This is a genomic window from Micromonospora sp. NPDC049282, from assembly GCF_043197045.1.
In the GTDB taxonomy this organism is placed as follows: Bacteria; Actinomycetota; Actinomycetes; order Mycobacteriales; family Micromonosporaceae; genus Micromonospora.
Genome location: NZ_JBICSL010000014.1, coordinates 1 through 42,508 on the forward strand (window position 1 = coordinate 1; position 42,508 = coordinate 42,508).

At 72.2% G+C, this 42,508-nt stretch carries 41 protein-coding genes; 29 read left to right on the plus strand and 12 right to left on the minus strand.

What is annotated here, in order from left to right; translation table 11 throughout:
* Positions 1–126: 126 nt before the first annotated feature.
* Positions 127–1,587 (minus strand): SDR family oxidoreductase, encoded by a 1,461-nt coding sequence (locus ACGFI2_RS21625; protein ID WP_393519880.1) that lies wholly within the window; start codon positions 1,585–1,587, stop codon positions 127–129.
* Between the two features lie 35 nt (positions 1,588–1,622).
* Here ACGFI2_RS21625 and glyA point away from each other — a divergent pair, with 35 nt between their 5' ends.
* The 14 genes from glyA (at position 1,623) to ACGFI2_RS21695 (ending at position 13,829) form a co-directional block, all read left to right on the plus strand.
* Positions 1,623–2,912: a serine hydroxymethyltransferase gene (glyA, locus tag ACGFI2_RS21630; protein WP_393519883.1), complete on the plus strand. Its 1,290-nt coding sequence runs from the start codon at positions 1,623–1,625 to the stop codon at positions 2,910–2,912.
* Complete coding sequence (locus ACGFI2_RS21635; protein ID WP_393519886.1) at positions 2,905–3,336, plus strand: hypothetical protein; 432 nt, start codon at positions 2,905–2,907, stop codon at positions 3,334–3,336. Before glyA ends, ACGFI2_RS21635 begins: the two co-directional genes overlap by 8 nt.
* A 174-nt stretch (positions 3,337–3,510) precedes the next feature.
* Positions 3,511–3,747 (plus strand): AtpZ/AtpI family protein, encoded by a 237-nt coding sequence (locus tag ACGFI2_RS21640; protein ID WP_091069120.1) that lies wholly within the window; start codon positions 3,511–3,513, stop codon positions 3,745–3,747.
* An 11-nt stretch (positions 3,748–3,758) separates the two neighbouring features.
* Positions 3,759–4,556: a F0F1 ATP synthase subunit A gene (gene atpB, locus ACGFI2_RS21645; RefSeq protein ID WP_393519891.1), complete on the plus strand. Its 798-nt coding sequence runs from the start codon at positions 3,759–3,761 to the stop codon at positions 4,554–4,556.
* Positions 4,557–4,624: 68 nt separating this feature from the next.
* Positions 4,625–4,858 carry an ATP synthase subunit C gene (locus ACGFI2_RS21650; RefSeq protein ID WP_046563803.1) on the plus strand — a complete coding sequence of 78 codons (234 nt, stop codon included), beginning with the start codon at positions 4,625–4,627 and terminating at the stop codon, positions 4,856–4,858.
* 29 nt (positions 4,859–4,887) lie between these two features.
* Positions 4,888–5,430, plus strand: a complete 543-nt coding sequence (locus ACGFI2_RS21655; protein WP_393519894.1) for a F0F1 ATP synthase subunit B — start codon at positions 4,888–4,890, stop codon at positions 5,428–5,430.
* Positions 5,430–6,251 carry a F0F1 ATP synthase subunit delta gene (locus ACGFI2_RS21660; RefSeq protein ID WP_393519897.1) on the plus strand — a complete coding sequence of 274 codons (822 nt, stop codon included), beginning with the start codon at positions 5,430–5,432 and terminating at the stop codon, positions 6,249–6,251. The genes ACGFI2_RS21655 and ACGFI2_RS21660 overlap by 1 nt, the downstream gene beginning before the upstream one ends.
* A gap of 84 nt (positions 6,252–6,335) precedes the next feature.
* The gene (gene atpA / locus ACGFI2_RS21665) at positions 6,336–7,988 is read left to right on the plus strand and encodes a F0F1 ATP synthase subunit alpha (RefSeq protein WP_393519900.1); all 1,653 of its coding nucleotides are present in this window, start codon (positions 6,336–6,338) and stop codon (positions 7,986–7,988) included.
* Between the two features lie 4 nt (positions 7,989–7,992).
* On the plus strand, positions 7,993–8,931 hold the full coding sequence (locus ACGFI2_RS21670; RefSeq protein ID WP_393519903.1) for a F0F1 ATP synthase subunit gamma: 939 nt from the start codon (positions 7,993–7,995) through the stop codon (positions 8,929–8,931).
* On the plus strand, positions 8,931–10,376 hold the full coding sequence (gene atpD / locus ACGFI2_RS21675) for a F0F1 ATP synthase subunit beta (RefSeq protein ID WP_393519906.1): 1,446 nt from the start codon (positions 8,931–8,933) through the stop codon (positions 10,374–10,376). The genes ACGFI2_RS21670 and atpD overlap by 1 nt, the downstream gene beginning before the upstream one ends.
* A 214-nt stretch (positions 10,377–10,590) precedes the next feature.
* Positions 10,591–11,733, plus strand: a complete 1,143-nt coding sequence (locus ACGFI2_RS21680) for an LCP family protein (protein ID WP_393519908.1) — start codon at positions 10,591–10,593, stop codon at positions 11,731–11,733.
* Positions 11,734–11,841: 108 nt separating this feature from the next.
* A complete protein-coding gene (locus ACGFI2_RS21685; protein WP_047893558.1) occupies positions 11,842–12,120 on the plus strand; it encodes a F0F1 ATP synthase subunit epsilon in 279 nt (92 codons plus the stop codon).
* A gap of 12 nt (positions 12,121–12,132) precedes the next feature.
* On the plus strand, positions 12,133–12,588 hold the full coding sequence (locus ACGFI2_RS21690) for a DUF2550 domain-containing protein (RefSeq protein ID WP_393519911.1): 456 nt from the start codon (positions 12,133–12,135) through the stop codon (positions 12,586–12,588).
* A gap of 689 nt (positions 12,589–13,277) precedes the next feature.
* Entirely contained in the window at positions 13,278–13,829 is a 552-nt protein-coding gene (locus tag ACGFI2_RS21695; RefSeq protein ID WP_393519914.1) for a hypothetical protein, read from the plus strand.
* Between the two features lie 55 nt (positions 13,830–13,884).
* Here ACGFI2_RS21695 and ACGFI2_RS21700 read toward each other — a convergent pair whose 3' ends face one another.
* Positions 13,885–14,283, minus strand: a complete 399-nt coding sequence (locus ACGFI2_RS21700) for a VOC family protein (RefSeq protein ID WP_393520340.1) — start codon at positions 14,281–14,283, stop codon at positions 13,885–13,887.
* Positions 14,280–14,852: a cob(I)yrinic acid a,c-diamide adenosyltransferase gene (locus tag ACGFI2_RS21705; protein ID WP_393519917.1), complete on the minus strand. Its 573-nt coding sequence runs from the start codon at positions 14,850–14,852 to the stop codon at positions 14,280–14,282. Before ACGFI2_RS21705 ends, ACGFI2_RS21700 begins: the two co-directional genes overlap by 4 nt.
* Between ACGFI2_RS21705 and murA the strand changes: the two genes are divergently transcribed.
* Together murA and ACGFI2_RS21715 are read left to right on the plus strand one after the other, a co-directional pair.
* A complete protein-coding gene (gene murA, locus ACGFI2_RS21710) occupies positions 14,851–16,281 on the plus strand; it encodes a UDP-N-acetylglucosamine 1-carboxyvinyltransferase (RefSeq protein ID WP_393519920.1) in 1,431 nt (476 codons plus the stop codon). The two genes, ACGFI2_RS21705 and murA, sit on opposite strands and share 2 nt — an antisense overlap.
* Positions 16,282–16,346: 65 nt before the next feature.
* Complete coding sequence (locus ACGFI2_RS21715) at positions 16,347–17,195, plus strand: 3-hydroxyacyl-CoA dehydrogenase family protein (RefSeq protein ID WP_393519923.1); 849 nt, start codon at positions 16,347–16,349, stop codon at positions 17,193–17,195.
* 29 nt (positions 17,196–17,224) lie between these two features.
* On the opposite strand, the gene ACGFI2_RS21720 is transcribed toward ACGFI2_RS21715, so the two are convergent.
* The 3 genes from ACGFI2_RS21720 to ACGFI2_RS21730 form a co-directional block, all read right to left on the minus strand.
* Positions 17,225–18,034, minus strand: a complete 810-nt coding sequence (locus tag ACGFI2_RS21720; RefSeq protein ID WP_393519926.1) for an alpha/beta hydrolase — start codon at positions 18,032–18,034, stop codon at positions 17,225–17,227.
* A 75-nt stretch (positions 18,035–18,109) separates the two neighbouring features.
* Positions 18,110–18,955, minus strand: coding sequence for an ABC transporter permease (locus ACGFI2_RS21725; RefSeq protein WP_393519929.1), 846 nt, complete (start codon positions 18,953–18,955; stop codon positions 18,110–18,112).
* Positions 18,952–19,800 carry an ABC transporter ATP-binding protein gene (locus ACGFI2_RS21730; protein ID WP_393519932.1) on the minus strand — a complete coding sequence of 283 codons (849 nt, stop codon included), beginning with the start codon at positions 19,798–19,800 and terminating at the stop codon, positions 18,952–18,954. The genes ACGFI2_RS21725 and ACGFI2_RS21730 overlap by 4 nt, the downstream gene beginning before the upstream one ends.
* Positions 19,801–19,885: 85 nt before the next feature.
* Here ACGFI2_RS21730 and ACGFI2_RS21735 point away from each other — a divergent pair, with 85 nt between their 5' ends.
* The 5 genes from ACGFI2_RS21735 to ACGFI2_RS21755 all read left to right on the plus strand — a co-directional run bounded on the left by ACGFI2_RS21735 (position 19,886) and on the right by ACGFI2_RS21755 (position 25,791).
* The gene (locus ACGFI2_RS21735; RefSeq protein ID WP_393519935.1) at positions 19,886–20,410 is read left to right on the plus strand and encodes a PadR family transcriptional regulator; all 525 of its coding nucleotides are present in this window, start codon (positions 19,886–19,888) and stop codon (positions 20,408–20,410) included.
* Positions 20,407–21,087, plus strand: a complete 681-nt coding sequence (locus ACGFI2_RS21740; protein WP_393519937.1) for an ABC transporter ATP-binding protein — start codon at positions 20,407–20,409, stop codon at positions 21,085–21,087. Before ACGFI2_RS21735 ends, ACGFI2_RS21740 begins: the two co-directional genes overlap by 4 nt.
* Positions 21,084–23,237: an FtsX-like permease family protein gene (locus ACGFI2_RS21745; protein ID WP_393519940.1), complete on the plus strand. Its 2,154-nt coding sequence runs from the start codon at positions 21,084–21,086 to the stop codon at positions 23,235–23,237. Before ACGFI2_RS21740 ends, ACGFI2_RS21745 begins: the two co-directional genes overlap by 4 nt.
* Before the next feature lie 111 nt (positions 23,238–23,348).
* Positions 23,349–25,343 carry a protein meaA gene (locus ACGFI2_RS21750; protein WP_393519943.1) on the plus strand — a complete coding sequence of 665 codons (1,995 nt, stop codon included), beginning with the start codon at positions 23,349–23,351 and terminating at the stop codon, positions 25,341–25,343.
* A gap of 151 nt (positions 25,344–25,494) precedes the next feature.
* Positions 25,495–25,791, plus strand: a complete 297-nt coding sequence (locus tag ACGFI2_RS21755) for a DUF1540 domain-containing protein (protein ID WP_393519946.1) — start codon at positions 25,495–25,497, stop codon at positions 25,789–25,791.
* A 123-nt stretch (positions 25,792–25,914) separates the two neighbouring features.
* Here ACGFI2_RS21755 and ACGFI2_RS21760 read toward each other — a convergent pair whose 3' ends face one another.
* Positions 25,915–26,532, minus strand: coding sequence for a DUF4126 domain-containing protein (locus tag ACGFI2_RS21760; protein ID WP_393519949.1), 618 nt, complete (start codon positions 26,530–26,532; stop codon positions 25,915–25,917).
* 71 nt (positions 26,533–26,603) lie between these two features.
* Between ACGFI2_RS21760 and nucS the strand changes: the two genes are divergently transcribed.
* Positions 26,604–27,263: an endonuclease NucS gene (gene nucS / locus ACGFI2_RS21765; RefSeq protein WP_393519952.1), complete on the plus strand. Its 660-nt coding sequence runs from the start codon at positions 26,604–26,606 to the stop codon at positions 27,261–27,263.
* Here the strand turns inward: nucS and ACGFI2_RS21770 are convergent.
* The gene (locus tag ACGFI2_RS21770; RefSeq protein ID WP_393519955.1) at positions 27,260–28,762 is read right to left on the minus strand and encodes an aldehyde dehydrogenase family protein; all 1,503 of its coding nucleotides are present in this window, start codon (positions 28,760–28,762) and stop codon (positions 27,260–27,262) included. The genes nucS and ACGFI2_RS21770 overlap by 4 nt on opposite strands.
* Before the next feature lie 241 nt (positions 28,763–29,003).
* Between ACGFI2_RS21770 and ACGFI2_RS21775 the strand changes: the two genes are divergently transcribed.
* From ACGFI2_RS21775 to ACGFI2_RS21805, 7 genes are all read left to right on the plus strand, one after another.
* On the plus strand, positions 29,004–29,450 hold the full coding sequence (locus ACGFI2_RS21775) for an FHA domain-containing protein (protein ID WP_393519958.1): 447 nt from the start codon (positions 29,004–29,006) through the stop codon (positions 29,448–29,450).
* Between the two features lie 152 nt (positions 29,451–29,602).
* Positions 29,603–30,667, plus strand: a complete 1,065-nt coding sequence (locus ACGFI2_RS21780; RefSeq protein ID WP_393519961.1) for an alpha/beta fold hydrolase — start codon at positions 29,603–29,605, stop codon at positions 30,665–30,667.
* A gap of 122 nt (positions 30,668–30,789) precedes the next feature.
* Positions 30,790–32,580: a 3-hydroxyacyl-CoA dehydrogenase family protein gene (locus tag ACGFI2_RS21785; RefSeq protein ID WP_393519964.1), complete on the plus strand. Its 1,791-nt coding sequence runs from the start codon at positions 30,790–30,792 to the stop codon at positions 32,578–32,580.
* Positions 32,581–32,621: 41 nt separating this feature from the next.
* Positions 32,622–33,116 (plus strand): SigE family RNA polymerase sigma factor, encoded by a 495-nt coding sequence (locus ACGFI2_RS21790; RefSeq protein WP_393519967.1) that lies wholly within the window; start codon positions 32,622–32,624, stop codon positions 33,114–33,116.
* Complete coding sequence (locus ACGFI2_RS21795; protein WP_393519970.1) at positions 33,113–34,165, plus strand: hypothetical protein; 1,053 nt, start codon at positions 33,113–33,115, stop codon at positions 34,163–34,165. The genes ACGFI2_RS21790 and ACGFI2_RS21795 overlap by 4 nt, the downstream gene beginning before the upstream one ends.
* Before the next feature lie 94 nt (positions 34,166–34,259).
* Entirely contained in the window at positions 34,260–34,586 is a 327-nt protein-coding gene (locus tag ACGFI2_RS21800; RefSeq protein ID WP_393519973.1) for a hypothetical protein, read from the plus strand.
* Positions 34,587–34,652: 66 nt separating this feature from the next.
* Positions 34,653–35,462, plus strand: coding sequence for an alpha/beta hydrolase (locus tag ACGFI2_RS21805; protein WP_393519976.1), 810 nt, complete (start codon positions 34,653–34,655; stop codon positions 35,460–35,462).
* 4 nt (positions 35,463–35,466) lie between these two features.
* On the opposite strand, the gene ACGFI2_RS21810 is transcribed toward ACGFI2_RS21805, so the two are convergent.
* From ACGFI2_RS21810 to ccrA, 4 genes are all read right to left on the minus strand, one after another.
* On the minus strand, positions 35,467–36,540 hold the full coding sequence (locus ACGFI2_RS21810) for an AI-2E family transporter (RefSeq protein WP_393520342.1): 1,074 nt from the start codon (positions 36,538–36,540) through the stop codon (positions 35,467–35,469).
* Between the two features lie 562 nt (positions 36,541–37,102).
* The gene (locus ACGFI2_RS21815; RefSeq protein WP_393519979.1) at positions 37,103–39,079 is read right to left on the minus strand and encodes a hypothetical protein; all 1,977 of its coding nucleotides are present in this window, start codon (positions 39,077–39,079) and stop codon (positions 37,103–37,105) included.
* A gap of 169 nt (positions 39,080–39,248) precedes the next feature.
* On the minus strand, positions 39,249–40,502 hold the full coding sequence (locus tag ACGFI2_RS21820) for a DivIVA domain-containing protein (RefSeq protein ID WP_393519982.1): 1,254 nt from the start codon (positions 40,500–40,502) through the stop codon (positions 39,249–39,251).
* Positions 40,503–40,766: 264 nt separating this feature from the next.
* Entirely contained in the window at positions 40,767–42,122 is a 1,356-nt protein-coding gene (gene ccrA / locus ACGFI2_RS21825; RefSeq protein WP_393519985.1) for a crotonyl-CoA carboxylase/reductase, read from the minus strand.
* Between the last annotated feature and the right edge of the window lie 386 nt (positions 42,123–42,508).

Consider the following 42,508-nt stretch of genomic DNA (forward strand, 5'->3'; position numbering starts at 1 on the left):
AGATCACCCGAGCGCTGACCTGCCCCCACACCTACCCCACCCCGCCCGTCAACACCCCCTGACCAGCCAACTCAGGATGGAACTACTCCCGTGAAACAGGCCGCCGTCGGGGTGGGGGGTGGGAGGTTAGGGGTGTTCGGCGTTGCGGGCTATGTTGCGGGCCATGCCGCCGAAGACGACGGCGTGGAACGGGGCGACCGAGGCCCAGTAGAGGTGGCCGGGCAGGCCGTGCGGGAGGAAGACGGCGCGCTGGACGTAGCGGCTGCGGCCGTCGGCGGCCGGCTCGACGCGCATCTCCAGCCAGGCCCGGCCGGGCACCCGCATCTCGGCACGCAGCCGCAGCAGCTCGCCCGGGACGATCTCCTCGACCCGCCAGAAGTCCAGCGCCTCGCCGACCTGGAGCCGGTGCGGGTCGCGCCGGCCCCGGCGCAGCCCCACGCCGCCGACCAGCCGGTCCAGCCAGCCGCGCAGCGACCAGGCCAGCGGGAACGAATACCAGCCGTGCTCGCCGCCGACCCCCTCGATGACCCGCCACAACGCGGCCGGCGGCGCGCCGACCGCCTGTTCCCGCAGGTCGGTGTAGGCCGTGCCGCCGGACCAGTCCGGGTCCGACGGCAGCGGCTCGGCCGGCGCGTCCGGCCCGCTCGCGTTCGACCAGCGCGTCTCCACCTGCGCGTCGCGCACCTTGGCCAGCGCCAGAACGACCGCCTGGTCGAAGCCGGTCAGCCCGTCCGGCGGGTCGGGCACGAAGCGGGCGATGTCGTGCTCGTGCGCCACCGCCTCGTGCACCAGGCTCTCCACCAGCGGCCGGGCGATCGCGTTCGGCACCGGGGTGACCAGGCCGACCCAGTACGAGGAGAGCCCCGGGGTGAGCGGGCGCACCGGCAGGATGAGCCGCGGCCGCAGCCCGGCCACCCGGGCGTAGCGCTGCATCATCTGGGTGAAGGTCAGCACGTCCGGGCCGGCGATGTCGAAGCCGCGGTTCACCTCGGGCGGCAGGTGCGCGCAGCCGGCCAGGTAACGCAGCACGTCGCGGACCGCGATCGGTTGGATCCGGTTGCGCACCCAGCGCGGGGTGACCATCGCCGGCAGGCGCTCGGTCAGGTAGCGCAGCATCTCGAACGAGGCCGAGCCGGAACCGATGATCACCGCGGCCCGCAGCACCGCGGTCGGCACGCCGCTGTCGAGCAGGATCCGGGCGACCTCCGCCCGGGAGCGCAGGTGGGCCGAGGGCAGGCTCTCCCGTTTCGCCGGCGCCGGCCCACCGAGGTACACGATCCGGCGTACGCCCGCGGCGCGCGCCGCCTCGGCGAAGTTCGTCGCCGCCTCCCGGTCGGCCGCCTCGAATCCGCGTTGGCCCAGCGAGTGGACCAGGTAGTAGGCGACGTCCACGCCCTCGAACGCGGCCGGCAACGTCTCCGGCCGGCGCAGGTCGCCCTCGACGATCTCCGCCTCCGCCGCCCAGGGCACGTCGCGCAGCCGCCCCGCCTTGCGAGCCAGGCAGCGCACGCTGTGCCCCTCGCTCAGGAGCCGGGGCGCGAGGCGCCCGCCGATGTAGCCGGTGGCGCCGGTGACGAGGCATCTCACGGCCTCCAGTGTGCGGCTCCGTAGACTCCTGTGCTGTGGAGAACGCGAGGGACACCTTCTGGGGGCCGGACTTCGAGCAGCTCAGCACCGTCGACCCGGAGATCGCCGGGGTGGTGCTGGGGGAGCTGGAGCGGCTGCGCGGCGGCCTGCAACTGATCGCCAGCGAGAACCTCACCTCGCCGGCGGTGCTGGCCGCGCTGGGTTCCACGCTCACCAACAAGTACGCCGAGGGCTATCCGGGCCGGCGCTACTACGGCGGCTGCGCCGAGGTGGACCGGGCCGAGGAGCTGGGCATCGCCCGGGCGAAGGAGCTGTTCGGCGCCGAGCACGCCAACCTCCAGCCGCACTCCGGCGCGAGCGCCAACCTGGCCGCCTACGCGGCGCTGGTCCAGCCCGGCGACACGGTGCTGGCGATGGACCTGCCGCACGGCGGGCACCTGACCCACGGCAGCCGGGTGAACTTCTCCGGCAAGTGGTTCCACCCGGTCGGCTACACGGTCCGGCCGGACACCGAGACGATCGACTACGACGAGGTACGCGACCTGGCCCGGGCACACCGGCCGAAGCTGATCATCTGCGGCGCGACCGCGTACCCCCGGTTGATCGACTTCGCCCGGTTCCGGGAGATCGCCGACGAGGTCGGCGCGTACCTGATGGTGGACGCCGCGCACTTCGTCGGGCTGGTCGCCGGCGGCGCGATCCCGTCCCCGGTGCCGCACGCCGACGTGGTCACCGCCACCACCCACAAGGTGCTGCGCGGGCCGCGCGGCGGCATGATCCTGTGCCGGGAGCCGCTCGCCGCGCGGATCGACAAGGCGGTCTTCCCGTTCACCCAGGGCGGCCCGCTGATGCACGCGGTCGCCGCCAAGGCGGTCGCGCTGCGCGAGGCCGCGCAGCCGGAGTTCCGCACCTACGCGGCCCAGGTGGTCGGCAACGCCCGGGCGCTCGCCGACGGGCTGGCCGCCGAGGGCCTGCGGCCGGTCTCCGGCGGCACCGACACCCACCTGGCCCTGCTCGACCTGCGGGAGACCGGCGTGACCGGCGCCCAGGCCGAGGCCCGCTGCGACGCCGCCGGCATCACGCTGAACAAGAACGCGATCCCGTACGACCCGCAGCCGCCGATGGTCGCCTCCGGCGTCCGGGTGGGCACGCCGAGCGTCACCACCCAGGGCATGCGCGAGGGGGAGATGCGGCGGATCGCGGCGTTGATCTGCCGGGCGGTGCGCACCGATCCGGAGGCTCCCGGTGGCGCCGACGAGCTGGCCCGGGTGGCCGCCGACGTGACCGAGCTGGTCACCGCGTTCCCGGCGTACCCCCGTGGCTGAGTCGGGGACGCGCGCGGCGGAGGCGGTCGCGGACCGCGGTTGGCGACTGCGCCACCTGCCGGTGCTGCTGGCCGCGGTGGCGGTCATGGCCGCGGTGGCCGCGGTGGCCGGCGGGGTGTGGCGCGGGGCGGACGGCGCGCTGGGCGCGGCGGCCGGGGTGGCCGTCACGGCGGCCAGCTACACGCTCACCACGGTGGTGCTGGCGTGGGCCGACGCCCGTGATCCGCAGCTCGTGCTGCCGTTCGGGCTGGGTCTCTACATCGCCAAGATCACGGCGCTCGGCGGCGTGATGGTGCTGGTCGGCGCGACCGGCTGGCCGGGGCTGATCCCGTTCTGCCTGGGCATCGCCGCGGGCGTGGTGGTCTGGACCGGCGTGCACATCTGGTGGCTGGCCACCGTCCACGCGCGACGGGTGACGCGCTGACGCGTCCCACCCTTCGGGCGACGCGCCGGAGAGTCCGCGATCGGTCATTCTCTCAGTGGCGGGGGAGGAGTACGGTGCCTCCAGACGACTTCGCCCGCCCGTGTCCCACACAACCAGGTTGTGCGGGGGGTGAGGCACAACCTCTTCTGCTCGACTGATATCGTTCGCCCCGTCATGGCCGGTGACCAGAAACCCCCCAACACTGGCGGCTCGGGCGACGTTCCGTCCGGTGCTGGTCAGGGTTGGACCGCGCTCTCATACCTCATCGGGGGCATGCTCGTCTGGGGTTTCATCGGCTGGCTGGTCGACCGTTGGCTCGATACCGGCGGCGTCGCCACCGGCATCGGGGTCGTGCTCGGCATGGCCGGGGGCATCATCCTGGTCGTCCGCCGGCTGGGCACGCCTACTTAGGAAGGGACGCGGTGTTCGGACAGGCGAACGTCCTGGCTCAGGGCCAGGCGGAATTCCCGCCGAAGGTGGGGGACTTCTACCTGCCCAGCATCCTGCCCTGGGGTGCGGAGAACTCGTACTGGTTCACCAAGATCACGGCGATGGTGTGGATCGCCGTCGGCATCTTGATCATTTTCTTCCTGGCCAGTTACCGTAAGCCGCAGTTGGTCCCCACCAAGCGGCAGTGGTTCGCCGAGTCGATCTACGGCTTCGTGCGCAACAACATCGCGGTGGACATGATCGGGCACGCGGGGGTCCGGTTCGCTCCCTACTTCACCACGCTCTTCTGCTTCATCCTGCTGACGAACTTCTTCGCGATCCTGCCGTTCTTCCAGATCTCGCCGAACTCGCACATCGCGTTCCCGGCCCTCCTCGCCGTGATCAGCTACGTGCTGTTCAACTACGTCGGCATCCGGCACCACGGCTTCGTGAAGTACTTCAAGAACTCTCTGGTTCCGCCGGCACCGTGGTACATCCTGCCGCTGCTGATCCCGATCGAGCTCTTCTCGACGTTCATCGTCCGGCCGTTCTCGCTGGCCGTCCGTCTCTTCGCGAACATGTTCGCCGGCCACATGCTCCTGCTGGTCTTCACGCTCGGCGGATTCGCCATGCTCAGCGCCAACGTCTGGCTGGCGCCGGTGTCGGTGCTGTCCTGGGTGATGACGATCGCGCTGACCTTCCTCGAGTTCCTGGTGATCTGTCTGCAGGCGTACGTCTTCACGGTGCTGACCGCCAGCTACGTGCAGGGCGCCCTCGCCGACGAGCACTGATCCGTTCTTTCGCACCAACCGTTGTCGTCCCGCGTGAGAGTCACGCGTGATAACCAGGAGGAACCGTAATGAGCATCCTTGCCGAGGTAACGGGCAGCACCGCTGCCATCGGTTACGGTCTCGCGGCCATCGGCCCGGGCATCGGCGTGGGCCTGGTCTTCTCGGCCTACATCCAGTCGACCGCCCGCCAGCCGGAGTCGTCCCGGATGACCCTTCCCTACGTCTGGATCGGCTTCGCCGTCATCGAGGCGCTGGCGCTGCTGGGCATCGCCTTCGGCTTCATCTGGGCCGGCACCGCCTGATCCAGCCCCTCTGACCCGGGAGGTTTCCCATGTTCTTCCTCGCCGCACCCGAGGGTGGTGAGACGACCCACAACCCGATCATCCCTGTCTGGCAGGAGATCGTGGTCGGCGGGATCGCCTTCATCGTGCTCTGCTTCGTGCTGATGAAGTTCGTCTTCCCACGCATGGAGCAGACGTTCCAGGCCCGGGTCGACGCGATCGAGGGCGGCATCAAGCGCGCCGAGGCCGCGCAGGCCGAGGCGAACCAGCTGCTCGAGCAGTACCGGGCCCAGCTCGCCGAGGCGCGTACCGACGCCGCCCGGATCCGGGACGACGCCCGGGCCGACGCCGAGGGCATCCGCCAGGACATCCTCGCCAAGGCGCGCGAGGAGTCCGACCGGGTCATCGCCGCCGGCAAGGAGCAGCTCCAGGCCGAGCGGGCCACCATCGTGCGCGAGCTGCGCACCGAGATGGGCACCATCGCGGTGGACCTGGCCAGCAAGATCGTCGGTGAGTCGCTTGCCGACGAGGCGCGTCGCAAGGGCACCGTCGACCGGTTCCTCAACGGTCTCGAGAGCACGGGGGCCCGCTGATGCAGGCCGCCAGCCGGGAGTCGTACTCCGCCGGGGTCGAGCGCCTCGACGCGTACGTCCGCGGCGCGGAGCCGTCGGCGGTGGCCGCCACCGCCGACGACATCCTCTCCGTCGCCGCCCTGCTGCGGCGCGAGCCGCGGCTGCGCCGGGCGCTCTCCGACCCGGCCCGTGCCGGCGCGGACCGTGCCGGTCTGCTCGGCGACATGCTGCGCGACCGGATCGGCGCGGACGCGCTCGACCTGCTCGCCTCGCTTGTCGCCGGCCGCTGGTCGGCCCCGTCGGAACTGCTCGACGGCGTCGAGCGGCTGGGCGTGGAGGCGCTCCTGGCGAGCGCCGACTCGGCCGGCGAGCTGGGCGAGGTCGAGGACGAGCTGTTCCGCTTCGGGCAGGTCGTCTCCGGCTCCACCGAGCTGTCCAACGCGCTCTCCGACCCGATGGCCCCGGCCGAGCGGCGGGCCGGCCTCACCGGCCAGCTGCTCGACGGCAAGGCCCGGCCGGTCACCGTCCGACTCGTCGAGGCCGCGCTCGCCGGCTTCGGGGGACGCTCCTTCGGCGGCGCGCTCACCCGGCTGGTCGAGCTGGCGGCCGACCGGCGGGACCGTCAGGTCGCGTACGTGACCGTGGCGGCTCCGCTGACCGACGAGGAGGAGCGACGCCTCGGTGCCCGCCTCACCGAGATGTACGGTCGGGAGGTGTCCGTCAAGCAGACGGTCGACCCCGACGTGCTCGGCGGGGTGCGCGTACGGGTCGGCTCCGACCTGTACGACGGCACCGTCCTGCGCCGCCTCAACGAGACCCGCAACGCGCTCGCGAAGCGCTGACCAGCGTCTTAGCAGCCCTGATTCGACGCCACGGACCGGTCGGTACTAGGTATCCCGGGCCCCTGAAATTTAAGGAAGCAGAGGATGGCCGAGCTGACCATCTCGACGGAGGAGATCCGCGGCGCCCTGGAGCGCTACGTCTCCTCCTACACGGCCGACGTCTCCCGTGAGGAGGTCGGCACCGTCGCCGATGCCGGCGACGGCATCGCCCACGTCGAGGGTCTGCCCTCGACCATGACCAACGAGCTCCTGGAGTTCGAGGACGGCACGCTCGGCGTGGCCCTGAACCTCGACGTCCGGGAGATCGGCGTCGTCGTCCTCGGTGACTTCGGCGGGATCGAAGAGGGCCAGCGCGTCAAGCGCACCGGCCGGGTGCTCTCCGTGCCGGTCGGTGACGCGTTCCTCGGCCGCGTGGTCAACGCGCTCGGCGAGCCCATCGACGCCATCGGCGACATCGCCAACGAGGGCTACCGCGAGCTGGAGCTGCAGGCCCCGAACGTGATGGCCCGGCAGTCCGTCTTCGAGCCGCTGCAGACCGGCATCAAGGCCATCGACGCGATGACCCCGGTCGGCCGCGGCCAGCGTCAGCTGATCATCGGCGACCGGAAGACCGGCAAGACCACGGTCGCGCTGGACGCCATCCTCAACCAGCGGGACAACTGGCGCTCCGGCGACCCGACGAAGCAGGTCCGCTGCATCTACGTCGCGATCGGCCAGAAGGCCTCCACCATCGCCTCCATCAAGGGGACGCTGGAGGAGGCCGGCGCGATGGAATACACCACCATCGTCGCCTCCCCGGCCTCCGACCCGGCCGGCTTCAAGTACCTCGCGCCCTACACCGGCTCGTCCATCGGCCAGCACTGGATGTACGGCGGCAAGCACGTCCTGATCGTCTTCGACGACCTGAGCAAGCAGGCCGAGGCGTACCGGGCCGTGTCGCTGCTGCTGCGCCGCCCGCCGGGCCGCGAGGCGTACCCGGGTGACGTCTTCTACCTGCACTCCCGCCTGCTGGAGCGCTGCGCCAAGCTCTCCGACGAGCTGGGCGGTGGCTCGATGACCGGCCTGCCGATCATCGAAACCAAGGCGAACGACATCTCGGCGTTCATCCCGACCAACGTCATCTCGATCACCGACGGCCAGATCTTCCTCGAGACGGACCTGTTCAACCAGGGCGTCCGGCCGGCCATCAACGTCGGCACCTCGGTCTCCCGGGTCGGCGGCGCCGCGCAGGTGAAGCCGATGAAGAAGGTCGCCGGCTCGCTGCGGCTCAACCTGGCCCAGTTCCGTGAGCTGGAGGCGTTCGCCGCCTTCGCCTCCGACCTGGACCGGGCCTCGCAGAACCAGCTCAACCGTGGCTCCCGCCTGGTCGAGCTGCTCAAGCAGCCGAACTACTCGCCGTACCCGGTGAACGAGCAGGTCGTCTCCGTCTGGGCCGGCACCGAGGGCAAGCTCGACGACATCCCGGTCGGCGAGGTTCGCCGCTTCGAGTCGGAGTTCCTCCAGTACCTGCGCCACAAGCACGAGGGCGTGCTGGCCGCGATCGCGGACCACAAGTGGGGTGACGACATCGTCTCCTCGCTGGACTCGGCCATCAGCGAGTTCAAGCAGGTCTTCCTGGGCAAGGAGGACGAGGTCCGGATCAACGAGGCCCCGGCCGAGGCGCTTGAGGGCGAGCAGACCCGCGAGACGGTGACCCGCTTCCGCGACGGCAGCACCGACCGCCCGGCCGAGAGCTGATCCGATGGCCGCCCAGGTACGCGTTCTCCGACAGCGGATCCGTTCCGCCAAGGGGATGAAGAAGATCACCAAGGCGATGGAGCTCGTCGCGACGAGCCGCATCGCCAAGGCCCAGGCCAAGGTGGCGGCCTCGCTGCCGTACGCCCAGGCGATCACCGGCGTGCTGACGGCGCTGGCCTCGAACGCGCGGATCGACCACCCGCTGCTCACCTCGCGTGAGCGGGTGCGGCGGGCCGGTGTCCTGCTGGTCACGGCCGACCGCGGCCTGGCCGGCGGCTACAGCTCGAACGCGATCCGCACCGCCGAGTCGCTCATCGCCCGGCTGCGCGCCGACGGCAAGGAGCCGGTGCTCTACGTCATCGGTCGCAAGGGCGTGGCGTACTACCGGTTCCGCAACCGGGAGATCGCCAGCAGCTGGACGGGCTTCTCCGAGCAGCCGTCGTTCGACGACGCCCGCGAGGTGGGTGAGACGCTGATCAAGGCGTTCACCGCCGGCGCGGACGACACGGACGACCACGCCGGCGCGGACGGGATCCTCGGGGTGGACGAGCTCCACATCGTCTACACCGAGTTCAAGTCCCTGATGACGCAGAACCCGATCACCCGGATCATCGGGCCGATGCAGGTCGAGGAGCGTCCGCGCTCGGAGGCCCCGGGCGGCCTGCTGCCGGCGTACGAGTTCGAGCCGGAGCCGGAGTCGCTGCTCGACGCGCTGCTGCCGAAGTACATCAACACGCGGATCTTCGCGGCGTTGCTGGAGTCGGCGGCGAGCGAGTCGGCCGCCCGTCGGCGGGCGATGAAGAGCGCCACCGACAACGCCGAAGACATGATCGAGAAGTACACGCGTGAGATGAACTCGGCCCGTCAGGCCGGGATCACCCAGGAGATCAGTGAGATCGTCGGCGGCGCGAACGCGCTGGCCGCGTCGGGAAGTGAAGTGTGATGACTGTATCCGCAGTGGAGACCAAGACGGCCACGGGTCGCGTGGTCCGGGTCATCGGCCCGGTCGTCGACGCCGAGTTCCCGCGCGACGCCATGCCGGGGCTGTTCAACGCCCTGCACGTCGACGTGACCCTCTCCGGCGGTGAGAAGACGCTGACCCTGGAGGTCGCCCAGCACCTGGGTGACAACCTGGTCCGCGCCATCTCGATGCAGCCGACCGACGGCCTGGTCCGCGGCGCCGACGTCCGTGACACCGGCGCGCCGATCAGCGTGCCGGTGGGCGACGCGGTCAAGGGCCACGTGTTCAACGCGATCGGCGAGTGCCTCAACCTCACCGAGGGCGAGACCATCCAGGCCGACGACCACTGGGGTATCCACCGCAAGGCCCCGGCCTTCGCGGACCTGGAGCCGAAGACCGAGATGCTGGAGACCGGCATCAAGGTCATCGACCTGCTCGCCCCGTACGTCAAGGGCGGCAAGATCGGCCTGTTCGGCGGCGCGGGCGTGGGCAAGACGGTGCTCATCCAGGAGATGATCACCCGGGTGGCCCGGAACTTCGGTGGTACCTCGGTCTTCGCCGGCGTGGGTGAGCGCACCCGTGAGGGCAACGACCTCATCGCCGAGATGACCGAGTCCGGCGTCATCGACAAGACCGCGCTGGTCTACGGCCAGATGGACGAGCCGCCGGGCACCCGGCTGCGGGTCGCGCTCTCCGCGCTCACCATGGCGGAGTACTTCCGTGACGTGAAGAAGCAGGAGGTGCTGCTCTTCATCGACAACATCTTCCGCTTCACCCAGGCCGGTTCCGAGGTCTCCACGCTGCTCGGCCGCATGCCGAGCGCCGTGGGTTACCAGCCGACCCTGGCCGACGAGATGGGCGAGCTCCAGGAGCGGATCACCTCCGTCCGGGGCCAGGCCATCACCTCGATGCAGGCGATCTACGTGCCCGCCGACGACTACACCGACCCGGCGCCGGCCACCACGTTCGCCCACCTCGACGCGACCACCAACCTCGAGCGGTCGATCTCCGACAAGGGCATCTACCCGGCCGTGGACCCGCTGGCGTCCTCGTCCCGGATCCTCGCCCCGGAGTTCGTCGGCGAGGAGCACTTCGCCGTCGCCACCGAGGTGAAGCGGATCCTGCAGCGCTACAAGGACCTGCAGGACATCATCGCCATCCTCGGCATCGAGGAGCTCTCCGAGGAGGACAAGCTCACCGTCGGCCGCGCCCGCCGGATCGAGCGGTTCCTCTCGCAGAACACCTACGCCGCCGAGCAGTTCACCGGCGTCGCGGGCTCGACGGTGCCGATCTCGGAGACCATCGACGCCTTCCGCCGGATCAGCGAGGGGGAGTTCGACCACTTCCCGGAGCAGGCGTTCTTCATGTGCGGTGGCCTGGAGGACCTCAAGGCCAAGGCCAAGGAGCTGATGGACGAGGAGGGCTGAGAGCCCGCTCACACCACGAAGGCCGCCCCGACATCTGGTCGGGGCGGCCTTCGCCTGTTCCGGGCCGCTCACGTGCCGGATGCCCGGTTCGCCGGCAGGCGGTTCGGCGACGGGCGCGGTACCGTTCGTGACACGAATTCGCATCACGGCCGTGATCTCTGCAACGGAACGGACCCTCGCGCCCGTCTCTTCTTCGTAGGCGCGACGATTGGAGATGCTCGTGGGTAAGGGCGGCACGGATCGCGGCAAGCGGTCCATGTGGCGTGGCGTGCCCCGGTGGGCCCGGGTCTGCACCATCCTCGGCATCGTCATGGTGGTGCTCAGCGGCTCGGTGCTGGTGGGCTACCACACGCTGGTCGCCCGCTACGAGGGCGCGGTCGGCAAGGGCGACCTCTTCGGCGACCAGGCCGCCGGCGCCACGGAGAAGAAGAGCGACATCAAGGGCCCGCTCAACATCCTGCTGGTCGGCATCGACCCCCGCAACCCGAGGACCCGGCCGCTCTCCGACTCGATCATGATCCTGCACGTGCCGGCCGGTATGGACCGCGGCTATCTCTTCTCGCTCCCCCGTGACCTGCGGGTGGACATCCCGGCCTTCCCGAAGGCCGACTACCGCGGCGGCACCGACCGGATCAACGCGGCCATGTCGCACGGCAGCAACGTGCCGGGCAAGGACCCGAGCGCGGCCCAGGGCTTCGAGTTGCTCGCCAACACGGTCCAGGAAGTCACCGGCATCAAGCGGTTCGACGCCGGCGCGATCATCAACTTCAGCGGGTTCAAGAAGATCGTCGACGCCATGGGCGGCGTCGACATGTACATCGAGCGCGACGTGAAGTCCGAGCACCTCAAGCCGGACGGCACGGCGCGCCAGCTCAGGCCCGGCGGCGGCGGTTACCTCGGCCCGCAGGCGCGCTACGAGAAGGGCAACGCCCACCTCAACGGGTGGCAGGCGCTTGACTACGTCCGGCAGCGCTACCCGAAGAACGGCGTGCCGGACGCGGACTACGGTCGGCAGCGGCACCAGCAGCAGTTCGTCAAGGCGATGGTGAGCCAGGCGTTCAGCGCCGACGTGGTGGCCAACCCGGTCAAGCTGGACCGGGTGCTGCGCGCGGCCGGGCAGTCGCTGATCTTCAACGGCCGGGGCAACAGCGTCGTCGACTTCGGGCTCGCGCTGAAGGACATCCGCCCCGACGCGATCGAGACGATCAAGCTGCCGGGCGGGCCGATCGGCCAAGGCAGCGCCTACCGGGGCGAGGAACTGCTCGCCCCGTCCGACGATTTCTTCGCCGCGCTGCGCACCGACCAGTTGGACGCGTTCCTGCTCGAGCACCCCGACTTCAAGCAGAAGAGCAAGTAGCCTGAGCGGGTGCGGAACGCCGTGGCCCAGTTCTCACCACCCGCCTTGGGCGGGCGACGAGCGCGCGACTAGACTTTCGGCAATCCGCCGCCGCAGCAAGGAGACAGCGTGGCACAGCAGCTTCACGTCGAGCTCGTAGCCGTCGAGGAGAAGGTCTGGACCGGTGAGGCCGAGATGGTCGTCGCCCGGACGACCGAGGGTGAGCTCGGTGTGCTGCCCGGGCACGCGCCGTTGCTCGGCCAGCTCGCGGAGCCCAGCCAGGTCCGCATCAAGCAGGCCGGCGGCCAGCAGGTCGCCTACGACGTCGCCGGCGGCTTCCTGTCGGTGACCGGTGAGGGCGTGACCGTCCTGGCCGAGAGCGCCACCCCGGCAACCCCGGCCCGCTGAGCCGACCCGCCGATGGAGATCGTGGAAGGGATCGGAATCGGCGTCGCGGTCGTCGTCGTCGCGCTCCTGATCCTCTTCATCCGGCGGGCCTTGTTCACCCGTAGCGGGGGCATCATCCGGCTCAGCGTCCGGGTGACCACCATGCTCGACGGTCGCGGCTGGTCTCCCGGCTTCGGCCGCTTCGCCGGCGACCAGCTCCGCTGGTACCGCATGTTCAGTTTCGCGTTGCGCCCGAAGCGGGTGCTCTCCCGAAAAGGGCTGGCGGTGGAGCGGCGCCGGCTGCCCGAGGGGCAGGAGCGCCTCTCCATGCCGGCCGACTGGGTGATCCTGCGCTGTACCAGTCACCATGCTCCGGTCGAGATCGCCATGGCGCGGTCCACGGTGACCGGCTTCCTCTCCTGGCTCGAGGCCGCCCCTCCGGGGGCGGCCTCGCCGCGTATGGCCTCCCAGGACTGGCCCGCCGCCTGACGCCCCGCCACCGACCGCCTCCAGCGCCGTCGGAACGCTGCACACCTCACCCCCGCCGCGCGCACGTCTCACCCGCCGATCTTGGACTCGTGGCGCCTCGTTTTGCCGGCTTTGGCCGCTTATCGGAGGTGCCAAAACTCCAAGATCTGCGGAGGCTGTGGCGGGTTGTCCGAAATGACAGCCCCTGGGGGGCCGATTGGTTCCAAGATCACGGAGCCGGGAGCCGGGTTGAGTGCGGCTCGGTTGCCGCCCGGGCGAGGGTGTTCTCCGCTGCGCTGACCGGTGTTGTGGGTGGGTCGGGGTGGAACGTAGTGAGTGCCTGGCGTGCTCGGATGCACCCGTGTGTTCCATTCGCCGTTCCGCCTGGGTGGGATGTCCGGTTCGCCGGTGGTGGGTGGCACTCTGGCGGTGGAATCGGTGCGGAGTGCGCGGCGTTGTAACCCGGTGCACGACCGAGGAAGGCGAGCACACCACGCCGCCGCCGACCCCCGCCCTCGGCAATGACCGCCCGTCCCCCGCCCCCTCCGGCGGGGAATGACGGCGGACCCCCGGTCGTTACACACACTCCCGGCACCGCGTAGAGGCCCCCGCCCCGCGAAGCTCGCCGGAACCCCCTAAGACCTTTGTTGAGCGCCTGACGGTGCCCGCACCCCCCCCCCGGTGCGTTGACCCCCGAATGGAGCCCTCTGATGAACACGATCCTGCGTAAGAGCATTCTGGGTGTTGCTGGTCTGGCCTTCACCGGTGGCGTGTTCGCCGGTCCGATCGCCGCGCACACCGACACCCCCGCCCACGCCGCGAGCAAGCCCGTCGCGGTTGCCAGCGTGCAGGGTGAGCAGTCGACCATCACGCTGAACGACGAGCAGACCGCGAACGTGAAGGCGATCATCGCGGCGACGAAGAAGGCGGGCCTGCCCGAGCGGGCGGCGGTTGTGTCGATCGCCACCGCGCTGCAGGAGTCGAAGCTGGAGAACCTGGGTCACCTCGGTGACCGCAACGACCATGACTCGTTGGGTCTGTTCCAGCAGCGCCCGTCCTCGGGTTGGGGTAGCCCGGAGCAGATCACCGACCCCGAGTACTCGACGCTTGCGTTCCTGAAGGGTCTGAAGCAGGTCGACGGCTGGCAGGACATGCCGCTGACCAAGGCCGCCCAGACCGTGCAGGTGTCGGCCTACCCGGATGCGTACGCGCAGTGGGAGAAGCAGGCCACCGACCTCGTCGACCAGCACTGGACCAAGTAAGCAGCACCGTGAAGGCCGGCACCCCGAACCACGGGGTGCCGGCCTTCCGCGTCTCTCAACCGGTCTCGGCGACCAGCTCCACCTCGTACCCCTGGTTGTCGGTGAGATAGGCGGCGTAGCTGTCCGGGCCGCCGGCGTGCGGGTGCCGGTCCGGAAAGAGCAGCACCCAACCGTGCGCCGGGGCGGCGGCGACCAGACGGTCGACGGCGGCCGGTGGACCGGCGTGGAAGGCCAGGTGGTTGAGGCCGGGCGCGAGCCGGTCGTGGGTCCGGCCGGTGAGCGCCGGCGACTCCTCCAGCACCAGGTAGGTGGGCCCGTGCCGCCAGGAGGCGCCGGCGGGCCAGTCCTGGTACGGCGTCCAGCCCAGCTCGCCGAGAAGCCAGCCCCAGGCACGTCTGGCCGCCGCCAGGTCGGGTACCCAGACCTCCACGTGGTGCAGGCCGCCGACGGTCAGCGCTTACCGCCCGGTACCCATAGCACATCTCCGCCCGGATTGGCCGTTCTTGACAGGATGAAGAGCAGGTCGGAGAGCCGGTTGAGATACTTCGCCGGGAGGGTGCTGGTCCGGTCGGGGTCGTGGGTGACCAGCGCCCATGCCGCACGCTCGGCGCGCCGGGCGGTCGTCCGTGCCACGTGCAGCAGTGCCGCGCCCGCGGTGCCGCCGGGGAGGATGAAGGAGTCGAGCTTGCTCAGGCGCGCGTTGTACTCGTCGCACCAGCCCTCGAGGCGCTCGACGTACTCCTCGGTGACCCGCAGCGGCGGGTACGCCGGGTCCGGCTCCACCGGCGTCGCCAGGTCCGCCCCGACGTCGAACATGTCGTTCTGCACGGATTCCAGCACGGTCCGCAGCTCGTCCGGGAGCTGCCCCAGGGCGAGCGCGACGCCGATCGAGGCGTTGCACTCGTCGACGTCCGCGTACGCGGCGATCCGCGGATCGGTCTTCGGTACCAGCTCGTTGTTGCTCAGCCTGGTCATGCCGGCGTCGCCGGCCTTTGTGTAGATGCGCGTGAGGTGGACGGCCATGACGCACAGCCTACGGATACCGGACCTGGCCATCCCGGTGCGGCCGGACCGGCCGACCGCGGTGGGGCCGGGTGACGCCGGCGACCCGGCGCTCAGCGACGTCGACGTCATCCGGGTGAGCGGGAACGCCCGGCTGGCCGGCACCGTGCACGTGGTGGGCGCGAAGAACTCGGCGTTGAAGCTGATGGCCGCCGCGCTGCTGGCGCCCGGCCGCAGTGTGATCACCAACGTGCCCCGGATCACCGACATCGCGATCATGGGCGAGGTGCTGCGGCGGCTCGGGTGCGGCGTACGCTTCGGCCCGGACGACCCGGTCGACCCGATGGTGGCCGGCGGTGGCCGCGAGCGGTCCCGCTCGGTCGTCATCGACGTGCCGGAACGGCCCGGCGCGGAGGCCGACTACGACCTGGTCCGCCGGCTGCGCGCGTCGATCTGTGTGCTCGGGCCGCTGCTGGCCCGCCGCGGACACGTGCGGGTGGCCCACCCCGGCGGCGACGCCATCGGCTCGCGCGGCCTGGACATGCACATCGCCGGGTTGGCCCGGATGGGCGCGGAGATCTCCGGCGAACACGGCTTCGTCATCGCCGAGGCGCCCGACGGCCTGCACGGCGCGGAGATCGTGCTGGACTTCCCGAGCGTCGGCGCGACCGAGAACCTGGTGATGGCGGCGGTGCTGGCCCGGGGCGGCACGACGATCGACAACGCGGCCCGGGAGCCGGAGATCGTCGACATCTGCACCATGCTGAGCCGGATGGGGGCGCGGATCGAGGGCGCGGGCACCTCGACGCTGCACATCGTCGGCGTGCCGGAACTGCACCCGGTCCGGCACGCCACGGTGGGGGACCGGATCGTCGCCGGCACCTGGGCGTTCGCGGCGGCGATGACCCGGGGCGACGTCACCGTGACCGGTCTGGACCCGGCCTACCTGGAGGTCGCGCTGGACAAGCTGGTCGCGGCCGGCGGCCTGGTGGAGACCCGCGGCGAGGCCTTCCGGGTACGGATGGACGACCGGCCGACGGCCGTGGACGTGGTCACGCTGCCCTACCCGGGCTTCGCCACCGACCTGCTGCCGATGGCGATCGGGCTGGCCGCGGTCAGCGCCGGCGGCTCGCTGATCACCGAGAACATCTTCGACGGCCGGTTCATGTTCGCGAACGAGATGATGCGGCTCGGCGCGGAGATCCGTACCGACGGCCACCACGCCCTGGTGTGCGGGCGGGAGCGTCTCTCCGGCGCCCCGGTGCGTGCCACCGACATCCGCGCCGGCGCCGGCCTGATCATCGCCGGGCTCTGCGCCGACGGGGTCACCGAGGTATCGCACGTGCACCACGTCGACCGGGGCTACCCGGACTTCGTGGCGGACCTGCGGGCGCTCGGCGTCGAGGTGGAACGCGGCACCGCGCCGGAGGAACCCGACCTGGCCATCTGACGGTCCTTATCCCTCGTTAAGTAGGGTTCTGGAGGACATTGCAGAACAGGGCGAGGGAGAAGCAGATGGCGGGTCGACTCGCGGTCGTCGGTGCCGGGCTGATGGGCTCGGGCATCGCCCAGGTGGCGGCGCAGGCGGGCTGGCAGGTGACGCTGCGCGACGTCGACGACGCGGCCACGAAGCGGGGCGTCGACGGCATCCGGAAGTCGCTGGCGAAGTTCGCCGAGAAGGGGAAGATCGAGGCGTCCGACGTCGAGGCGACGTTGGGCCGGATCACCCCGACCACCGAGCTGGAGGCGGCGGCGGACGCGGACATCGTGGTCGAGGCGGTCTTCGAGAAGATCGAGATCAAGCACGAGGTCTTCCGCGCGCTGGACAAGATCTGCAAGGCGGACGCGGTGCTGGCCACCAACACCTCGGCCATTCCGGTCACCCAGATCGCCACCGCCACCGAGCGGCCGGAGTCGGTGGTCGGCACCCACTTCTTCTCGCCGGTGCCGATGATGAAGCTCTGCGAGCTGGTCCGGGGCTACAAGACCAGCGACGCGACGATGGACACGGCCCGTGGCTTCGCCGAGGAGATCGGTAAGACCGTCGTGGTGGTCAACCGGGACATCGCCGGCTTCGTCACCACCCGGCTGATCTGCGCGCTGGCGATGGAGGCGGTCAAGCTGGTCGAGTCCGGCGTGATCTCCGCCGAGGACCTGGACACCGCCTGCAAGCTGGGCTTCGGGCACGCCATGGGCCCGCTGGCCACGGTCGACCTGACCGGCGTGGACGTGCTGCTCAACGCCACCCGCAACATCTACACCGACACCGCGGACGAGAAGTTCTTCCCGCCGGAGCTGCTCCAGCGCATGGCCACCGCCGGTGACCTGGGCCGTAAGACCGGGCAGGGCTTCTACTCGTACTGAGCATGTCGACCGCCCCCGTCCTGGACGACTCACGTCCGGGGCGGGGTGAGCGCGGCGCCGAGCAGCGCGAACGCGTCCGGGATGACGCTGCCCCAGTAGCCGAAGTTGTGCCGACCGTCGGCCCAGGCGGCGCGTACCGGGCGTTCGGGCAGCACCCGGGCCAGCGCGCGGACGTCGGGGAGGAAGTTGTCCTGCCGGCCGCACCACAGCCCGACCGGGGTCCCGCGCAGCTCGTCCACGCCGGTGAAGACCGCGTCGCCGGGGCGCACCGCGGGGGAGAAGGCCGCGGCCATCCGCAGCCATTTCGGGTACGTCTCGGCGAGCAGCAGCGCCCCGAAGCCCTCCATCGACCAACCCCACACGGCCAGCCGGCTGCTGTCGAAGTCACGCCGGGCGCACCAGGTGGGCACCTCTTCGCGCACCATCCGCTGCGGGTCGTCGTCGCCGGCCCGGCGCCAGGAGAGCCGGCCGCCGGTCGCGCCGGCGAGCACGAACGGCGGGGCGCCGCGGCGTACCGCGTCGGTGAGGAAGCGCGCCAGCCCGAACCGGCCGTAGTCGCGCGGGGTGGCCGAGGCGCCGTGCAGGACCAGGCAGACGGGCAGGCCGCGGCCGTCGCCGTAGCCGTCCGGCACGGCGGTCCAGAAGTCCACTTCCCGCCCTCGGGCGGCGGAGGCGATGCGGATCAGCCGCTCGTCCCCGGCCGGCGCGTCCGGCAGGGCCGGGCCCGGTCCCGGGCGAGGGCCGGACAGTTGCCGGGCGGCCAGGCCGCCGATCAGGCCGGCGCCGGTGATCCCTCCGGCGGCGGTCAGCAGCGTCCGCCGGGTCAGCGTGTGTGCCATGCCGGCGAGTGTGCCATCCGGTACGCGACGCGGGGTACGTCCGTCACGGGGTCGGGGTAGGCCCCTCCTTTCACCTCAGCCGTCGCGGCGAGTGGTCCAGCGGAAGGTGGTCAGGCAGAGCACCAGGCCGATCACGCACCAGGCCGCCAGCACCAGCGCCACCCGGCCCAGCTCGAACGAGCCGCCGGGTTCCTGAGGGCCGAAGCTGTCCGGGAGGAAGACGGACCGCAGCCCCTGACACATCCACTTGAGCGGGAAGATCGCGGCGACCTGCTGCATCCAGGCCGGCAGGCTGGTGAAGACGAAGAACACGCCGGAGATGAACTGGAGGACCAGCGCGACCGGGGTGACCACGGCCGAGCCGCTGCGGGCGGTGCGGGCCAGCGACGAGATGGCGATGCCGCAGAGCGTGCAGGCGGTGACCCCGAGGACGGCGACCCAGCCGAACGTCAGCCACTTGGCGGCGGTCTGCGGCAGGTCCAGGTCGAACAGCGCCACCGAGACGGCGAGCAGCAGCGCGGTCTCGGCGATGCCGATGACCACCACCATGATCACCTTTCCGGCGAACCAGACCCACTTCGGCATCGGCGTGCCCCGGTAGCGCTTGAGCACGCCCCGGTCCCGCTCGATCGGGATCCAGATGCCGAGGTTCTGGAAGCTCACCGTCATCAGGCCGGTCGCGATCATGCCGGTGATGAAGTACTGCGTGTAGCTGACGCCGGGGGCGATCTCGTCGCTGAAGATCGCCGCGAAGATCAGGATCATGATGATCGGGAAGCCCATCGTGAACACGACGGATTCCCGGCTGCGCAGGAACTGGGTGATCTCCAGCCGGCCCTGGCGCAGGGCCAGCGCGCCCGCGCCGGACCGCCGGGCCGGTGCGGCCGCGACCGGGGCCGCCGGCTTCGTGGTGGTGGTCATGAGTGTCCGATCATCCGCAGGTAGACGTCTTCCAGGGTCGGCCGCCGCACGGCCAGGCCGGGCACCTCGCCGCCGAAGCGTGCGGCCAACTCGGCCACCAGCGCCGTCGGCGTCGCGGTCTCCGCCGACTCGGCCACCCCGTCCGGGGTACGCCAGGAGACGGTCGCCAGCGCCTCCTGCCGGTTGCCGAGCCGGTTCGGCGGCGCGACCTCCACCACCCGGCCGGCCGCGATCACGCCGACCCGGTCGGCGAGCGCCTCGGCCTCGTCGAGGTAGTGGGTGGTGAGCACGATCGTGGTGCCGGCGGCGGAGAGGTCCCGGATCAGCTCCCAGAACTCGCGCCGGGCCTCCGGGTCGAAGCCGGTGGTCGGCTCGTCGAGGAAGAGCAGCTCGGGGCGGCCGATGATGCCCAGCGCCACGTCGAGGCGGCGCTTCTGCCCGCCGGACAGCGTGTGCGTACGCGCCTTGGCCTTGGCGCCCAGCCCGACCCGCTCGACGACCTTGGCCGGGTCGTCGGCGTCCGGGTAGAAGCCGGAGAAGTGCCGGACCACCTCGCCGACGGTCAGCTCGTCGAACTCGCCGGTGCCCTGGAGCACGATGCCCACCTTCGAGCGCCAGCCGGCGTCGGGGCGGGCCGGGTCGACGCCGAGCACCCGTACCTCGCCGGCGTCGCGGTGCCGGTAGCCCTCGAGGATCTCCACCGTGGTGGTCTTGCCGGCGCCGTTCGGGCCGAGCAGGGCGAACACCTCGCCCCGGTGGACGTCCAGGTCCACCCCGGCCACCGCGACGTTGTCGCCGTACGTCTTGCGCAGTCCCCGTACGGAGATCGCGAGCTGCTGGTCCATGTCTCAAGTGTGCGTCCTGCCGCCACCGGCGCCGGTCCCGGGCTCGCTATACACGCGAGGTATACACCCGGTGTAGTCTCGATCCATGACGGTTCCCCTGACCCTGCTCGGCCTGCTCGAACGCGAGCCGAGCCACGGCTACGACCTGAAACGCGACTACGACACCTTCTTCGGGCGTGGCAAACCGCTGCCCTACGGGCAGGTCTACTCGACGCTCAGCCGGCTGGCCCGCGACGGCAAGGTGGTGGTCAGCGACGTCGAGCCGGGCGCCGGTCCCGACCGCAAGCGCTACGTCATCACCGACCGGGGCGCCACCGAGGTGGAGCACTGGCTCACCGAGCCGGTCGAGCCGGAACCGCACCTGCAGACCGTGCTGTTCGCCAAGGTGGTGCTCGCCCTGATGCTGGGCCGTCCGGCCGAGGACTACCTGGACACCCAGCGCGCCGCCCACCTGCGCCGGATGCGTGAGCTGACCGAGGTCAAGCGGGCCGGCGGGCTCGTCGACGTGATGCTCGCCGACCACGGCCTCTACCACCTGGAGGCGGACCTGAGATGGATCGAGATGGCCGGCGCCCGACTGGACGCCCTGCGGAAGGCGGTACGGCGATGACCGCGACGATCGAGGCCCGGGACGTCACATTCTCGTTCGGCGAGACCTCGGCCCTGCGCGGCGCGAGCCTCGCCGTCGAGGCCGGTGAGATCGTCGCCGTGATGGGCCCCAGCGGCTCCGGCAAGTCCACGCTGTTGCACTGCCTGGCCGGCATCCTGGCGCCCGACTCCGGTGAGGTCCGCTTCGGTGACGTGCGGATCGACACGCTCGGCGAGGCGGAGCGGAGCGCGCTGCGACGCGACCGCTTCGGGTTCGTCTTCCAGTTCGGCCAGCTCGTCCCCGAACTCACCGCGGCGGAGAACGTCGCGCTGCCGCTGCTGCTCGGCGGGGTCCGGCGAGCGCCGGCGTTGCGGGCGGCCCGCACCTGGTTCGAGCGGCTCGGGCTGGGCGGCCTGGAGCACCGTCGTTCCGGCGAACTCTCCGGCGGGCAGGCCCAACGCGTCGCGCTGGCCCGCGGCCTGGTCGCCCGGCCGCAGGTGCTCTTCGCCGACGAACCCACCGGCGCGCTGGACTCGCTCACCGGCGAGCAGGTGATGGACCTGCTCGTCGACACCGCCCGGGAACAGGGCACCACGGTTGTCCTGGTCACCCACGAACCGCGCGTCGCCGCGTACGCCGACCGGGAGGTCGTGGTGCGCGACGGCCGGATCAACGCGCCGGCCGGGGTCGCCTCGTGATCGCCCTGGCGCTCCGCCTCGCCGTCGCCGGCGGCCGGGAGGCGCTCGTCCGGCTGGCCGCCATCGCCGCCGCCGTCGCGATCGGGACCGGGCTGCTGCTCACCACCGTGGCCGGCGGGCACGCCACGAACGCCCAGCTCGGCCGGTACGCCTCGATGTATCCGCAGGAGACGGCGGGCGGCGCCGCCGACCCGCTGCTCTGGTCGACCCGGTTCGACTACTTCCACGGCACCCAGCTCCAGCGCGTCGACGTCGCCGCCACCGGGCCGACCGCGCCCACCCCGGTCGGCGTTCCCGACGTGCCCGGCCCCGGCGAGTACTACGCCTCCCCGGCGTTGCGGAAGCTGCTCGCCAGCACGCCGGCCGACCAGCTCGGCGACCGCTATCCCGGCCGCGACCTCGGCGCTATCGGTCCGGCGGCGCTCACCTCACCGGACACCCTGCTCATCCTCGTCGGCGGCACCCCCGATCAGGTGGGGGCGCTGGAGCGGGTCCGCAAGGTCACCCGGGTGGACGGCAACCGGGCCCCGCTGCCGGAGACGGCGATCGACCTCGTCCTCGGCGTGGTGGCCGGCGGGCTGCTCTTCCCGGTGCTCATCTTCATCGGCACCGCGACCCGGCTCGGCGCCGCCCGCCGGGAGCAACGCTTCGCCGCGATGCGCCTGGTCGGGGCCACGCCACGACAGATCTCGGTGGTCGCGGCCGTGGAGGCCACGCTCGCGGCGGCGGCCGGCGCGGCGGCCGGCTTCGCCCTGTTCCTCGCGTTCCGCGGGCAACTCGCCGCGATCCCGTTCACCGGGATGCCGTACTTTCCCGACGACCTCTCCCTCGGCGCGCCGGACGTCGTGCTGGTGGCGCTCGGGGTGCCGGCGGGCGCGGCGGTCGCGGCCTGGATCGCGTTGCGCCGGGTGCGGATCTCCCCGCTCGGCGTCACCCGGCGGGTGACGCCTCGCCCGCCGCGGGCGTACCGGTTGATCCCGCTCGTGCTCGGGCTCGCCGGGCTGGGCCTCGCCCTGGGCTACCGGCCCGAAACCGCCGACGGGCAGACCGCGCTCTTCCTGCCCGCCCTGCTGCTGGTGATGACCGGGCTGGTCGCCGGCGGGCCCTGGCTGACCATGGTCGGCGCGCGGGCGATGGCCGCCCGGGCGAGCCGGCCGGCCGCGCTGATCGCGGCCCGCCGCCTCGCCGACAACCCGGCCGCCGGCTTCCGGGCGGTCAGCGGGGTGATGCTCGCGCTCTTCGTGACGACCGTGGCGGTCGGCGTGATGGGAACGATCGCCGCCGAGCGCGGCCCGGCCCCCCGGGGTTCACTGGAGGCCGGTCGGCTGTCCTTCAATCTGGTGAACGACGCGCCGGTGCCGGCCACGCTGCTGACCGACCTGGCCGCGGTTCCGGGCGTACGCGACCCGCTTGTCGTCCGGCAGAACCCGGCGCGCGGCGGCGGCCACGAGTCCGGCGTGATCGCCTGCGCGGACATCCCGCCGGCCTACGGGCGGTGCGCGCCCGGGGTGGCCGTGGCCGAGGTGGCGTCGGGCCTGATCCCCTGGCAGGAGTCCGCCTCGGCGGACCGGATCTGGCCTGCCTCCCCGGTCGACCCGGCCGCACTTCCGGGGCTGCCGGTGGATTCCGTGGCGGTCGACGCGGACGGCCCGGCCACCGTGGAGCGCGCCCGGACGGTCATCGAGGCCGCGTTCCCCGCCTTCGTGGTGGCCCCGAACGTGCCCGGCGACTTCGAGGCCGACTTCGCGAACACGATGCGGGGCTGGCAGCGGTTGGCCGACGTGGTGGTGGTGTCCAGCCTCGCGCTCGCCGGGTGCAGCCTGGCGGTCGCCGTGGCGGCCGGCCTCAGCGAGCGGAAGCGGCCGTTCAGCCTGCTGCGGCTCAGCGGCGCGCCGGTGCGGCTGCTGCGCCGGGTGGTGGCGTTGGAGAGCCTGGTGCCGATGCTGACCGTCGCCGCGGTCGCGGTCGGGATGGGGCTGGTCGCCGCGCACCTGTTCCTGCGCGCGCAGATGCACTACGACCTGCGCCTGCCCGGGGCCGGGTTCGCCGCCGTGGTGGCCGTCGGACTGCTCGGCTGCCTCGCCGTCATCGCCGCCACGCTGCCGCTGCTGGAACGCGTCACCGGTCCGCAGACCGCCCGCAGCGAGTGACCGCCAGGTGGGCCGGCCACATGCGAAGGCCCGGCCGGCCCACCGGCGCGGACATCCAACTGTGTGGTTTTGCACAGCCTCTTTTACTGAACGGTAACTTAGACTCCGGCCATGGACCACGCGATGCCGGGACGCCTGCCGGAGCGGGACCGCCCGTGGGTGATGCGCACGTACGCCGGGCACTCCTCCGCCGCGGCCTCCAACGCGCTCTACCGCCGCAACCTGGCGAAGGGCCAGACCGGGCTGTCGGTCGCGTTCGACCTGCCCACCCAGACCGGGTACGACCCCGACCACGAGTTGGCCGCCGGCGAGGTGGGCCGGGTCGGCGTGCCGGTGGCGCACCTCGGCGACATGCGCGCCCTTGTCGACGGCATCCCGCTGGCCGAGATGAACACCTCGATGACCATCAACGCGCCGGCCATGTGGATGCTCGCGCTCTACGGCACCGCCGCCACCGAGCAGGGCGCCGAGCTGCGCCGCTGCGCCGGCACCACGCAGAACGACATCATCAAGGAGTACCTGTCCCGGGGGACCCACATCTTCCCGCCGGCCGCGTCGCTGCGGCTGACCGCCGACGTCGTCGCGTACACGCTGCGGGAGATGCCGCGGTGGAACCCGGTCAACATCTGCTCCTACCACCTCCAGGAGGCCGGTGCGACGCCGGTGCAGGAGGTCGGGTTCGCGCTCGCCACCGCCGTCGCCGTGCTGGACACCGTGCGCGACTCCGGGCAGGTGCCGGCCGAGCGGATGGGCGACGTGGTCCAGCGGATCTCCTTCTTCGTCAACGCCGGGGTGCGCTTCGTCGAGGAGATCGCCAAGATGCGCGCGTTCGGCGCGCTCTGGGACGAGATCACCCGCGACCGCTACGGCGTGACGGAGGCGAAGCAGCGCCGGTTCCGCTACGGCGTCCAGGTCAACTCGCTGGGGCTGACCGAGGCGCAGCCGGAGAACAACATCCAGCGGATCGTGCTGGAGATGCTCGGCGTCACGCTCTCCCGGGACGCCCGGGCCCGGGCCGTGCAACTGCCCGCCTGGAACGAGGCGCTCGGCCTGCCCCGGCCGTGGGACCAGCAGTGGTCGCTGCGCATGCAGCAGGTGCTGGCGTACGAGTCGGACCTGCTCGAATATCCCGACCTGTTCGACGGCTCGCACGTGATGACCGCGCTTGTCGACGAGATCGTGGCCGGGGCCCGGGTCGAGCTGGACAAGGTGTTGGAGATGGGCGGCGTGGTGACCGCCGTGGAGTCCGGCTACCTCAAGAGCGCGCTTGTCGCCTCGCTCGCCGACCGGCGCCGGCGGATCGAGTCCGGCGCCGACGTGGTGATCGGCGTCAACCGGTTCACCGAGACCGAGCCGTCCCCGCTGACCGCGGCCGGCGCCGAGGCGATCGAGCAGGTCGACCCCGCGGTCGAGGCGGAGGCCGCGGCCGGCGTACGCGAATGGCGGGCCGGCCGGGACGCGGCGGCCGTCGACGCCGCGCTGGACCGGCTGCGCGCGGACGCCGCCACCACGACGAACCTGATGCCGGCGACGCTTGCGTGCGTGGCCGCCGGCGTGACCACCGGGGAGTGGGCCGGTGCGCTGCGCCGGGTCTTCGGCGAGTACCGGGCGCCGACCGGGCTGTCCGGGGCGACCGGGTCCGGCGGCGACCCGAGTCTCGCGGCGGTCCGGGAACGGGTCGCCGCCACCGCCCGTGAGCTGGGCAGTGGCCGGCTGCGCCTGCTGGTCGGCAAGCCGGGGCTGGACGGGCACTCCAACGGCGCCGAGCAGATCGCGGTCCGCGCCCGCGACGCCGGCTTCGAGGTGATCTACCAGGGCATCCGGCTGACCGCCGGGCAGATCGTGGCCGCCGCGGTGGAGGAGGACGTCGACCTGGTCGGCCTCTCCGTGCTCTCCGGCTCGCACCTGGCCGCCGTGCCGGCGGTGCTGGACGGGCTGCGCGCGGCCGGGCGAGCCGACCTGCCGGTGGTGGTGGGCGGCATCATCCCGCCCGCCGACGCCGAGGCGTTGCGGGCCGCCGGGGTGGCCCGGGTGTTCACGCCGAAGGACTTCGCGCTCACCGGCATCATCGACGAGCTGGTCACCGTCATCCGCGAACGGATGTAAGGCGGGGCCCCCTATTAACGCATCCGGTAGAGGCGGGGGCCCCTCTTAACGCGACGCCACGGCGATCCTGACGCCGCGTTTCGGGCATTGCCCGCGAGGTGGTGCGCAAATGCCTAAAGTTGGGATGAGACACCCAAGGAAGGCGGGAATGATGACCGCGTCGATGGAGATGCCCCGGGTCCAGGAGTGCGCCGTCCGGTCCTGCGCCTACAACCACACGAACGACTGCCACGCGTTCGCCATCACGATCGGCAGCAGCGACCACGCCCACTGCCACACCTATGTGGACATGCCGGTCCGCGGTGGCATCGAGCAGTTGATCGCCCAGGTCGGCGCGTGTTCGCGGTCCGACTGCCAGCACAACACCGACCTGGAGTGCCGCGCCCCCGCCATCACCGTCGGCCCGGACATGGACATGGCCGACTGCATGACCTACCGCAGTCGCTGAGCGGCGCCCAGCGCGAAAGATCCACTCCACCTCGGCGAGGTGGCGGCATCGCTCCGGCGTCGACCCCGCCACTTCGGCGACCTGGAGTGGATCTTCGGCGGTGCCCGCCACGAGTGGCGCCGGTCAGACGCGGAAGCCGGCCGCGCGGGCCGCGGCGCGTTCCCGACGTCGGTCCCTGCGGCGGCGGAACAGCCAGACCACGAACGCCACCAGGCCGACCGCGAACACCAGCACCAGCACCGGCAGCAGGATCGCCACCACCGACATGATCACGCTGGTGGCGTCCTCGGCGGTGCTCGCCACCGGCGCGCCGAAGCCGGCCGTGGTCGCGTTGACGATCGGTCGGGCGGCGGCCTTGAGCAGGTGCACGCCGAGCGCGATGAGCACGCCGACGACCACCGGCACCCACTGGTGGGTGGAGAAGAACGTGTCGGGGTCGCTGACCGTCACCGTCTCCGAACCGGACCCGGCGCCGAAGGCCAGACCGCCCGCGGTCGGCCGGACCACGGTCTGCACCATGTCGTTGACGTGGTCGACCACCGGCACCTTGTCGGCCACCACCTCGACCGCCAGCAGGACGGCGAGGATCAGCAGCACCCAGCCGTTGCCGAGCCACTGCCAGCTGCTCGGCAGCTCGATCAGGTTGGTGTAGCGGGCCAGCAGGCCCATCAGCATCAGCGGGATGTAGGCGTTGAGGCCCGCCGAGGCGGCGAGACCGGAACCGGTGAGGACTTCGAGCACGATCTCAATATGGCACCGGTGCGCCAGTGGCGCTCGTCGGCGCCGGCCGAGGACTCGGCTACCCTCGTCGGGTGCGGTTGGTCATTGCGAAGTGCTCGGTGGACTACGTCGGACGACTCTCGGCTCACCTGCCGCCGGCCACCCGGCTGCTCATGGTGAAGGCGGACGGCTCGGTGTCGATCCACGCCGACGACCGGGCCTACAAGCCGTTGAACTGGATGAGCCCGCCGTGCCGGCTGGAGGAGGCGCCCGGCGTGTGGCGGGTGGTCAACAAGGCCGGCGAGGAGCTGCGCATCACCCTGGAGGAGATCTTCCAGGACACCTCGTACGAGCTGGGGGTCGATCCCGGCCTGCGCAAGGACGGCGTCGAGGCGCACCTGCAGGAGCTGCTCGCCGCCAACCCGGGGACGCTGGGGGAGGGCTACACGCTGGTCCGGCGCGAGTACATGACCGCGATCGGCCCGGTCGACCTGCTCTGCCGCGACGCCAACGCGGGCGCGGTCGCGGTCGAGGTGAAGCGGCGCGGCGAGATCGACGGGGTGGAGCAGCTCACCCGCTACCTGGAGCTGATGAACCGCGACCCGCTGCTCGCGCCGGTCACCGGCGTCTTCGCGGCGCAGGAGATCAAGCCGCAGGCGCGGGTGCTCGCCGCCGACCGCGGCATCCGCTGCGTGGTGGTCGACTACGACAGGCTGCGCGGGATCGAGCGCGACGAGCTGACGCTGTTCTAGCGGCCCCGGCCGTACATCAGCTTGGCCACCTTGACCAGGCGGGCGACGTCGGCCGGGGTGCGCTCGAACGTCATCGACGGCAGCAGCGAGCGCGCCCGGCGGCGGGTGACCGCCTTGGCGCGGCCGAACTCGCGCAGCCCGTCCTCGCCGTGGATCCGGCCGAAGCCGGACTCGCCGGTGCCGCCGAACGGCAGCGTCGACATGCCGGCGAAGGTCAGCGCCGAGTTGACCGAGGCCATCCCGGAGCGCAGCCGCCGCGCCACGGCCACCGCCCGCGCCCGGCCGAAGACCGAACCGCCGAGCCCGTACGGCAGCGCGTTGGCGCGTTCGACGGCCTCGTCGACGTCCCGGACCCGGCTGACGGTAAGCGTCGGGCCGAAGGTCTCCTCGCGTACGGCGGCCGAGTCCTCCGGCACGTCGACCAGCACGGTCGGGTGCACGTACGGAGGCTGGACCGCCTCCGGGCCGCCGAGCACCGCCCGGCCGCCCCGGGCGATCGCGTCGTCGATGTGCCGGCGGATGACGTCGATCTGGGACGGCATGGTGATCGGGCCGAGATCCGCCCCCTCGGCGCCCACGGTCAGCCGGCCGGCCTTCGCCACCACCCTGTCGACGAACGCGTCGAAGACCTGGTCGACCGCGTAGACCCGTTCGATGCCGATGCAGGTCTGGCCGGCGTTGGTCAGGCCGCCCCACACGGCCGCCTCGGCCGCGGCGTCCAGGTCGGCGTCCGTGTCGACGATCATCGCGTCCTTGCCGCCGGCCTCCAGCAGCACCGGGGTGAGCGTCTCGGCGCAGGCCGCCATCACCTTCCTGGCGGTGGCGGTCGAGCCGGTGAAGGCCACCTTCGCCACCCCGGAGCGGCACAGCGCGGCGCCGACGTCGCCCAGACCGTGCACCGCCTGGAACACCGGCTGCTCCGGCACCACCTCGGCGAACCGGTCGACCAGCCACTGGCCCACGGCCGGGGTGTACTCGCTGGGCTTGAACACCACCGCGTTGCCGGCGGCCAGCGCGTAGGCGGCGGAGCCGATCGGGGTGAAGACCGGGTAGTTCCACGGGCCGATCACCCCGACCACCCCGTACGGCTGGTATTCCAGGTGGCCGGTGAACTCGGCGAGGATCAGCCGGGAGCGGACCCGCCGGGGACCGAGCACCCGCCGGGCGTTGCGCGCGGCCCAGTCGATGTGCTCCAGCGCGGTGAGGATCTCGACCACGGCGTCGCCGACCGGCTTGCCGCCCTCGGTGTGCATCAGCTCGGCCAGTTCCTCGATGCGCCGGGCGAGCACGCCGCGCCAACGCAGGAGCCGGTCCCGCCGGCCGGTGAAGCCGAGCCCGGCCCACCAGTCGGCGGCGGCGCGGGCCCGGTCGACGGCGGCACGCACGTCCGCCTCCGCCGCCACCGGGAGCCGGCCCGCCTCAGCGCCGGTCGCCGGGCTGGTCGACACCAGTCGGCCGTCGGAGATGAGCGGGGTCCCGGGGACATGCACGGCGGTCATGGCCGCAGTCTAGACCCGAATATTACTCACCGGTAGGTGCCGCGGGGCCCGCACGCTGCCCGTACCGACAGTCATCACATTGACACAAGTTAATGGCCGAACACGCCCTTCCCGGCCGTCCGAACGGCGAACGGGAGATGACCACCCGGGGTCGCGGTGATGACCGCGCGGCGGTGGGAGCCACTACGGTGAGATGGCAGGCTGACGCCGCGGGGCGATGTGGGGTGGAGGTCGACTGTCCATGGAGGAGCATCCTGAGCTGATGCCGTTGCTGACGGTGTCGGGTGGGGCGATGCGAGGGCTCAGTTTCCGGGTCGGACGGGGCGTGCAGGTGATCGGCCGGGCGCCGAACGCCGATGTCGTGCTCGCCGATCCACACCTGAGCCGCCGGCACGCGAGCGTCCAGGCCACCCCGGAAGGGGTGCTGCTCACCGATCTCGGCTCCACCAACGGCACCTGGCTCAACGACACGCGGATCACCGGCAGCGTGCCGATCTCCGACGGGGACGTGGTCCGACTCGGCCGCACCGACCTGCGCCTCTACGACCCGGGCGTGGCCCGCACCGACCCGGTCGGGATGAGCTTCGGCCGGCCGCGCCGCGACCAGCGGCCCACGCTGCCGCTGCCCGTTCCGGCGCCGCGGCAGCCGATCGAGTCGCGCGAGGCGCAGCCGGTCGACGCCGGCTGACCCACCCACCACCACCCACCACGCCCGCTTTCACGGAATGCGTGGCCATCCGGGGCCGGACAGCCACGCATTCCGTGAAACAGAGCGCGCGGGGGGTGGGTGTGGGGGTTGGGCACGTGGTTTCGGGGTCGGTGGTGTGGCAGCATGCGCGGATGCGGAGCGTGCGGCAGACGGTTCAGGCGAACGGCATCACCCAGGCGGTCCGGGTGGCCGGCCCGTCCGACGGCGTGCCGGTGCTGCTGGTGCACGGCAACGTCTCGTCGTCGGCGTTCTGGGAGCCGCTGCTGCCCCGGCTGCCCGAGACGCTCCGGGTGATCGCGCCCGACCTGCGCGGATACGGCGAGACCGACACCGCCCCGGTCGACGCCACCCGAGGGCTCGGTGACTTCGCCGACGACGTGGCCGCCCTGCTCGACGCACCCGGGCTGTTCGCGCCCGGCGTCCGGCCGGTGGTGGTCGGCCACTCGCTCGGCGGCGGGGTGGCGATGCGGCTGCTGGTCGACCGTCCGGAACGGGTGGCCGGGCTGCTGCTGGCGGCGCCGGTCTCGCCGTACGGCTTCGGTGGCACCCGGGACCTCGACGGCACCCCCACCACGCCCGACTTCGCCGGCACCGGGGCGGGCGGCGCCAACCCCGACTTCGTGGCCCGGCTCGCCGGCGGTGACCGGGGCGCCGACGGCCCCACCAGCCCGCGCAACGTCCTGCGCGCCGCCTACGTGGCCGACCCGGCGTCGCTCGGCGACCACGAGGACCTGCTGCTGGAGAGCATGCTGACCACCGTCACCGGGGACGACAACTATCCCGGCACCGCGGTCGGCTCGGCCCACTGGCCGGGGACCGCCGCCGGGCGGCGCGGCGTGCTCAACGCGCTGGCCCCGGCCCACTTCCGGCTCGCCGACGAGCTGGTCGCCGTGCCGGTCAAGCCGCCGGTGACCTGGGTACGCGGCGACGCCGACGTGATCGTCTCGGACACCTCGCTGTTCGACCTGGCGTACCTCGGTCAGCTCGGGATCGTGCCCGGCTGGCCCGGCGCGGACGAGTGCCCGCCGCAGCCGATGGTCGGCCAGACCCGCGCGGTGCTGGACCGGTACGCGGCGGCCGGCGGAGCCTACCGGGAGGTGGCGCTGCCGGGCTGCGGGCACAGCCCGCACCTGGAGCGGCCGGCCGAGTTCGTCGCCGAACTGCTGGCGCTCGCCGGGGTGGTCGCGTCCGCCTGAGGCGGAGTGCGTGAAATATCCCACGGCGTCTCGACAACACAGCGTCACGTGGCAGACTCCGGCGCATAACCTTAGCGTCCGTTCAAGTCGGCAACGGCGGAGTCAACCGAGGGAGGCCGGTCGTGGCGCGCGAGTTCACCAGGGTGGGTGTGGTGGGTCTGGGCACCATGGGTGCCGGCATCGTCGAGGTGTTCGCCCGCAACGGGCTCGACGTGACCGCCGTGGAGATCTCCGATGCCGCGCTGGAGCGGGGCCGGGCCACGCTGACCAGCTCCACCGACCGTGCCGTGGCCAAGGGCAAGCTCGCCGAGGCGGACCGGGACGCGCTGATGTCGCGGGTCGACTTCCGGGTCGGGCTGGACGCCCTGCACGACGTGGACCTGGTGATCGAGGCGGTGCCCGAGCACCTGGACCTGAAGCAGCGGATCTTCGCCGAGCTGGACCGGGTCTGCAAGCCCGAGACCATCCTCGCCACCAACACGTCGTCGCTGAGCGTCACCGAGATCTCCGTCGCCACCACCCGGCCGAACCAGGTCATCGGCATCCACTTCTTCAACCCGGCACCGGTGATGAAACTGGTCGAGGTGGTCCGCACCGTGGTCACCTCCGCCGAGGTGGTGGCCGACGTGGAGGCGCTCTGCGAGCGGCTCGGCAAGGTCGACGTGACCATCAGCGACCGGGCCGGTTTCATCGCCAACGCGCTGCTCTTCGGCTACCTGAACCACGCGGTCGGCATGTTCGAGGCCCGCTACGCCACCCGCGAGGACATCGACGCCGCCATGAAGCTCGGCTGCGGCCTGCCGATGGGCCCGCTGGCGCTGATGGACCTGATCGGCCTGGACACCGCGTACGAGATCCTCGACACGATGTACCGGCGCGGCGGCCGGGACCGCCGGCACGCCCCGGCCCCGCTGCTCAAGCAGATGGTCACCGCCGGGCTGCTCGGCCGGAAGTCCGGGCGCGGCTTCTACACCTACGAGCGACCGGGCTCGCCGAAGGTCGTACCCGACGAGCACACGCCGGTGGCCGCGGACGCCGCGCTCGCCGACGGCGCCCGGGCGGTCGCGAAGGTGGGTGTCGTCGGGTCGGGCACCATGGCCACCGGCATCATCGAGGTCTTCGCCAAGGCCGGCTACGAGATCGTCTCGGTGACCCGGGGCGCGGAGAAGTCCGCCAAGGTCTGCGAGGCGGTCAAGACCTCGCTCAACAAGGGCGTGGTCCGGGGCAAGCTCGCCGAGGCCGACCGGGACGCCGCGATGGGCCGGATCACCTGGTCCGCCACGCTGGAGCACCTCGCCGACGTCGACCTGGTGGTCGAGGCCGTGGTCGAGGAGCTGAGCGTCAAGAAGGCGCTGTTCGCCAGCCTGGACGAGATCTGCAAGCCGGGCGTGGTGCTCGCCACCACCACCTCGTCGCTGCCGGTGATCGACGTGGCGATGGCGACCCAGCGGCCGGCCGACGTGATCGGCCTGCACTTCTTCAACCCGGCGCCGATCATGCCGCTGGTGGAGGTGGTCCGGACCATCCGCACCTCCGCCGAGACGTCGGCCACCGCCCGCGCGGTCTGCGCGGCGATGGGCAAGACCGGCGTGGTCTGCGGCGACCGGTCCGGCTTCATCGTCAACGCGCTGCTCTTCCCCTACCTGAACGACGCGGTGAAGATGCTGGAGGCCAGCTACTCCACCGCCGACGACATCGACTACGCGATGAAGCTCGGCTGCGGCTACCCGATGGGCCCGTTCGAGCTGCTCGACGTGGTCGGCCTGGACGTCTCGCTGGCCATCCAGCGGGAGCTCTACCTGGAACTGCGTGAGCCCGGCTTCGCCCCGGCGCCGCTGCTGGAGCACCTGGTCACCGCCGGCTACCTGGGCCGCAAGAGCGGCCGCGGGTTCCGCGACCACACCAACCGCTGAGCGGAGTCAACGGCCAGCGCCGGTGACGGCGTCATGAGGGTGTGACCTTCGAGGAGTACGTCGGCAGCCGGGGCCCGGCCCTGTTGCGCCTGGCCCGGCTGCTGACCGGCGACGCGCACCGCGCCGAGGACCTGACCCAGGACGTGCTGGCCCGCGCGTACGTGCACTGGCGGCGGATCGCCCGGGCAGACCGGCCCGACGTGTACGTGCGCCGGATGCTTGTCAACGCCAACAACTCCTGGTGGCGGCGGCGCTCCAGCCGCGAGCTGGCGGTGGACACGTTCGCCGAGCGGCCCCAGCGGGGCGACCTCGACGGCGAGGCGGCCGACCGGGACGAGATGTGGCGGCTGATCCGCGCCCTGCCCGACCGCCAGCGTGCCGTGCTCGTGCTGCGCTACTACGAGGACCTGGACGACCACACGATCGCCCAGATCCTCGACTGCTCCCCGGTCACCGTCCGCACCCACGCGATGCGGGCGCTCACCCACCTCCGGGAGCGCTGCGGCGTCCCGACGACCAAGGGGAGCCGGCCGTGACCGACCTCGACCAGCGGATCGCCTCGGTGCTGCGGGAGCGCGCCGACGGGGAGATCGACGCCCGCCGCCTGCTGCGCGGCTCCCGCGCGCTCGGCCGGCGCCGACAGGCCCGCCGCCGGGTCTCCGCCGGGACCGCGCTCGCCCTGGTCGGCGTGCTCGGCTTCGTCGGCGCGGTCCGGGGGGACGTGGGCGGGCTGGCCGGGCGGATGCCCTGGGCCGCCACCACGCCGGGGGTGACGCCGCCCCCGGTCCCGCCGCTCGCCGACGGGGTGCCTGGCGCGGCCACCGAGCCGGCCCGGGTCGCCACCGATCCGCAGGTGCTGCACTTCGCCGTCGATCCGGCGCAGGCCCGGTACCTGGGCTGGTCGGCCCGGCGGGACGACGTCGAGTCCATCCGCTTCACCGTGGGCGGCGGGCGACCCGTCCTGGTCGAGGTGAGTCGCTCCCGCGACCTGCTGAGCCAGGGCGGCGTCGAGGGGTTCAGCTTCGACGCCGGGGCGGAGCCGTTGCCGTTCGACGGCAGCTTCCGCCAGGTCGACGGCACGGGGGGCGGGATGATCCTCTCGTGGCGGCCGGTGGCCGGACTGTACGCGCGGGCGAGCACGCCCGGCACGGACCGGGACGCGCTGCGCCGGGCCGTCGAGGCGGTGCGGTGGGACGAGGCCCGGCGATGCGCCGGTCCGATGCGGCTCACCACCCTGCCGCCGGCGGCGACGGTGGTGAGCTGCGGCGTCGACGTCTCCTCGTTCCCCGGCGGGGTGAACGTGTACCTCTCGGTGGCGCGGGGGACGAACGCGACCATGCGAGTGCGCTTCGACTACGCCGGCGGGATAGCCGGGAGCCGCGACGCCGGCAACCGGACCGTCGCCGGCCGCCCCGCTTACCTCAGCCCGGACGCCACCGAGTTGGAGCTGCTCGGCATCCCGAAGGCACACCTGATCGCCACCTTCGGCGGGTTCGACAAGGGTTTTTCCGAGGCCGAGGCGGCGGCGGTGCTGGCCGGAGCGCGCCTGGCGGAGCATCCGACCGACCCGAAGACCTGGCCCTGACCGGCCACCACCCGCGGGATCCTGGTACGGAACCGCCCCCGGAGGGGCGCGCCCGTACCAAGATCGCTCGGAGGTGAGCCGTAGGCTGGGGATCGTGAGTCCCCGTCGCAATCGGCCCCGCCGGGAAGAAGACACCGGCCTGGACGCCGAACGAGCCCGGCACGGCGTGCCGACCGTGCAGCAGTGGCGCGACGGCGACTGGCAGGTACGCGGGATCAGCGGCGGCGCGTCCGCCAAGACGTACCGTTGTCCCGGCTGTGACCAGGAGATCCGTCCGGGAGTGCCGCACCTGGTGGCCTGGCCGGCCGACGACCGGGGTGACCTGACCGACCGCCGGCACTGGCACAGCGGTTGCTGGCGGGCCCGGGACCGCCGCGCCCCGAACCTCCAGCGCGGTCGGGGCGCCCCCCGCCACGGCTGAGCGATCTGGATCACCCGGTTCCCGCCCCGGCGGGCGGCGCGGCCGGCGACGCGGGAGACTGGCACGGTGAGCACTCCGATCCGCGCGTCGTCGATCCTGCCCGGCCGCCGGGAGGACATCGAGCTGCACACCGCCGACGGGCTGACGCTTGTCGGCGAGCTGGCCCGGCCGCTGGAACGCGAGCCGGTCGGCACGTTGATCTGCCTGCACCCGCTGCCCACCCACGGCGGGATGATGGACAGCCACGTGTTCCGCAAGGCGGCCTGGCGGCTGCCCGCGCTGGCCGACCTGGCCGTGCTCCGGTTCAACACCCGGGGCACCAGCAGCGTCCGGGGCACCAGCGAGGGGGCGTTCGACAACGCCGTCGGCGAGCGGTTCGACGTGGCCGCCGCGATCGAGTACGCCGATTTCCACGAGCTGCCGAACATCTGGCTGGTGGGCTGGTCGTTCGGCACCGACCTGGTGCTGAAGCACGGCTGCGACCCGGCGGTGGTCGGCGCGATCCTGCTCTCCCCGCCGTTGCGCTTCTCCGCCCCGGAGGACCTCGCGGTCTGGGCCGAGTCGGGCCGTCCGCTGACCGCTCTGGTACCGGAGTTCGACGACTACCTGCGCCCCGACGAGGCACGGCAGCGCTTCGCCGCCGTGCCGCAGGCCGAGGTGGTCGGCGTGCCCGGCGGCAAGCACCTCTGGGTCGGCGACGCGGAGACGGTGCTCGACGAGATCGTCCGGCGGATCGCCCCGGCCGTGCCACTGCCGCTGCCGACCACCTGGGACGGCCCGATGGAGACGGGCGACGTCAGCTCGTACGCCGACCGCACGGTCGCCGCGTTCGCCGACACCCCGGTCCCCGGGCCCGCGCAGCGCAGCGCCGAGTAGCGTCTCAGCGCGCGTCCTGCCGCGGCAGCACCACCTCGCGCAGGATCAACTGCAACGCGGCCACCGTGGGGATGGCGATCAGCGCACCCACCACGCCCAGCAGCGACACCCCGAGCAGCGCGGCGAGCAGCGCGGCCACCTCGTTTACCGACACCGCCCGGCGCATGATCTTCGGGTAGATCAGGTAGTTCTCCACCTGCTGGTAGACCACGAAGAACACCAGGCAGGCGATGCCCACCGGCAGGTCGGTGGCGAGGCCGACCAGGGTCACCACCACCGCGCCCAGGGTCGCGCCGATCTGCGGGATCAGGTCGGTCACCGCCACCACCACGGCCAGGGCGAACGGGTACGGCAGGCCGACCACCATCGCGAACACGAACGTGCTCGTCCCGGCCAGCACCGCGATGGCCAGCGCGCCGACCATGTACGCGCCGACCCGGGTCAGGATCTCGTCGCCGATCAGCCGCACCCGCTCCCGGCGCGAGTGCGGCACCAGCGCGTACCCGAGGCTGCGCAGCTTGTCGAAGTAGGCCAGGAAGTAGATCGTCAGCACCAGCACGGTCAGCACCCGGAAGATCGTGCCGAAGATCAGTTGCGCCCCCCCGAGCACGCCGCCGAGCGCCCGGCCGACCGTGTCGGCGTTCGCCGCCGACCGGACCCGCTCCATCACGTCGTACCGCACCACGAGATCGTTGACGGTGGGATTGCGGCGCAGATCCTCGACGTAGCCGGGTAGCTGCTGGACGAACTGCCCGGACTGGGTCACCACCGGGGGCACCAGCGCCAGCAGCCCGCCGACGATCAGCAGCAGCACGGTAAGCGTCACCACCGCCACGGCCAACCCGTGCGGCAGCCCCCAGCGGCGCAGCCGGACCACCGCCGGATGCAGGCCGACCGCCAGGAAGAGCGCGATCACCACCAGCACCAGGATGCCGGCCGAGTTCCGGACGCCCAGGAAGACCGCGTACGCCAGCAGCACGCCGAGCGCGCCGGTGAACCCGACCAGGAAGCTGTTGCGCCGCAGCGGCCGCCCGGGCAGGCCGAAGCGCCCGGACGGCTCGAACTCGCCCGGCTCGATCTCGCTGACGGCACTGTCGACCCGGGCGGTCCGGTCGCCGGGTCCCGGCCGACCGGCGGGCGCGTCGCCGGTGGCCTCGGGTCCCGGCCGACCGGCGGGCGCGTCGCCGGTGGCCTCGGGGCCTGGTCGTCGGGCGGGGTTGTCGGCGGTGGCGTCGAGGCGGCCTGGTCGTCGGGCGGGGTTGTCGGCGGTGGCGTCGAGGCGGCCTGGTCGTCGGGCGGGAGTGTCGCCCGGTGCGGCGGCTTCGCCCGGGGTCGCCGGCGCGCGTTGCGGGTCGTCGGGTTCGGAGGCCGGGCGCAGCGTCCCGAACGGGTCGTCGTCCGGGGCGGCGGATCCCTCCTGCGACACCCGCGCCTCCCCGACTCCCCGCTGCTCCGACCGGCACCTCGGAGCGACCTCGTGACGGACCGCGCCTGCCGGTGCGATCCTCTGCCCGCAGGTTAGCCGTCGCCGCGCGCGGCGACCATCCCCTCCACCACACATCGGCGCCAGTACGGGGAGGTGGTGAGGTCCCGGCGCACGGAACACCGCCGTTCCACCGAGCTGGTGTGGATCTCTCGGGTCAGTCCTTGTCGACGGTGACCGTGCTGGGCTTGGCGCTGCGCTCGTCGGTGGTGGGCTTGGTCGGGCGCTTGCCGTTCTCACCGGTACTGGTGATCTTCGTGGGGGTGGCGCCCCGGCCACCCTCGCCCGGCACGGCGGCCACGGTGGGCTCACCGTCGACGCCCGCGCCGACGGCCGAGTCCATCGTCGTCACGGGCTCGGCGATCGGCTTCGCCTGCCCGGCCTCCGCCGGCTCGCCTGTCGACCGGTTCCCACCCTTCTCCGGCCCGGCGCCGTGGGCCGTCACCGCGGCGGTGCCCTTAGTCGCGCCGTTGACGGAGGTGGCCAGGTCACCGGGGTCGACCGGGGTGGCCGCGATGCCGGCCGAGTCGGCGTCCCGGCGCAGCGCCGTGAGCCGGCTCTCCAGGTCGTCGGACTCCTGCCGGGACCTCCACGTCTCGGTGCGCAGGTCGGCCAGCTCCTGCTGCGCCTTGGCGATCTCCAGCATCACCTGGGCGAGCTGCTGTCGGCCGGCGGCCACCTCCTGCTGGGTGGCGGCGAGGTGCTGCTGGGTGGTGGCCAGGTGCTGCTGGGTCGTGGCCGCGTACTCCTCGAACTGGCGGCGCGAGGCCGCGACGTGCTCGTCGGCCTTGCGGCGCTGCTCGGTGGCGCCCGCCTCGGCCCGGCGCAGCAGTTCGGCGGCCTCCAGCTCGGCCTGTTGCCGCATGGTGAGCGCGTCGGACTCGGCGGCCTGCCGGATGCTCGCGGCGTTCCGCTCGATCTCGTCGCGCCGGGTCGCGTACGCCTGCTCCAGCTCCTCGTGCCGAGTGGTGTGTTGCTTGTCCAACTCGTCGCGGCGCTTGGCGAACTCCTGCTCGGCGGCGGCGCGACGCTGGGCCAGCTCCTTCTCCGCCTTCTCCCGCTGCCCGGCCACCTCCTTCTCGACCCCGGCCCGCCAGGCGCCCAGTTCCTGCTGGGTCTGGGCGCGGGACTGCTGCACGTACGCCTCGGTCTCGGTGCGCATCCGCTGCACGTACGCCTCGACCTCGGCGCGGTTGCGCTTGCCGGACTCGACGGCCTCGGTGGTGAGCCGGTTGGCCTCGGTGCGGGCCCGGCCGCGGGTGGCCTTCGCGGCCTCCTCCGCGTCGTCCACGATCTTCTTGGCCTCGGCCAGCGCCTTGGCGTGGGTGGCCCGGCCGGCCTCGGCGGCGGCGTCGGTGAGCCGCTTGGCCTCCTGCTGGCCCTTGGCGTGCACCTCCTTGGCCGCCTCGCGCAGCTGGTTGGCCTCCTGCTGGGCCTTGGCCAGCGCCTCCTTGGCCGACTCGCGCAGCCGCGCGGCCTCCTGCTGGGCGCGGGAGTGGATCTCCTTGGCGGTGTCCCGCAGCTGGGTGGCCTCCTGCTGGGCCTTGGCCAGCGCGTCCTGGGCGGTCCGGCGCAGCTTCTCGGCCTCGTCCTGGGCGGCCGTACGCAGCTTCGTGGACTCGTCCTTGGCGGCCTTCAGCGTGGCCTCCGCCTCGGCCTTGCGGGCGGCGGTGTGCCGCTCCTCCTCGGACCGGCGGGCGGCGAGCGCGATCTCGAAGTCCTTGAGGGCCTGCGCGGCCTGCTCCCGGGCCTCCTCGACGATGTGCTCGGCGGCGGCCCGGCGGGCCTCGATCTCCTCGTTGGCGGCGACGAGGATGTCGTCGGCCTGCTCCTCGGCCATGGTGAGGATCTGCTCCACCCGGGGACCGAGGTGCCGGAACGAGGCGCGGTCGACCTCGCCCACCTGCTTGCGCACCTGGGCGAGGTCGCGTTGCAACACCTCGACCTGGCCCGCCAGCTTGTGGATCTGGGTGTATGCCTGCTCCCGCTCGGTGGTCAGCGCCGCGATCTCGTGCTCCGCGCGGGCGACGTAGCGGTCGACCTGTCGTTTCTCATATCCCCGCAGCGCGGACTCGAAGCTGGGTTCCGTGGTTACGTCCCCGCCGAGCGCGAACAGTTCCTCGCCGTGCGACATGCCCCCATCCTCACACGCATCCGGCTCTGTGGGGGCGATACGGACGCCCCTTCTGGGACCTACTTCACCCTCGTGGCGAAACGGGCCGGGGAAAGCATGACGGCGCGGAGTGGCACCGGTGACCCGGTGTCACTCCGCGCCGCGGCGCATGCCCCGTCAGCGGTGGTGCTCAGCCGGCCGACTCGGCCGTGACCTTCTGCCCGGCCGCGTCGGCCTTCGGCGCCTCGGCCTTGTTGCCGGCCGCCGGCACGCCCGGGACGATGCCGGCCAAGCCGGAGAGCATCTGCCCGAGCTGTGAGGTCACCGCGTCCTTCTGGCGGGTGAGGTCCTCGACCTCGCGGCGGGCCGCCTGGGTGGTCAGCTCGGCCTCGGTGCGGGCCTCGTTGAGCACCCGCTGCGACTCGGCCCGGGCCTCGTTCAGCGTCTTGTCGGCCAGCGCCTTGGCCTTGTCGACGGTGTCGTTGGCGGTGCGCTCGGACTCGACCCGGCGAGCCTCGGCCCGCTGCTCGATCTCCTTCGCCCGCTCCTGGGCGGCCCGGGCCCGCTGCTCGGCCTCGTTGACCATCTTCTGGGTCTGGCTGACCTGGGCGGCGTGCCGCGCCGACTCCTCGCGCTCGGCCTTCTCGCGCCGCTCGGCGAGCTGGAGCTCCAGGGCCTGCAGGTCCTTGTCGCGCTTGTCGCGCGCGTCGGTGAGCAGCTTGGTGGCCTCGGCCCGCTTCTCCTCAGCCTCCCGGCCGGCCTTGGCCCGCTGCTGGGTGATCTCCCGCTCGGCGGTGGCGCGCAGCGTGGCGACCTCCCGCTCGACGGTCGACTTCAGCTCGGCCACCTCGTGCGCGGTGACCGTACGCAGCTGCTTGGTCTCCCGGTCGGCGTCGGCGCGCAGGGTGTCCGCCTCCCGACGGGCCTGCACGCGCACCTCGGCGGCCTCGCGCTCGGCGGCGGTGCGGACGCTGCCGGCCTCGCGCTCGGCGGTGGCCTTCATGGCGGCCGCCTCGGCGCGCGCCTTGTCGGTGATCTCCCGGGCCTCGAGGCGGGCGGCGGAGAGGATGCCCTCCGACTCGCGCTTGGCCTCGTTGCGGTGGTCGTTGGCCTGCTCCTCGGCCAACCGGAGGATCTGCTCGACGCGGGTGCCCAGGCCGGAGAGGGTCGGCCGGCTGTTCTCCTCGAGCTGCTTGTTGGTCTCGGTGAGCTTCTGCTCGAGCGCGCCCTGGCGCTGCTCGGCCTGCCGGAGGCGGCGCTGGGCGTCGTTCATCCGCTGCTCGGCCTCGGCGCGGGCCTGCTCGGACTGGCTCAGTGCGGCGCTCAGCCGGCCGATGAAGTCGTCGACCTGGTTGGTGTTGTAACCGCGCAGGCCAACAGTGAAATCGGGCTGTGAGTTCGCGTTATCGAAGAACGCAAGAGGGGAGGACTGCTGCTGGGGCATTGGGACATACTCGCAGACGCCCCAGGGTGGTTCGCAAGAGTGGCCGGCAGCTTTCGCGTCCTCTTCACATGGTCAACTCGCACGACCGGCGGGACCGGACGAATCGGCGATCTTGGCAGGTCCCGGGCGCGGCGGGCGTCGCGGCGGCGGCGCCGGGAAAGGGCCGCGGGTCGGTGCCCGCGGCCCTTTGTCCGCACGACTGTCCGCACGCCGGTCGAATGGCGTCACGGTCGGCCGAAAAGGCAATCCGGCGTCACCGTACGGTCAGTGTCCGCGAAACCTGTTGATCGCGCTTTCGTGCCGGGACCGCAGCTCGGTGTCCCGCACGCCGAGCCCGTCGGTGGGCGCCAGGCAGCGCACGCCGACCTTGCCCTGGTGCGCGTTGCGGTGCACCTCGTACGCGGCCTGGCCGGTCTGCTCCAGCGGGTAGGTCCTCGACACGGTCGGGTGCACCCTGCCGAGCGCGACCAGCCGGTTGGCCTGCCACGCCTCGTGGTAGTTGGCGAAGTGGCTGCCCACGATGCGCTTGAGGTGCATCCAGAGGTAGCGGTTGTCGTACTGGTGCAGGAAGCCGCTGGTGGAGGCGCAGGTGACGATCGTGCCGCCCTTCTTGGCGACGTAGACGCTGGCGCCGAAGGTCTCCCGGCCCGGGTGCTCGAACACGATGTCCGGGTCCTCGCCGCCGGTCAGCTCCCGGATCCGCTCGCCGAACCGGCGCCACTCGTCCTGGTCCTGGGTCTGTTCGTCCTTCCAGAACCGGAACCCCTCGGCGGTGCGGTCGATGACCAGTTCGGCGCCCATCTTCCGGCACAGCTCGGCCTTCTCCGGCGAGGAGACCACGCAGACCGGGATCGCGCCCCCGTTGAGCGCCATCTGGGTGGCGTAGCCGCCCAGGCCGCCGGAGGCGCCCCAGATCAGCACCACGTCGCCCTGCTTCATGTTCGCGCCGTGGTGCGAGACGAGCTGCCGGTAGGCGGTGGAGTTGACCAGCCCGGGGCTGGCCGCCTCCTCCCAGCTCAGGTGGCGCGGCTTCGGCATCAGCTGGTTGGCCTTGACCACGGCCAGCTCGGCCAGGCCGCCGAAGTTGGTCTCGAAGCCCCAGATCCGCTGCTGCGGGTCGAGCATGGTGTCGTCGTGGCCGGCGGCGTCCTCCAGCTCGACCGACAGGCAGTGCGCGACCACCTCGTCGCCGGCCTTCCACCGGGTCACCCCGGGTCCGGTCCGCAGCACCACGCCGGCCGCGTCCGAGCCCACCACGTGGTACGGCAGGTCGTGCCGGCGGGTCAGCTCGGAGAGCCGGCCGTAGCGCTGGAGGAACTTGAACGTGGGCAGCGGCTCGAAGATGCTCGTCCACACCGTGTTGTAGTTGATCGCGCTGGCCATCACGGCGACCAGGGCCTCGCCCGGAGCCAACTCGGGGGTGGGCACCTCCTGGACGTGCAGGGCCTTGCGCGGGTCCTTGTCCCGGGTGGCCATGCCGTCGAACATCCGGGTGTCCTCGGCGCGCACCACCACGCCGCGGTAGCTCTCCGGCACCGGCAGGCCGGCCAGGCCGGCGAGTTCCCGCTCCGGCTGCGTCGAGCCCTCCGCCGCCATGATCGCTTCAAGGATGTCCTGCACGGTGACCTCCCGTTCGTCAACACCCACGCCGGGGGGGCAGGGGTGCTGCCATCGTCGGCGCCGGTGCGACGGGACCACCATGTCGGCAATCGACACATCCGGCACCGGTCGCGTTCCTGTGGGGCCGGACGTTACTGAACGGTAGCTAGGGTCGGAAGCCCTCTGTGAAAAACTGCATCGGCCGATGCGTGGAGATGTCCGTGGGAACGTGCAACCGCGCATGGCCGCGCGTCTTCCCACGTGTTAGGAGGGGCGGGGGGGGGGGGGGGGGGGGGGGGGGGGGGGGGGGGCCCCCGGGGGGGGGGGGGGGGGGGGGGGGGGGCGGGGCACGGGGCGGCTCGGGTGGGGCGTCGTGTCCGTGCTCCTGGGCGTACGCGGCGCGCCGG

Bases quoted from the DNA above. Each gene is read 5' to 3' on its own strand.
- ACGFI2_RS21680 (WP_393519908.1), top strand. From the start codon at position 10,591: ATGCTCGTGGGTAAGGGCGGCACGGATCGCGGCAAGCGGTCCATGTGG.
- ACGFI2_RS21690 (WP_393519911.1), top strand. From the start codon at position 12,133: ATGGAGATCGTGGAAGGGATCGGAATCGGCGTCGCGGTCGTCGTCGTC.
- ACGFI2_RS21730 (WP_393519932.1), bottom strand. From the start codon at position 19,800: ATGGACCAGCAGCTCGCGATCTCCGTACGGGGACTGCGCAAGACGTAC.
- ACGFI2_RS21775 (WP_393519958.1), top strand. From the start codon at position 29,004: ATGGAGGAGCATCCTGAGCTGATGCCGTTGCTGACGGTGTCGGGTGGG.
- ACGFI2_RS21650 (WP_046563803.1), top strand. From the start codon at position 4,625: ATGAGCATCCTTGCCGAGGTAACGGGCAGCACCGCTGCCATCGGTTAC.
- ACGFI2_RS21695 (WP_393519914.1), top strand. From the start codon at position 13,278: ATGAACACGATCCTGCGTAAGAGCATTCTGGGTGTTGCTGGTCTGGCC.
- ACGFI2_RS21670 (WP_393519903.1), top strand. From the start codon at position 7,993: ATGGCCGCCCAGGTACGCGTTCTCCGACAGCGGATCCGTTCCGCCAAG.
- ACGFI2_RS21820 (WP_393519982.1), bottom strand. From the start codon at position 40,502: ATGCCCCAGCAGCAGTCCTCCCCTCTTGCGTTCTTCGATAACGCGAAC.
- ACGFI2_RS21780 (WP_393519961.1), top strand. From the start codon at position 29,603: ATGCGGAGCGTGCGGCAGACGGTTCAGGCGAACGGCATCACCCAGGCG.
- ACGFI2_RS21755 (WP_393519946.1), top strand. From the start codon at position 25,495: ATGACCGCGTCGATGGAGATGCCCCGGGTCCAGGAGTGCGCCGTCCGG.
- ACGFI2_RS21720 (WP_393519926.1), bottom strand. From the start codon at position 18,034: ATGGCACACACGCTGACCCGGCGGACGCTGCTGACCGCCGCCGGAGGG.
- ACGFI2_RS21660 (WP_393519897.1), top strand. From the start codon at position 5,430: ATGCAGGCCGCCAGCCGGGAGTCGTACTCCGCCGGGGTCGAGCGCCTC.
- ACGFI2_RS21725 (WP_393519929.1), bottom strand. From the start codon at position 18,955: ATGACCACCACCACGAAGCCGGCGGCCCCGGTCGCGGCCGCACCGGCC.
- ACGFI2_RS21735 (WP_393519935.1), top strand. From the start codon at position 19,886: ATGACGGTTCCCCTGACCCTGCTCGGCCTGCTCGAACGCGAGCCGAGC.
- ACGFI2_RS21715 (WP_393519923.1), top strand. From the start codon at position 16,347: ATGGCGGGTCGACTCGCGGTCGTCGGTGCCGGGCTGATGGGCTCGGGC.
- ACGFI2_RS21655 (WP_393519894.1), top strand. From the start codon at position 4,888: ATGTTCTTCCTCGCCGCACCCGAGGGTGGTGAGACGACCCACAACCCG.
- ACGFI2_RS21815 (WP_393519979.1), bottom strand. From the start codon at position 39,079: ATGTCGCACGGCGAGGAACTGTTCGCGCTCGGCGGGGACGTAACCACG.
- ACGFI2_RS21750 (WP_393519943.1), top strand. From the start codon at position 23,349: ATGGACCACGCGATGCCGGGACGCCTGCCGGAGCGGGACCGCCCGTGG.
- murA (WP_393519920.1), top strand. From the start codon at position 14,851: ATGACGCACAGCCTACGGATACCGGACCTGGCCATCCCGGTGCGGCCG.
- atpD (WP_393519906.1), top strand. From the start codon at position 8,931: ATGACTGTATCCGCAGTGGAGACCAAGACGGCCACGGGTCGCGTGGTC.
- ACGFI2_RS21640 (WP_091069120.1), top strand. From the start codon at position 3,511: ATGGCCGGTGACCAGAAACCCCCCAACACTGGCGGCTCGGGCGACGTT.
- ACGFI2_RS21740 (WP_393519937.1), top strand. From the start codon at position 20,407: ATGACCGCGACGATCGAGGCCCGGGACGTCACATTCTCGTTCGGCGAG.
- atpA (WP_393519900.1), top strand. From the start codon at position 6,336: ATGGCCGAGCTGACCATCTCGACGGAGGAGATCCGCGGCGCCCTGGAG.
- ACGFI2_RS21770 (WP_393519955.1), bottom strand. From the start codon at position 28,762: ATGACCGCCGTGCATGTCCCCGGGACCCCGCTCATCTCCGACGGCCGA.
- ACGFI2_RS21705 (WP_393519917.1), bottom strand. From the start codon at position 14,852: ATGGCCGTCCACCTCACGCGCATCTACACAAAGGCCGGCGACGCCGGC.